This is a genomic window from Mycoplana ramosa (genome assembly GCF_041930185.1).
GTDB lineage: Bacteria > Pseudomonadota > Alphaproteobacteria > Rhizobiales > Rhizobiaceae > Mycoplana > Mycoplana ramosa.
On the sequence record NZ_JBHEEW010000007.1, the window covers coordinates 51,978 to 107,739 of the forward strand.

At 64.5% G+C, this 55,762-nt stretch carries 52 protein-coding genes (2 of these 52 only partly in view); 27 read left to right on the forward strand and 25 right to left on the reverse strand.

All coding sequences use genetic code 11. The features are described from left to right. Positions 1-709 carry the 3' portion of a DMT family transporter gene (locus JNC62_RS10600; protein WP_374838532.1) on the forward strand. It extends 176 nt beyond the left edge of the window, so only the last 709 of its 885 coding nucleotides appear in the window; the start codon falls outside the window, past its left edge; it ends in the stop codon at positions 707-709. A 69-nt stretch (positions 710-778) separates the two neighbouring features. Here JNC62_RS10600 and JNC62_RS10605 read toward each other — a convergent pair whose 3' ends face one another. The 3 genes from JNC62_RS10605 to JNC62_RS10615 all read right to left on the reverse strand — a co-directional run bounded on the left by JNC62_RS10605 (position 779) and on the right by JNC62_RS10615 (position 2,950). After that, the gene (locus tag JNC62_RS10605; protein ID WP_374838534.1) at positions 779-1,132 is read right to left on the reverse strand and encodes an EF-hand domain-containing protein; all 354 of its coding nucleotides are present in this window, start codon (positions 1,130-1,132) and stop codon (positions 779-781) included. Between the two features lie 7 nt (positions 1,133-1,139). Further along, positions 1,140-1,394, reverse strand: coding sequence for a hypothetical protein (locus tag JNC62_RS10610; protein ID WP_374838536.1), 255 nt, complete (start codon positions 1,392-1,394; stop codon positions 1,140-1,142). Between the two features lie 392 nt (positions 1,395-1,786). Then, entirely contained in the window at positions 1,787-2,950 is a 1,164-nt protein-coding gene (locus JNC62_RS10615) for an acyl-CoA dehydrogenase family protein (protein WP_374838923.1), read from the reverse strand. Between the two features lie 144 nt (positions 2,951-3,094). Here JNC62_RS10615 and JNC62_RS10620 point away from each other — a divergent pair, with 144 nt between their 5' ends. The 5 genes from JNC62_RS10620 to JNC62_RS10640 all read left to right on the forward strand — a co-directional run bounded on the left by JNC62_RS10620 (position 3,095) and on the right by JNC62_RS10640 (position 6,672). Further along, positions 3,095-3,787: a winged helix-turn-helix transcriptional regulator gene (locus JNC62_RS10620; protein WP_374838538.1), complete on the forward strand. Its 693-nt coding sequence runs from the start codon at positions 3,095-3,097 to the stop codon at positions 3,785-3,787. A 122-nt stretch (positions 3,788-3,909) separates the two neighbouring features. Continuing rightward, positions 3,910-4,959, forward strand: coding sequence for a Tim44 domain-containing protein (locus JNC62_RS10625; protein ID WP_374838540.1), 1,050 nt, complete (start codon positions 3,910-3,912; stop codon positions 4,957-4,959). A 99-nt stretch (positions 4,960-5,058) separates the two neighbouring features. Further along, on the forward strand, positions 5,059-5,517 hold the full coding sequence (locus JNC62_RS10630) for a GNAT family N-acetyltransferase (protein ID WP_374838542.1): 459 nt from the start codon (positions 5,059-5,061) through the stop codon (positions 5,515-5,517). A gap of 158 nt (positions 5,518-5,675) precedes the next feature. Next, positions 5,676-5,810 carry a hypothetical protein gene (locus tag JNC62_RS10635; protein WP_374838544.1) on the forward strand — a complete coding sequence of 45 codons (135 nt, stop codon included), beginning with the start codon at positions 5,676-5,678 and terminating at the stop codon, positions 5,808-5,810. 208 nt (positions 5,811-6,018) lie between these two features. Further along, positions 6,019-6,672 (forward strand): hypothetical protein, encoded by a 654-nt coding sequence (locus JNC62_RS10640; RefSeq protein ID WP_374838545.1) that lies wholly within the window; start codon positions 6,019-6,021, stop codon positions 6,670-6,672. 110 nt (positions 6,673-6,782) lie between these two features. On the opposite strand, the gene JNC62_RS10645 is transcribed toward JNC62_RS10640, so the two are convergent. The 3 genes from JNC62_RS10645 to JNC62_RS10655 form a co-directional block, all read right to left on the reverse strand. Then, on the reverse strand, positions 6,783-8,990 hold the full coding sequence (locus JNC62_RS10645) for a 3-hydroxyacyl-CoA dehydrogenase NAD-binding domain-containing protein (protein WP_374838547.1): 2,208 nt from the start codon (positions 8,988-8,990) through the stop codon (positions 6,783-6,785). 19 nt (positions 8,991-9,009) lie between these two features. Continuing rightward, positions 9,010-10,218 carry an acetyl-CoA C-acetyltransferase gene (locus JNC62_RS10650; RefSeq protein ID WP_374838549.1) on the reverse strand — a complete coding sequence of 403 codons (1,209 nt, stop codon included), beginning with the start codon at positions 10,216-10,218 and terminating at the stop codon, positions 9,010-9,012. A 176-nt stretch (positions 10,219-10,394) separates the two neighbouring features. Then, positions 10,395-12,191: an acyl-CoA dehydrogenase C-terminal domain-containing protein gene (locus JNC62_RS10655; RefSeq protein ID WP_374838551.1), complete on the reverse strand. Its 1,797-nt coding sequence runs from the start codon at positions 12,189-12,191 to the stop codon at positions 10,395-10,397. A 495-nt stretch (positions 12,192-12,686) separates the two neighbouring features. Here JNC62_RS10655 and JNC62_RS10660 point away from each other — a divergent pair, with 495 nt between their 5' ends. From JNC62_RS10660 to JNC62_RS10670, 3 genes are all read left to right on the forward strand, one after another. Further along, on the forward strand, positions 12,687-16,490 hold the full coding sequence (locus tag JNC62_RS10660; protein ID WP_374838553.1) for a peptidoglycan-binding protein: 3,804 nt from the start codon (positions 12,687-12,689) through the stop codon (positions 16,488-16,490). A gap of 328 nt (positions 16,491-16,818) precedes the next feature. Beyond that, on the forward strand, positions 16,819-17,745 hold the full coding sequence (locus JNC62_RS10665) for a sulfite exporter TauE/SafE family protein (protein WP_374838555.1): 927 nt from the start codon (positions 16,819-16,821) through the stop codon (positions 17,743-17,745). Next, positions 17,742-18,530, forward strand: a complete 789-nt coding sequence (locus JNC62_RS10670; RefSeq protein WP_374838556.1) for a TIGR02186 family protein — start codon at positions 17,742-17,744, stop codon at positions 18,528-18,530. Before JNC62_RS10665 ends, JNC62_RS10670 begins: the two co-directional genes overlap by 4 nt. Positions 18,531-18,533: 3 nt before the next feature. On the opposite strand, the gene JNC62_RS10675 is transcribed toward JNC62_RS10670, so the two are convergent. After that, complete coding sequence (locus tag JNC62_RS10675; RefSeq protein WP_374838558.1) at positions 18,534-19,040, reverse strand: winged helix-turn-helix transcriptional regulator; 507 nt, start codon at positions 19,038-19,040, stop codon at positions 18,534-18,536. Positions 19,041-19,135: 95 nt separating this feature from the next. Here JNC62_RS10675 and JNC62_RS10680 point away from each other — a divergent pair, with 95 nt between their 5' ends. After that, positions 19,136-19,693 carry a dihydrofolate reductase family protein gene (locus JNC62_RS10680; protein WP_374838560.1) on the forward strand — a complete coding sequence of 186 codons (558 nt, stop codon included), beginning with the start codon at positions 19,136-19,138 and terminating at the stop codon, positions 19,691-19,693. A 9-nt stretch (positions 19,694-19,702) separates the two neighbouring features. On the opposite strand, the gene pdeM is transcribed toward JNC62_RS10680, so the two are convergent. Together pdeM and JNC62_RS10690 are read right to left on the reverse strand one after the other, a co-directional pair. Beyond that, positions 19,703-20,428 (reverse strand): ligase-associated DNA damage response endonuclease PdeM, encoded by a 726-nt coding sequence (gene pdeM / locus JNC62_RS10685; RefSeq protein WP_374838562.1) that lies wholly within the window; start codon positions 20,426-20,428, stop codon positions 19,703-19,705. Between the two features lie 13 nt (positions 20,429-20,441). Further along, positions 20,442-23,021: a ligase-associated DNA damage response DEXH box helicase gene (locus tag JNC62_RS10690; protein WP_374838564.1), complete on the reverse strand. Its 2,580-nt coding sequence runs from the start codon at positions 23,019-23,021 to the stop codon at positions 20,442-20,444. 134 nt (positions 23,022-23,155) lie between these two features. Here JNC62_RS10690 and JNC62_RS10695 point away from each other — a divergent pair, with 134 nt between their 5' ends. Both JNC62_RS10695 and JNC62_RS10700 read left to right on the forward strand, forming a co-directional pair. Beyond that, positions 23,156-23,656, forward strand: a complete 501-nt coding sequence (locus tag JNC62_RS10695) for an RrF2 family transcriptional regulator (RefSeq protein ID WP_374838566.1) — start codon at positions 23,156-23,158, stop codon at positions 23,654-23,656. Between the two features lie 47 nt (positions 23,657-23,703). After that, a complete protein-coding gene (locus JNC62_RS10700) occupies positions 23,704-24,165 on the forward strand; it encodes a carboxymuconolactone decarboxylase family protein (protein ID WP_374838568.1) in 462 nt (153 codons plus the stop codon). A 67-nt stretch (positions 24,166-24,232) separates the two neighbouring features. Here JNC62_RS10700 and JNC62_RS10705 read toward each other — a convergent pair whose 3' ends face one another. Both JNC62_RS10705 and JNC62_RS10710 read right to left on the reverse strand, forming a co-directional pair. Further along, entirely contained in the window at positions 24,233-24,868 is a 636-nt protein-coding gene (locus tag JNC62_RS10705; RefSeq protein WP_374838570.1) for a DUF6198 family protein, read from the reverse strand. Positions 24,869-24,936: 68 nt separating this feature from the next. Next, a complete protein-coding gene (locus JNC62_RS10710) occupies positions 24,937-25,881 on the reverse strand; it encodes a class I SAM-dependent methyltransferase (RefSeq protein ID WP_374838572.1) in 945 nt (314 codons plus the stop codon). 162 nt (positions 25,882-26,043) lie between these two features. On the opposite strand from JNC62_RS10710, the gene JNC62_RS10715 reads away from it, so the two are divergent. Genes JNC62_RS10715 through JNC62_RS10725 form a run of 3 tightly spaced genes read left to right on the forward strand, consistent with a single transcriptional unit; the run spans position 26,044 to position 28,218 of the window. Continuing rightward, a complete protein-coding gene (locus tag JNC62_RS10715) occupies positions 26,044-26,310 on the forward strand; it encodes a DUF6460 domain-containing protein (protein WP_374838574.1) in 267 nt (88 codons plus the stop codon). Between the two features lies 1 nt (position 26,311). Beyond that, positions 26,312-26,818: a CAP domain-containing protein gene (locus JNC62_RS10720; RefSeq protein WP_374838576.1), complete on the forward strand. Its 507-nt coding sequence runs from the start codon at positions 26,312-26,314 to the stop codon at positions 26,816-26,818. Between the two features lie 47 nt (positions 26,819-26,865). Next, entirely contained in the window at positions 26,866-28,218 is a 1,353-nt protein-coding gene (locus JNC62_RS10725; RefSeq protein WP_374838578.1) for an MATE family efflux transporter, read from the forward strand. Here the strand turns inward: JNC62_RS10725 and JNC62_RS10730 are convergent. Both JNC62_RS10730 and JNC62_RS10735 read right to left on the reverse strand, forming a co-directional pair. Beyond that, positions 28,194-29,276: a quinone-dependent dihydroorotate dehydrogenase gene (locus JNC62_RS10730; protein WP_374838580.1), complete on the reverse strand. Its 1,083-nt coding sequence runs from the start codon at positions 29,274-29,276 to the stop codon at positions 28,194-28,196. The two genes, JNC62_RS10725 and JNC62_RS10730, sit on opposite strands and share 25 nt — an antisense overlap. Before the next feature lies 1 nt (position 29,277). After that, the gene (locus JNC62_RS10735) at positions 29,278-29,622 is read right to left on the reverse strand and encodes a DUF952 domain-containing protein (protein WP_374838582.1); all 345 of its coding nucleotides are present in this window, start codon (positions 29,620-29,622) and stop codon (positions 29,278-29,280) included. 172 nt (positions 29,623-29,794) lie between these two features. On the opposite strand from JNC62_RS10735, the gene JNC62_RS10740 reads away from it, so the two are divergent. Both JNC62_RS10740 and JNC62_RS10745 read left to right on the forward strand, forming a co-directional pair. Then, a complete protein-coding gene (locus JNC62_RS10740; RefSeq protein ID WP_374838584.1) occupies positions 29,795-30,226 on the forward strand; it encodes a hypothetical protein in 432 nt (143 codons plus the stop codon). A gap of 66 nt (positions 30,227-30,292) precedes the next feature. Next, positions 30,293-30,946 carry a response regulator gene (locus tag JNC62_RS10745; protein ID WP_374838585.1) on the forward strand — a complete coding sequence of 218 codons (654 nt, stop codon included), beginning with the start codon at positions 30,293-30,295 and terminating at the stop codon, positions 30,944-30,946. Between the two features lie 64 nt (positions 30,947-31,010). Here JNC62_RS10745 and JNC62_RS10750 read toward each other — a convergent pair whose 3' ends face one another. Continuing rightward, the gene (locus JNC62_RS10750; RefSeq protein WP_374838586.1) at positions 31,011-34,511 is read right to left on the reverse strand and encodes a NahK/ErcS family hybrid sensor histidine kinase/response regulator; all 3,501 of its coding nucleotides are present in this window, start codon (positions 34,509-34,511) and stop codon (positions 31,011-31,013) included. 201 nt (positions 34,512-34,712) lie between these two features. Here JNC62_RS10750 and mscL point away from each other — a divergent pair, with 201 nt between their 5' ends. From mscL to galE, 3 genes are all read left to right on the forward strand, one after another. Beyond that, positions 34,713-35,144, forward strand: a complete 432-nt coding sequence (gene mscL / locus JNC62_RS10755; protein ID WP_374838588.1) for a large conductance mechanosensitive channel protein MscL — start codon at positions 34,713-34,715, stop codon at positions 35,142-35,144. Between the two features lie 164 nt (positions 35,145-35,308). Beyond that, positions 35,309-36,475, forward strand: coding sequence for a pyridoxal phosphate-dependent aminotransferase (locus JNC62_RS10760; RefSeq protein WP_374838590.1), 1,167 nt, complete (start codon positions 35,309-35,311; stop codon positions 36,473-36,475). 76 nt (positions 36,476-36,551) lie between these two features. Continuing rightward, positions 36,552-37,544, forward strand: a complete 993-nt coding sequence (gene galE, locus JNC62_RS10765; RefSeq protein ID WP_374838592.1) for a UDP-glucose 4-epimerase GalE — start codon at positions 36,552-36,554, stop codon at positions 37,542-37,544. A 28-nt stretch (positions 37,545-37,572) separates the two neighbouring features. Here galE and JNC62_RS10770 read toward each other — a convergent pair whose 3' ends face one another. The 10 genes from JNC62_RS10770 to JNC62_RS10815 form a co-directional block, all read right to left on the reverse strand. Beyond that, positions 37,573-37,869: a chorismate mutase family protein gene (locus JNC62_RS10770; protein WP_374838594.1), complete on the reverse strand. Its 297-nt coding sequence runs from the start codon at positions 37,867-37,869 to the stop codon at positions 37,573-37,575. Between the two features lie 446 nt (positions 37,870-38,315). Further along, a complete protein-coding gene (gene cydB / locus JNC62_RS10775; protein WP_374838596.1) occupies positions 38,316-39,320 on the reverse strand; it encodes a cytochrome d ubiquinol oxidase subunit II in 1,005 nt (334 codons plus the stop codon). Then, positions 39,317-40,711, reverse strand: coding sequence for a cytochrome ubiquinol oxidase subunit I (locus tag JNC62_RS10780; RefSeq protein ID WP_374838598.1), 1,395 nt, complete (start codon positions 40,709-40,711; stop codon positions 39,317-39,319). Before JNC62_RS10780 ends, cydB begins: the two co-directional genes overlap by 4 nt. A gap of 716 nt (positions 40,712-41,427) precedes the next feature. Continuing rightward, complete coding sequence (locus JNC62_RS10785; protein WP_374838600.1) at positions 41,428-41,670, reverse strand: hypothetical protein; 243 nt, start codon at positions 41,668-41,670, stop codon at positions 41,428-41,430. 305 nt (positions 41,671-41,975) lie between these two features. Beyond that, positions 41,976-43,145 carry a M20 aminoacylase family protein gene (locus JNC62_RS10790; protein ID WP_374838602.1) on the reverse strand — a complete coding sequence of 390 codons (1,170 nt, stop codon included), beginning with the start codon at positions 43,143-43,145 and terminating at the stop codon, positions 41,976-41,978. A gap of 1 nt (position 43,146) precedes the next feature. Continuing rightward, complete coding sequence (locus JNC62_RS10795) at positions 43,147-43,968, reverse strand: ABC transporter permease (RefSeq protein WP_374838604.1); 822 nt, start codon at positions 43,966-43,968, stop codon at positions 43,147-43,149. Then, positions 43,968-44,699, reverse strand: a complete 732-nt coding sequence (locus JNC62_RS10800) for an ABC transporter permease (RefSeq protein ID WP_374838606.1) — start codon at positions 44,697-44,699, stop codon at positions 43,968-43,970. Before JNC62_RS10800 ends, JNC62_RS10795 begins: the two co-directional genes overlap by 1 nt. A 101-nt stretch (positions 44,700-44,800) precedes the next feature. Next, positions 44,801-45,583 (reverse strand): transporter substrate-binding domain-containing protein, encoded by a 783-nt coding sequence (locus JNC62_RS10805; RefSeq protein WP_374838608.1) that lies wholly within the window; start codon positions 45,581-45,583, stop codon positions 44,801-44,803. Positions 45,584-45,661: 78 nt separating this feature from the next. Beyond that, positions 45,662-46,441 (reverse strand): transporter substrate-binding domain-containing protein, encoded by a 780-nt coding sequence (locus JNC62_RS10810; RefSeq protein ID WP_374838610.1) that lies wholly within the window; start codon positions 46,439-46,441, stop codon positions 45,662-45,664. 31 nt (positions 46,442-46,472) lie between these two features. Beyond that, a complete protein-coding gene (locus JNC62_RS10815) occupies positions 46,473-47,246 on the reverse strand; it encodes an ABC transporter ATP-binding protein (RefSeq protein ID WP_374838612.1) in 774 nt (257 codons plus the stop codon). Between the two features lie 244 nt (positions 47,247-47,490). On the opposite strand from JNC62_RS10815, the gene JNC62_RS10820 reads away from it, so the two are divergent. The 4 genes from JNC62_RS10820 to JNC62_RS10835 are packed head-to-tail and all read left to right on the forward strand — an operon-like array spanning position 47,491 to position 51,804. Then, positions 47,491-48,369 carry a dimethylarginine dimethylaminohydrolase family protein gene (locus JNC62_RS10820; protein ID WP_374838614.1) on the forward strand — a complete coding sequence of 293 codons (879 nt, stop codon included), beginning with the start codon at positions 47,491-47,493 and terminating at the stop codon, positions 48,367-48,369. Next, positions 48,366-48,995: a TetR family transcriptional regulator C-terminal domain-containing protein gene (locus tag JNC62_RS10825; RefSeq protein WP_374838616.1), complete on the forward strand. Its 630-nt coding sequence runs from the start codon at positions 48,366-48,368 to the stop codon at positions 48,993-48,995. The genes JNC62_RS10820 and JNC62_RS10825 overlap by 4 nt, the downstream gene beginning before the upstream one ends. Before the next feature lie 17 nt (positions 48,996-49,012). After that, positions 49,013-50,203, forward strand: coding sequence for a pyridoxal phosphate-dependent aminotransferase (locus tag JNC62_RS10830; RefSeq protein WP_374838618.1), 1,191 nt, complete (start codon positions 49,013-49,015; stop codon positions 50,201-50,203). Next, complete coding sequence (locus JNC62_RS10835; RefSeq protein ID WP_374838620.1) at positions 50,200-51,804, forward strand: 5-guanidino-2-oxopentanoate decarboxylase; 1,605 nt, start codon at positions 50,200-50,202, stop codon at positions 51,802-51,804. Before JNC62_RS10830 ends, JNC62_RS10835 begins: the two co-directional genes overlap by 4 nt. Positions 51,805-51,869: 65 nt before the next feature. Here JNC62_RS10835 and JNC62_RS10840 read toward each other — a convergent pair whose 3' ends face one another. Beyond that, positions 51,870-52,766, reverse strand: coding sequence for a LysR family transcriptional regulator (locus tag JNC62_RS10840; RefSeq protein ID WP_374838622.1), 897 nt, complete (start codon positions 52,764-52,766; stop codon positions 51,870-51,872). 170 nt (positions 52,767-52,936) lie between these two features. Between JNC62_RS10840 and JNC62_RS10845 the strand changes: the two genes are divergently transcribed. The 3 genes in view from JNC62_RS10845 to JNC62_RS10855 are tightly spaced (at most 42 nt apart) and all read left to right on the forward strand, a layout consistent with a single transcriptional unit that may run on beyond the window. Further along, entirely contained in the window at positions 52,937-53,800 is an 864-nt protein-coding gene (locus JNC62_RS10845; RefSeq protein ID WP_374838624.1) for a D-amino-acid transaminase, read from the forward strand. A 42-nt stretch (positions 53,801-53,842) separates the two neighbouring features. After that, the gene (locus JNC62_RS10850) at positions 53,843-54,703 is read left to right on the forward strand and encodes an ABC transporter substrate-binding protein (RefSeq protein WP_374838626.1); all 861 of its coding nucleotides are present in this window, start codon (positions 53,843-53,845) and stop codon (positions 54,701-54,703) included. A 20-nt stretch (positions 54,704-54,723) separates the two neighbouring features. Beyond that, positions 54,724-55,762: the 5' portion of an amino acid ABC transporter permease gene (locus tag JNC62_RS10855; protein ID WP_374838628.1), read on the forward strand. Its footprint extends 71 nt past the window's final position; 1,039 of the gene's 1,110 nt are visible here — the first part of the coding sequence; its start codon is at positions 54,724-54,726; its stop codon lies off the right edge, out of view.

Genomic DNA, 55,762 nt, shown 5'->3' on the forward strand with positions numbered 1-55,762 from the left:
GCGTCGCGCGTCGGTGTCGCCGATCCTGAAGCCGATGTTGGTGCGCAACCTGCTGCTGCTCGCCGCCTGGCTCTCCTACTACACGGCCGCGCGCGATCTCGGTCTGGCGGAACTGACGACGCTCTACTATGCCTCTCCGATCATCGTGACCGTGCTGGCTATACCTATCCTGGGCGAGGCTGTGCCGCTGAACCGCTGGGTGGCCGTGCTGACCGGGTTCCTCGGCGTGCTGATCGCCTGCGACGTGTTCGGCAAGGGGATGACCATCTCGCTTCCGGTTTATCTCGCTCTGCAGGCGGCGGTCTTCTGGGGGATCGGCACCATCCTGCTGCGCAAGACCGCGCTTCAGGAAACCACGCTGGTGCAGATGACGATCTCCAGCGGCTTCCTGATCCTGTTCACCGGACTGGTCGCCCCTTTCGTCTGGCTGCCGTTCAGCCTCTGGGACTTCGCATTGATGGCCGGTACCGGCATTCTCGCCGGCGTCGCCCAATATGCCTTGTTCGAGGGGATGCGGCGGGCGGAGGTGTCGCTGCTGGCGCCTTTCGAGTATTCCTCGCTGGTGTGGGGCTTCATCCTCGGCTTCCTGATCTGGAACGAGGTTCCGGCCCGCAATGTCTTCATCGGCGCGGTGCTGATCTTTTCCGCCGGCATGATCATCATCGCCGCGGAGCGCTTTTCACGCCAGCCAACCGAAACGCGGACGTAGCGTTGTCCGACGGCCCGATGCCGGCTGGCGGCCGAACGGCGTCGGCGAACCAGCCGGCGTCGGAGCCGGTCATTGCAGCTTGCCGTCGCCGCTCCTGTCTGCCGCGGCGAAGTCGGCCATCACCCGGTTCATGAACTCGGTCTGAGTGATGCCGCCATTGGAATTGGCGTCAGTGGCGGCGAACTGGTCGGCGGTCAGGACACCCGTGACCTCCGAAATCACCAGCACCCCGTCCTTGTTCTTGTCCAGGTTGGCGAAGGCCGATTTCATGAAGACCTGATATTCCGAGCGCTGCACCACTCCATCCCTGTTGGTGTCGAGCTGGTCCTTCTGACCCTGGTGGATTTGCGCCGTTTGCGCCTGGGCAACGGCGAACACACCCTGGCACGCCACGAGGGCGACTGCGAAAACCGCGAGCCTCATGCGCGCCTCACCTGTATCTGCAGGTCAGGAGATTGCCGAGCACTCCGCCAACGCCGATACCGCCACCGATGGCGGCAATCTGCCCGGTTCCGGCGCCGATGGTCGCGCCGGCAAGGCCGCCGACGATCGCTCCGCCAACGGTTCCGGCGACGCAGGCAAACTCGGTATTGCGATCGATGACGCTCTGCGAAACCGGCTGCGATTGGCAAGCCGACAGAGCGAATGCGGCAACGACGAGAATGGTAGCCGTACGTTTCTTCATCATACCCTCCAAGTCCTTCTCTTCGCTTTTCACGGAATCGCCAGTCGGGCCGAAATGGAATAACGAGATTGTCGCAGCTTGGATGACCCTTGGCGGCTGATCGTCGATTGCATGCATCCAGCCGAAGGTGGCCGTCAGCACAATGCAATTCATGAGCGCGGGCCAAGCGGCATCCGCAACTCGGGGGTTCGATCCACGCCGTCGGTGTGGACGTCAGCATCCTACAATCGACGCGAAGTGATGGCAACTCGACTGCGATCAGGATCTATTACAGGCGTTCACACCGCCGGCCTCCGTCGCCTCTTCGCGCTGCGGACCGGCCTGTCCCGAGGCAAGCCGCGCCTGCCGCGGGACACTCCCCTCGCCAGGGCCTGCCTGGAGAGGGGTGCCGATCAGAAGATGTTCGCAACCGAATGGCCAAGCGCCATGGCGCCGGCATACTGGGCCTGCGCACCCGGCTGCAGCGGGTGGTAACGGGCGCCCTGGATATCGCGGAACCGGCGTTCAAGCCCGAGCGACCGGTAGAACGCGCTGCCCCCGGCCAGTTCCATCGCCAGTTCTACGGCAGCGATCGCGTGTTTCGCCACAAGCGAGCGGCCGATCATGATCTCGTTGACGCTTTCCGGAGACGGCGTGTTGCGCTCGACGGTCTCGACCATCCAGCGATGGGCCATCTGCGCTGCCCGGAGCGAAGTCTCCATCCGCCCGGCAAGATCGAGCACGGTGGCACTGGGGTGCCGCTTGCGTGCCGTCTCCAGCGCAATGTCGCGCGCGCTCTCGGCAACGCCGAGATAGACCGCATAGATCAGCGGAAAGGCCGTGGTGGCGATAATCTGGAACAGCGGATGCCACTCGCCGGCGCGTCGCGTCAACGATATCCCCGCATCGGGAACGAAGAGGTTGTCGATGACGACGTCGTTCGAGCCGGTTCCGCGCATTCCAAGCGCGCGCCAGGTCTCGACGACGCTGACCTCCGGTGCCGTCATGGGTGCCGCGAAATGGACGACGGCGTCCGGTCCCTCTGCCGTTTCGACGACCGCGCCGGTCATCAGCAGATCGCCGGCAGCGGCGCCGGAGGTAAAGACCTTGCGCGCCGTGATCCGGTATCCGCCCTCGACCTTGGTCGCCTTGCCCGAGCCGCCGATCCAGTCGGAGCCGCCGCTGGAAAGCAGGATCAGCTTCTCGCCGGCGACCCGCCGCAGCAGCGGCTCGACGGCCGCAACCTGCTGGTATCTCCAGCGCCAGGCCGGGATCGCCACCTGGTGGGTGTGCATCGAAAAGGCCAGCGCCGTCGAAGAGCAGGCATGAGCCATCACCCGCAGCATCTCGGCCAGTTGGCGGACCTCGGCGCCGCCGCCGCCCAATTCGCGCGGCACGCCGGCTTCGACGAGGCCGGACCGCTTCAGCAGGTCATAGTTTTCCGCGACGAACAGGTCGCCTTCGTCGGACCGGGCCGCACGCTCGGCCAGGACCGGCGCCAGCGCCATCGCAATTTCGACCGGATCCACGGCCGTTTCCAGTCGCTTGTCCGTGTCTTTCGGGGGTGTGTTTGCCATTGTATTCATGGGATCCTCCTTCGGGACCATGGCAGGCTCCTCCCATCCAAGGTTTTCGTCCAGTTCACGAACTGTACCAACCGTTGGCCGCGGGCGGCATTTTGCACTATGATCTCGGCGGAACTCTGCCGCCCGGTGATGAACATGCAAGAACATGGAAGCTACGGCCAGTTCTGCCCCGTATCGATGGCCGCCGAGATACTCTGCACCCGCTGGACCGTGCTGATCCTGCGCGAGTTCCTCTGCGGCACGACGCGCTTCAACGACCTGCGCCGCGGCGTGCCGCGCATGTCGCCAGCGCTCCTTTCCAAGCGGCTGAAGGAGTTGGAACGCGCCGGCGTGATCGTCACGACGGCGGGCGAGAAGGGCGTGACCGAGTACCGCCTCTCGCCGTCCGGCCAAGACCTGCAGCCGATCATCATGGGCATGGGGCAGTGGGGGCAGCGGTGGGTGGATTCGCAGCTTTCGCTGAAGAATCTCGATCCGTCGCTGCTGATGTGGGACATGCGCCGCAATCTGAACCCGCAACCGCTGCCGAAACGCCGCTGCACGATACAGTTTCTGTATCCCGAACTGCCGCTGGCCCGGCAGAACTGGTGGCTTGTGGTGGACGAAGGGGCCGTCGACCTGTGCGGCTTCGATCCCGGCTTCGAGATCGACCTTCTGGTGACCAGTTCGTTGCGCAGCATGACGGCCATCTGGATGGGTCTTTCCGTCGTTCGCCGCGAGGTCGAGGCAGGCAACCTCGAGTTCGACGGCGACCCCGACATAGCCAGTGCCATGCAGCAATGGCTCGGGCTCAGCAAGTTTGCCCCGGAGCCGCGCCGGGTTTCCTGACATTTATGTGATCGCGGGGCGCGCGAAAAAGTCGCCCGCCACCTTAAACTCGGAAAAGCCAGACCTTATATCGCGCCGAGAGGCGCCTAGATGCGCGCGAACAAACAATGGGAAGGCTTGGCATGCAGCGTTTTGGACGAATTTTCGCGATGATCGGCGTCGCCATCATGGTGATGGTCACGGCGGTCGACGTGGCGGAGGCGCGCCGCGCGGGCGGAGGCGGTTTCGGCAGCCGCGGCACCCGCACGTTCTCCCCGCCGCCCGCGACGCGCACGGCACCGACGCAGACGGCCCCCATCGACCGGACCATGACGCAGAAGCCGGCGGGCCAGCAGACTCCCGGCGCCACCCAGCAGGCGACGGGCGCCAACCGGCCCGCGGCCCAGCGGCCGGGCATGTTCGGCGGTCTCGCCGGCGGATTGCTCGGCGGCCTGATGCTGGGCGGCCTGATCGGCATGCTGATGGGCAACGGCCTTGGCGGCGCCGCCGGCTTCCTCGGCCTGCTGCTGCAGGCGGGCCTGATCATCGGCGCGATCATGCTGGCCATGCGCTTCTTCGGCCGCGGCAGCCAGCCCGCCCTCGGTGGGGCAGGGGCCCCGGCGCCGCGGGCATCGGAAACCGGATCGACCGGCTCCGGCATGCCGTCCTTCTCGATTCCTCGCATCGGCAGTGGACTGGGCGCCGGTCTGGGTGCCGGTCTGGGCGGTGGTCTGGGCGGTTCGGGCGGTCGGCCGGCCGCTTCGCAACAGGCAGACGAGATCGGCGTGCGCCAGGAAGACCTGGAGCAGTTCGAGAGGATGCTGAAGGATGTCCAGGCTGCCTATGGCGCGGAGGACTATGCGACGCTGCGCAAGCTGACGACGCCTGAGGCCATGTCCTGGCTCGCCGAGGAGCTGAGCGACAACGCCACCAGCGGCGTGAAGAACGAGGTGCGCGACGTCCACCTCGTTCAGGGTGACGTGGCGGAATCCTGGCGCGAGGACGACGGCACGGAGTATGCCACCGTCGCGATGCGCTACGAAAGCATCGACGTCATGCGCGATCGCGCCACCGGCAAGCTCGTCAGCGGCGATCCGGACAACCTGACGGAGTCCGTCGAGGTCTGGACGTTCCAGCGCAAGCCGCGCGGCGACTGGCAGGTCTCGGCCATCCAGGGCACCGAGGCGGCGTAGAACAACGCACGGATATTTTAGCGAATGTGAAGGGGCGCAGCGGTGTTGCGCTCCTTTTCGTTGTTGCGGGGGTGCCACGAGCGGGATAGGCATGCCGTCATGATGAACATCCATTTCCGCAGGGCGGTATCGCAGGATCTTGCCGCCATCGTTGCGCTTCTTGCCGACGATCCGTTGGGCGCGCAACGCGAGATGTCCGGCGAGACGGCGAGCCCCGTCTATGAGGTGGCCCTCGCCGCGATAAACGCAGACCCGAACCAGTTCCTCGCCGTCGCCGTCGATGGCGAGGACGTTGTCGGCACCCTGCAACTCACCTTCATACCCGGCCTGTCGCGCGGCGGTGCCTGGCGCGGGCAGATCGAGGCGGTGCGCGTCGCAAGCGGCCGGCGCGGGGAGGGGCTGGGTCACCGCATGTTCGAATGGGCGATTGCGCAATGTCGCGCCCGCGGCTGCCGGCTGGTGCAACTGACGACGGACAAGAGCCGTCCCGACGCGCATCGCTTCTACGAAGACCTCGGTTTCGTCGCCAGCCATGTCGGCTACAAGCTTACGCTGTGAACGTTGCAGGGGAAGGCCGTCCATAAGCAGGGGACAGAACGTCGTCACGCATCTGCGCGCTTGCCCTGACGTCGTTTCTGCCTTCAAAGGAACGACAGACGTGCGGCTGATTTGTTGTCGGTGCGCCTTCGGTTTGCAAACAGGACCCGGAGTATCCAATGTCGTTCAAGACCTTCGTCGCAGCCGCGCTTCTGCTGTTGACCGTTTCCGGATGCGCCACCAGCGCTGCCAACAACACGGACTACGCCCGCCCGCCGGAATCCGGCGGCGGCATTCGCATCCCCATCAACTGAGTTGGCTATCCTCGGCATTGGAGATCGTCTCGATCCGGCGAAAGCGGATCCTTGCGGGCCGCCGTTGGTTGCCGTAGATTGACCCTTGCCCCGCACGGCTTTGTCAGGTTTGCGGCGCGTGAGTTGATCGCGCGCCGAGAAGCAGGCGTTCGGGGATTTTACTCCCCTGCAATGGATTGATCGAAGCACACTTCCTTGGGAGGGGTCGATGGTTCGCGCCACGCAGATGCTGACTGTTCTCATGCTCACCCTCGTTCCGGCGTCGGCGCTCGGCCAGAGCGCACAGCCGGCGCCGCCACATGTGCCCTTGCAGAAAACGATCGGCCAGGCGAAGCCCGATATCGTGCCGTCGCTGATCGTGCTGAATTCGGACGGCGCCAGCCTTTCGGGTGACACGCTCACGCTGACCGGCATTTCGACGAACGCCATCATATTCGCCGACCGTCCGGTGCGCTCAGCCGGCCACGCTCTGACGGAGCACCTTCTCGAGGAATGGGCGCAAGGCAGCGACAGTTTCGCCAAGGATCCGCCGAATGCGACGGTTTCGGCCTTCAGCAAGGACGGCAAAACGATCCGGGATGCCGTCGTCGTGCTCAAGTCGCCCAAGCGCGAGGGCGACCGGCTGGACTTCGCCGTGGAGGTCCTCGAAGGGAGCCTCGACGGTGCCGACGGTCCGGCATCGGTCTTCATCGACATCATCGGGCTGCCGAGAACGCCGGCGTCGTTTGCCGGCGTCGCGCGTCGGACCGCCTATCGCGGTGCCTGGTACGCAGGGGCAGCGGAGGCCGGGGCTTACGCGGCCGCCCCGTATCGCCCCTACGCACCGCCCTGCGGCTACTACCCCTATCCGCCCTGCTATTAAGCTGGAGATCCGTGGGCAGCTGCGCTGTGATCCGGAAACGAAACAAGGTCGGGTGCCGGGCGTCCCGTCCTTGTGCGCGTAATTGGATAGCGGGCAGCGACGACGTTCGCCTATGCCGCCGCGTTCTTTCCATAGGGATCGAAGCGGCCGTAGAATGTCTCGCCCTTGGCGGCCATGTCGAGCAGCAGCGGTGTCGGCTTGAAGTGATCGCCATATCTGGCGGCGAGCTGCTCGCATAGCGCGACGAAGGTCTTGACGCCCATTCCGTCGATGTAGGATAGCGTCCCGCCGGTGTAGGGAGCGAAGCCGAAGCCGAGGATCGAGCCGACATCGGCCTCGCGCGGGTCGGTGACGATGCCCTCCTCGATGGTACGGGCGGCCTCCAGCGCGATCGTCACGAGCAGCCGCTGCTTCAGCACCTTGACGTCGACGTCTTCCGGCTTCTGCTGCGGATAAAGATCCTTCAGCCCGGCCCACAGACGCTTCTTTGCCGGTTTCGGCGGGTAGTCGTAAAAGCCCTTGGCGCTCTTGCGCCCCAGGCGGCCGTCCTCGACAAGCCTGGTGACCAGTTCCATGTGGCGCGGGTCGACCGACTGCGGACCGAGATCGGCGATCGCCGCCTTGAAGATCTTGTAGGAAAGGTCGACGGCAACCTCGTCATTGAGCGACAGCGGTCCGACCGGCATGCCGGCCATCTTCGCGGCGTTCTCGATCATCGCCGCCGGCACACCCTCGATCAGCATGTCGTAGGCCTCACCGATATAGCGGAAGACGCAGCGGTTGACGTAGAAGCCGCGCGTGTCGTTGACGACGATCGGCGTCTTCTTGATCGCGGCCACGTAGTCGAGAGCGACGGCCAGCGCCCTGTCGCCCGTCTCCTTGCCGAGGATCACCTCGGTCAGCATCATTTTTTCGACCGGTGAGAAGAAGTGGATGCCGATGACCTGGTCCGGGCGCCTGGAGTTCTTCGCAAGCCCGGTGATCGGCAGGGTCGAGGTGTTGGAGGCGTAGATCGAGCCTTCGGGCAGCACCGCCTCGACCCTCTCGGTGACCGCCTTCTTCACCTCGCGGTCCTCGAACACCGCCTCGATCACGAGGTCGGCATCGGAAAGCGTGGCATAGTCCGGTGTCGGCGTGATCAGGGCGAGCAGTTTCTCGCCGTCCTCCTTGCTGATCCGGCCCTTGGCAACGCTGCCGGACACGAGACCTTCGCAGACCGACTTGCCCTTGTCGGCCGCTTCCTGGTCGCGGTCGATCAGCACGACCGGGATGCCGGCGGCGGCGGTGACGTAGCCGATCGAGGCGCCCATGAAGCCGGCGCCGACGATGCCGACCTTCCTGAACTCGGTCTTCGGCACGCCGGCCGGCCGGCGTGCGCCCTTGCCCAACTCCTGCATGGAGATGAACAGCGAGCGGATCATCGAGAAGGCCTCGGTGGTCTGCAGGATATGGGTGAAGTAGCGCTGCTCGACCTTCAGCGCCGTGTCGAACGGCAACTGCAGGCCCTCGTAGACGCATTTGAGGATCGCGAGCGCGGCCGGGTAGTTGCCGGCGCTCTCCCGCCGCAGGATGGCGGGCGCGGCCGGCCACAACTGGGCGGAGGCCGGCGTCCAGATGCCGCCGCCCGGCACCTTGAATCCCTTCTCGTCCCATGGGGCCAAGGGCTTGAGCCCGTCGAGGATCATCTTCCTGGCGGCCGGGATCAGGTCTTGGGGCGGAACCACCTGATGGACGAGGTTCATTGCCTTGGCGCGGGCGGCCGTCAGCGACGCGCCGGTGGTCATCATCTGCAGCGCGTCCTGGGTATTGGCGAGGCGCGGCACGCGCTGGGTGCCGCCGGCGCCCGGGAAGATGCCGACCTTGACCTCGGGCAGCGCGATCTTGACCGACTTCGCGTTCGAGGCGACGCGGCCGTGGCAGGCCAGAGACAATTCAAATGCGCCGCCCATGCAGGTGCCGTTGATCGCGGAGACCCAGGGCTTGCCGCAGGTCTCGAGCTTGCGGAAGAGCCCGCTCATGCGGCCGGTCAGCGCGAACAGTTTTTCGACCGCGTGGGTCGGATCCTTCGCCTTCTCCTCCTGCTGCAGCGTGAACAGCGCCTTGATCATCGAAAGATCGGCGCCGCCGGAGAACGAGGACTTGCCGGAGGTGATGACAACGCCCTTGACGGTGTCGTCTGCGGCCGTGCGGTCTATGATCGCGTCGAGTTCGTCCATCACCTCGACCGTGATGACGTTCATCGACTTGCCCGGCATGTCCCAGGTGACGAGCGCGATCCCATCGGCGTCGGTTTCGATCTTGAAGTTCTTGTAGGTCATTTCTCTCTCCCGAAACCTGTCAGACGCGCTCGATCACCGTCGCCGTGCCCATGCCGGCGCCGATGCAGAGCGTCACCAGCGCGGTGTTGAGGTCGCGCCGCTCCAGCTCGTCCAGCACCGTGCCGAGGATCATCGCGCCGGTGGCGCCGAGCGGATGGCCCATGGCGATCGCCCCGCCGTTGACGTTGATCCTGTCGTGCGGGATCTCGAAGGCCTGGCAGTAGCGCAGCACGACGGCGGCGAACGCCTCGTTCAGCTCGAACAGGTCGATGTCGGAAAGCTGCATGCCGGCGCGCTGCAAGAGCTTCTCGGTGACGTCGACGGGGCCGGTGAGCATCAGGGCCGGATCGGAGCCGATATTGGCGAAGGCCTTGATGCGGGCGCGCGGCTTCCTGCCGAGGATCGCGCCGCCTGCCTTCGAACCGATGAGCACGGCAGCGGAGCCGTCGACGATGCCCGACGAATTGCCGGCGTGGTGGACGTAGTTGATCGCCTCGATCTCCGGGTGGGCCTGGATGGCGACGGCCTCGAAGCCGCCCATCTCGCCCGGCATCTGGAAGGAGGGATGGAGCTGCGCCAGGGCCTGCATGTCGGTGTCCGGGCGCATGTGCTCGTCGCGGTCGAGGATCGTCAGCCCGTTGATGTCCGTCACCGGGATGACCGAATTTTTGAAATAGCCCTTCTCCCAGGCGTTCGCGGCGCGCTTCTGGCTCTCGACCGCATAGGCGTCGACGTCGTCGCGGGAGAAGCCGTATTTGGTGGCGATCAGGTCGGCCGAGACGCCCTGCGGCATGAAATAGGCGGGAAAGTTGACGGACGGGTCCATGTACCAGGCGCCGCCGGACATGCCCATGCCAACGCGCGACATGCTTTCCACGCCGCCGGCGATGACGATGTCGTCGGCGCCCTGGGCGATCTTGCCGGCGCCGAAGTTGACGGCGTCGAGACCGGAGGCACAGAAGCGGGAGATCTGCATGCCCGGCGCCCTGGAGGAATAGCCGGCCTCGAAGGCGGCCGCCTTCGGAATGACAGCGCCGGCGTCCATCACCGGGTCGACGCAGCCCATGATGATGTCGTCGACCGTCGACGTGTCGAGCCCGTTGCGGTCGCGGATAGCCTCGAGCACCTTCGCCGCGAGGCGGACGGAGGGCACCTCGTGCAAGGCTCCGTCCTTCTTGCCGCGGCCGCGCGGGGTGCGCACGTGGTCGTAGATGAAGACGTCAGTCATGGATTTCTTCTCCCTAGCGGCGCGGCTGCGCCGTCAATCTCTCTCTCTCTTCGTCAGCCGGCCCCTCAACCGCCTGCCGGCGCCTTCTCCCGCAAGCGGGGCGAAGGGCGATGCCGCGGCGACTGTACTCCCTCTCCCTGCTTGCGGGGAGAGGGGTCGGGGTGAGGGGCAAACTGTTAGAATGCTTCAGCCGCCAGCGCCATCATCGTCTCGGCGCCGCTTTCGATCCGGGCCTTGCGCAGCGCCGTCTCCGGTATCATGCGCTCCATGAAGAAGCGGGCGGTGATCAGCTTGTTGCGCAGGAACGCCTCGCGCTCGCCGGCACCGGCCGCCAGTCCTGCCTGCGCGGCCCTTGCCATCTTCGCCCACATGTAGCCGACGACGACGAGGCCGAAGAGGTGCATGTAGTCGGTGGAGCCGGCAGCGGCATTGTCGGGCTTGGCCATGGCGTGCTGCATGAACCACATGGTCGACGCCTGCAGGTCGTTCAGGCCCTTCTTCAGGTGCTTGGTGAAGAAGGAGAGGCTTTCGTCGGCGCGGTTCGCCTCGCAGAACTCGCCAATCTCCTTGAACAGCGCCATGACCGCGCGCCCGCCATTCATACCGAGCTTGCGGCCGACGAGGTCGAGCGCCTGGATGCCGTTGGCGCCCTCGTAGATCATGGCGATGCGCGCGTCGCGCACGTACTGGCTCATGCCGTGCTCTTCGATATAGCCGTGGCCGCCAAAGACCTGCTGCGCCATCACCGCATGATCGAAGCCCCGGTCGGTGAGCACGCCCTTCAGGATCGGCGTCATCAGCCCTAGGAGATCGTCGGCGGCCTGCCGCTCGATCTCGTCGGCTGAGCGGTGGGCGATGTCGGACTGCAGCGCGGTCCAGAGCAGGAAGGCGCGCCCGCCCTCGTTCCAGGCCTTGATCGTCAGCAGCGCGCGGCGGATGTCGGGGTGCACGATGATCGGGTCGGCGCGCTTGTCGGGCGCCTTCGGGCCGGAGAGCGATCGGCCCTGAACGCGTTCGCGCGCATAGTTGGCGGCGTTCTGGTAGGCGGCCTCGGCGACAGCGAGTCCCTGCAGGCCGACGCCGAGGCGCGCCTCGTTCATCATCACGAACATGGCGTTGAGGCCCTTGTTCTCTGCCCCGATCAGATAGCCGGTCGCCCCGTCATAGTTCATCACGCAGGTGGCATTGGCGTGAATGCCCATCTTGTGCTCGAGCGCGCCGCAGGAAACGCCGTTGCGGCGGCCGGGCTCGCCGTTTTCATCGAGCAGGAACTTCGGCACGATGAACAGCGAGATGCCCTTCGTGCCGTCCGGTGCGCCCTCGATGCGGGCCAGCACCAGATGGACGATGTTTTCCGCCATGTCGTGCTCGCCGGCCGAGATGAAGATCTTCTGGCCGGAGATTTTGTAGGAGCCGTCGGGGTTCGAAACAGCTTTGGTGCGCAGCATGCCGAGATCGGTGCCGCAGTGCGGTTCGGTGAGGTTCATCGTCCCGGACCAGGTGCCGGCGACCATTTTCGGCAGATAGGCCTGCTTCTGCTCTTTCGAGCCGTGCACGAGGATCGCCGCGATGGCCCCCTGGGTGAGGCCCGGATACATCATCAGCGACATGTTGGCCGACGACATGTACTCTGCGACGGCGGTGTGTAGGACATAGGGGAGCCCCTGGCCGCCGAATTCCTCCGGGACCGCCAGCCCCAGCCAGCCGCCTTCGCGGTAGAGGCCGAATGCTTCCTTGAAACCCTTCGGCACGCGGACCGAGCCGTCGTCGCTGCGCTTGCAGCCCTCCTGGTCACCCGAAAGGTTGATCGGGAACAGAACCTCCTCGGAAAGCTTTGCCGCTTCGCCGGCAATCGCCTCGATCATGTCCGGCGAGGCATCGGCAAAGCCCGGAAGATTGTTGAAGCGCTCGATGCCAAGCACGTCGTTGAGGACGAACATGGTTTCGTTCACGGGGGCTTTGTAGATGGGCATTGTCTTCCGTCCTCACCTCTTCGACGGACATTTGTCCGATCACTGACAGGGATACTAGGAAAGTTTGACGTTTGCGTAAACGTCAAACTGATCGCGCGCGAAATCTTCGAGCGAGCGATGGCGCATCGGCGCCGAGCACGCTCCCGCAACGGTTGCGGCGTCCCGGTCCGGTGCGTTCGGCCTTTTCTATGAGCAAATCGTTAAAAAAGTTCGACCCCGTTAACGGCTTATTTACCATGTTCCGTGAATTGTGGCGCTTGAGGGCAGCTCACGAAATAGTTTTATCGTTCCAGATTTCGCCTGCCGATCGGAGCGTCAGGTCCGGGAAAGATGCGCCTTTTAGGCTGCGTCCCCTGCCTGTGCATGAGAATGGAAAATGCCGGCAGCAGATTCTCGCCGGCCCAAGGAAGCAGCAAGGCGGCGCGCCACCATGGACGGTGCGTGCGACGCGGGTTCTCCCGGCGAGCCGATGGGCTCCCAAGCGAGGCGAAAAACATGAACGGATCGCGAGCAAATCCTCCCCGCTACGGCGACAGGTCTTCATTCGACGCGCTGAACCGGACCATAGAAGGTCTGGAGGCGCGGATCGAAGGATTGATGGGCGGACGCGAACGCGGGCGCGAGACCGGCTATGGGCGAAGCGAGCCGCTGCGGCAGGAGAACGCGCGGGCAAACCCGCTTCGGGACGATCCTGTCGGCGAAATCATGCAGCGCCAGCGCGCGCTTGACGCGGGCCGCGAACGGCAGGCCGTCCGGCCCGACCCGCGTCCGAACGCGTATCCATCCCCGCAACAGGCAGCGGCGCAAACCGTACAGCAAGGCGCTCCGGACCTCGCCATGACGGAGATCGCCCGCGCCCTTGTCGGATTGCGGCAGGACTTGAAGCGAGACATTTCCGACGGCCTCGGCCGCGAGATGGATACGCTACGCGCGGAGATGCGCGCCATTCGCCAGGCCGCCGAGGCGCGCGACCATGGCGATGACGTGCGCGAGGATTTGCAGCGGCTCGCCCAGGGTATCAGCCAGCTCGGTCGGCAGTCCGGCGGCTCCGAAGCCGACAGCCTTCGCGTCGAATTTGACGAGCTTCGTTCGGTTCTCGACGGGCTGGCCCGCGAGGATTCCGTCCGCCGCATGGAGGGACGCTGGAGCGAGGTGGAACAGAGGCTGACGGCCTCCGACCAAAGCCGCGACGACGAACTGGTGGCGCTCGCCTATCGGCTGGATGAGCTCAAGGCGCAGATCCAGACGGTCAGCGCGACGCCGGCCCTGCGTGATCTGGAGCGCCAGTTGCATGCGATGGCTCAGGCGGTCGAGGCCCTTGGCCGCAGCGTCCAGCAGGACGACCGGCGCTTTTCCCCGCAATTCGAAGGGTTGGATCTAAGGCTCGACGAGATCAGCAGGGCGATCGCCGCGAGCGGTCGCGCCCAGAATTCCGCCGCCGATGCGGCAGTGTTCCAGCGCATCGAAGGCCGCATCGGCGACCTCGCCGACCAACTGGACGCGATGGCCCGCCGCCCGGCGGCCGAGCAGGGCCTTGGCCAGCGGCTGGAGACGCTCGCCTACCGGATCGAGGAACTGACGCATGAGAGGGCGGCCATCCGCCTCGAAGAGCGTCTGGACCAGCTGTCGGCGATGATCGAGCAGGGCCAGCGCGCGCCGGCAGTGGGCGCCGACCTGACGCACCATCTCACCGATATTTCCCGCAAGATCGACGCGCTCGACCAGGGCGCGGTCACCGATGTGCTGGCGGAACGGCTCGATTATCTGGCCCGCCGCATCGATGAACTGGACGCGCCGGCGGAATCGCCGTTCGCCAGTGACCGCTTCTCCACGATCGAAAACCGCCTGCAGGCGATCGCCGAGCGGCTCGACCGCACCGGCGCGGCGCCGGCGGACGATGGCGGCGCATTGCGCAGCCTGGAAGCCCAGATCGCCCATCTGTCGACCCTGATCAGCGCGCCGCAGTCGGCGCCTGCGGGAGCGCTGCCGTCCGACTTCGACAGCCGCATGGCGACGATCGAGGACTATATGGCGACGAATGACGAGTACATCATCGAGGCTGCCCGCCAGGCCGCCGAGACGGTGATGCAGGCGTACCAACGCCATGGTGACGCCGGTGCCGCTCCCTCCGACATGGCGGCGATCTCGGCGCTGGCCGAAGACCTGCGCACGCTCGAAGACATGATGCGCTCCAGTGAGGATCGAACCGCCCGAACCTTCGAGGCGCTGCATGACACGCTGGTCCAGATTGCCGGGCGGCTCGAGCAACTGGATGCGCCGGTCGATCGTTATGAAGCGCCGCGCGAACGCTATCCCGAGGACGAGCGGCAGGCCGCGCCGGCAATGCCGTCCGCTTCGGCGCCGATGCTGATGCAAGACGAATATCCGTTCGTCGACGACGGCTACGATACCGTGACCGCTGAGCCTGGCAACGATCAGGCGACGGATGAGGCAAGTGAAGCCGGCCGGGAGGTCGAAATGGCCGTTGGCGCTGCCGGTTCCGCGCTGGTCGATGGCGCCGCAAGTGCTCTCGCAAAGCCCGCCGCCGAGACGGCCGGCAGGACCAGCCTGATCGCCGGTCTCGCACGTCGCTTCGCCCCGGCAAGGAAGGAAGCGCCGCCTGTGGCGGAGCGACAGCAGATCGATCCCGCCCCGTCGATCGATCCGGGCGACGAGATCGCTCCCGAAGTGGCAAACCAATTGCTGGAGCCCGGTTCGGGCGCGCCGGACGTGCGCAAGATCCTCGAGCGTGTTCGCGCAAACCAGGCCGCGGAAGGCCAGGTTGCATCGACCGATGCCGGCAAGGCGGATTTCATCGCGGCGGCCCGGCGTGCGGCCCGCATGGCGGCAGAGGAAACCGACCCCCTTGCCCGCGTCGCCCCGGAACAGAAGGGGACCGGCTCCGGCGCGGCCGCGGCGGCCTTCGGCCGCCATCGTCGGCCGATCCTGATGGCCGTCGGCGCGATCCTGCTTGCGATCATGTCCTATCCGCTGGTCAACACGCTGGTGCGTGGCGACGAGGCGCCCAAGGCTGCAGCGGTCGCGCAGGCCGACGTCGCAGTTCCCGAAACGGTCGATGCCGAGACCGCTGCGAGCGAAGGTGCGGAGCCCCAGGACGTCGCAGCCGCAGTCCCCGCCGACAAGGCAACCGTCGAGATCCCCGAGGACGATGCGCCGGCACCGGGGATCGCCGCCGCTTCGAGCGAGGAGATCGCCAAGCCGATGATGGAAAACACCGGTATGGAGACCGCCTCGCCGGCCCTGGTGGCGACCGGGGCGGAGCAGATGACGCAGCCGGTCGACGATTCGGTTGCCGTCCAGACCGGCGGTTTCGAGCCGATTGCGGCGGATCCGCGCGAGGACGTCAATGACGTTCCGGCCGGATCCGAGATGGCGGCAAGCGTCGGTACCCCGTCCGGAACTATCGTCGACGCCATCACAGTGCCGCCCTCCGTCGAGCCGGCATCGCTCGCCAAATCGGCGGGTGAGGGCGACAGCCTGGCCTTGTTCGAGATCGGCGCACGCTACACCGACGGTCGCGGGGTCTCGATCGACATGACGGAGGCTGCGAAATGGTACCGGCTGTCGGCGGAGCGTGGCTTTGCTCCGGCCCAGTATCGCCTCGGCAGCCTTTATGAGAAGGGCCAGGGCGTCGAGCGCGATCTCGACAAGGCGCGCAGTCTCTACGAGCAGGCGGCAAGGCAAGGCAACGCCAGCGCGATGCACAACCTCGCGGTCCTGCTGGCGACCGGCGGCGGCAAGGCGCCGGATTTCACGGCCGCTGCCGAATGGTTCAAGAAGGCGGCGGACCTCGGCGTTCGCGACAGCCAGTTCAACCTGGCGATCCTCTACGCGCGCGGCAACGGCGTGCCGGTAGACCTCGAAGAGTCCTACAAGTGGTTTGCGATCGCCGCCCGCGACGGAGACCGGGATGCCGCCGAAAAGCGCGACGAGGTCGCCAACGCGATGAAGCCCGAGCAGCTTTCGAGCGCCAAGGCCAAGCTGGAGCTTTGGAAGGAACAGCCGCTCGACGACAAGGCAAACTCGGTGGACCTGCCGGACGAGTGGGTCGGCAAGGGCACCAAAACCGCGTCCGTCGATATGAAGAAAGCGGTCCGCAACATCCAGGCGATCCTCAACAACAATGGCTTCGACGCCGGAACGCCGGATGGCACCTTGGGCCCGAAGACCGTGCAGGCGATCAAGGCCTTCCAGAAGAGCGTCGGTCAGCCGGAGACGGGCAAGATCGACGACAAGCTCGTCAATGAGTTGCTGAAGCGCAACAAGCCGCAGGGTTGACTGTCCGCCATTGCGCCGCGGCGCATAAAGCCTGTCCGTCGGCCGTTGAGCAGTTGACGGGCCGTGCGTGCACGGGCATGACGGATCATGAAAAAACCACAAGCCGCTTCAGAATGATACCGGAGCGGCTACCATCTGCGTGCGGGGGCGTGGCGCTACCGTGAGCGTATGGAATGGCGAACGGGCAGGCATCATGCGCGCCCGAAGAAAACCTGCATGCTGGGCGTGGTCTTTGACCCAGATCACGTGGCGGCCGGTCCAGACTTGGTGAGGGGCGGCGTCAGGGGGCGCCGAAAGTTCCGGGCCGTCGGCCCATCGGGGTAATGCTGTGACAGTCTATCTGCCCATCGCCGAGCTCTCGGTGAATATCTTCATCATCCTCGGCATGGGCGCAGCGGTTGGCTTTCTTTCCGGCATGTTCGGCGTCGGCGGCGGTTTTCTGATCACGCCTTTGCTGATCTTCTACAACATACCTCCGGTCGTGGCCGTCGCGACGGGCGCCAACCAGGTCGTCGCCTCGTCGGTTTCCGGCGCCATCACCCATTTCCGCCGCGGCACCCTCGACATGAAGCTCGGTACCGTGCTGTTGCTCGGCGGCCTGTGCGGCGCGACCGCGGGCGTATGGCTGTTCGCCCTGCTGCGGCGCCTCGGTCAGCTCGACCTCGTCATTTCGCTGCTCTATGTGGCGCTGCTCGGCACCGTCGGCATCCTGATGCTGTTTGAGAGCATCAGGGCGTTGCGCCGTGCCGCCAAGAACCAGCCGGTGACGCTGCGAAAGCCGGGCCATCACAATTGGGTCCACGGCTTGCCGCTGAAGATGCGGTTCAAAAAGTCGAAGATCTACCTGAGCGTCATTCCCCTCGTCGTGCTCGGCTTTTCGATCGGCGTGCTGACCTCCATCATGGGTGTCGGCGGCGGCTTCATCATGGTGCCGGCGATGATCTATCTTCTGCGCATCCCGACCAGCGTGGTCGTCGGAACGTCGCTGTTCCAGATCATCTTCGTGACGGCCTTCACCACGATCATGCAGGCGACCGCGAACAACTCGGTCGACATCGTGCTCGCCTTCATCCTGATGGTGGCAGGTGTCGTCGGTGCGCAGTACGGCGTTCGCGTCGGCCAGCGTTTGCGTGGCGAGCAACTGCGAGCCCTGCTTGCGCTGCTCGTGCTCGCGGTCGGCATGCGCCTTGCCGTCGACCTCGTGCTGGCGCCCGAAAACATCTACTCCGTCGTCAGCGAAGGGGGGCGCCGATGAGAAACCTGGCGTGCGCCCTTCTTGCCGCAGCCGTCCTGGCATTTTCCGGTCCGGTTGGCGCGGAGGAGAAGCAAAACACCGAGCAGTTGGAGATCGGCATCTCCACCGACGAGATCGCCATCTCCTCTGATTTTCGTGGCGCGGACCTCACCATCTTCGGCGCCATCGGCGGCTATGATCCGAACCTTTTGGCCCAGAGCAAATACGACATCGTCGTGGCACTGGAAGGGCCCAAGGACAACGTGACGGTCCGCCGCAAGGAACGCGTGCTCGGCGTCTGGGTCAACCGCCATTCGATGACCTTTGAGCTCGCGCCGGAATCCTACTCCCTGTCGAGCACCCGCGATGTCGACCAGATCGCATCCGACCAGGTGCTCAACAGCATCGGCGTGGGCCTGCAGCATATCCGGCTGGACCCGATCGGCTTTATCGGTGACGGCAGCAGCGTCGCCGCGTTCCGTGAGGCCTTCCTGCACCTGAAGGAAACCGGCGGCTATTTCCAGCGCGATCCGGGCGGGGTGCAGTTCATCAGCGCCAGCCTGTTCAAGGCGACCGTGAAGCTGCCCGCCAATGTGCCGAACGGCACCCATGTCGTACGCGCCCAGCTTTTCCGTGACGGCGCCTTCATCAGCGAGAAGGCGCTGCCGCTACGGGTCGTCAAGACCGGCCTGGAGCAGATGATCTCGAATGCCGCCTACAACAACCCGGTCTCCTATGGCGTCCTCGCCGTCGTGCTTGCCCTGTTGACCGGCTGGATCGCAAGCGTGGTCTTCCGCAAGGACTGACCGTCAAGCCGGGTGCATGTTGGCCTTCGCGGCGAGAACGGCCTCATAGGCGCTTTGCAACTCCGCAAGGACGGAACGCTTCGGAGGCGCCGCGCCAAGGTGGACGGCGCGCAGCTCGTCCATGAACGCGGTCCACATTGCCGGCCCGCCGTTTTCCAGAAGCTCGGCGCGGATGCTCAGCTCTTCGCTTACCGGCAGATGCCGGCGGCCCCATGCGCCCATGTGGGCGAAGAGCGGCACGAGGTCGATCGCCATCTCGGTCAGGCTGTAGAGCGCCTTCTGCTTGTGGCTGGGATCGTCGGCCTTCGTGATCAGCCCCTTCTTGGACAGCCGCTTCAGCCTGTCGGCGAGGATGTTGGAGGCGATGCCTTCCTCGGATCGGGTCAGCAACTCGCGGAAGTGGCGGCGGTTGCCGAACATCAAGTCGCGGATCACGATCAGGCTCCAGCGGTCGCCGAGAATCTCGAGCGTCAGATTGATCGGGCAGCCCGACCGATGTTCGTCCGTCATTGCAGTCTCCGCGATTCTGGTTGCATTTTGCCACTGGTATGCCTAGCCTTCAACTGCTTGCATATTAAAAGCGGATTCGATCGGAGGAGGAAGAGATGAGCAAGCTCATTGTCTGGAACTTGGTGACGCTCGACGGCTTTTTCGAGGGTGAGGAAAAGTGGGACCTGGCCTTCCACGGCCACGCCTGGGGCGATGAGCTTGCGGCCATGAGCGCCGAGTTCGGCGAGCGGGCCCGGCTTCTGGTCTTCGGTCGCGTGACGTACGAGGGCATGAAGTCGTTCTGGACGACAACGGAGGAAGAGCCAGAGACGAAGGCCTACATGAATGCGCTGCCGAAGCTCGTCGCCTCGCGCACGCTCAGGAACTCCGACTGGAACAACACCCGCATGACCGACGACATCGTCGGCGAACTCTCCCGGCTGAAGGCGGAGCCCGGAAAGGACATCTTCGTTTTCGGCAGCGCCGACCTGACGGACACGCTGTTGCAGGCCGACCTCGTCGACGAACTGGCCATAGGTCTCGTGCCGACACTGCTCGGCAAGGGCAATCGCTTCTTCAAGGACAGCGACACGCCGCGGCGGTTCAACCTGGTCGAAGCGCGGCCGCTGAAGACGGGGACGGTGATCCTGCGCTACGCGCCGATGGCGCCCTAGCGCGGGCGATCAAGCCAGCAGATTGGCGAAGCGTACGGAATAGACGCGATCACGTCCAAGCAGATGCGCGACGAGGGTCTCGCGTTCGAACAGCCCGGCCATGGCCCGGTGGCGCAGGTCGAGCCCGCCGGTGGTGACGCCGAAGGCGGGCATCAGCAGGCGCCGGCCGTCCGTGGCGAAGCACGGCCGGCGTACCGATTTGTCGCGGCGGCGCACGGTGGCGGACGGATGCAGGTGGCCGGCGATCTCGGCGGTGCCGTCGGCAAGCGACGGCTCGTGCCGAAAGACGAGGCCGGCATAGTGCAATTCGTCGGCCGATTGGCCTGGCAGGCCGGTTGTCCCGTCCGGGTCGTGATTGCCGTTGATCCAGATCCAGTCGCGCCCGCGCGCCATCGCCTCGATCTTCTGGCGGAACATTTCCGGCAGGTGGGCGGAGCCGACCCGGTCGTGGAAATTGTCGCCCAGACTGACGACGATCGCCGGATTGTGCCGGGTAACGACGGCTTCCAGGATCCTGAGCGTCGCCAGCGTGTCGTAGGGCGGCAGCAGCATGCCACGGCGCGCAAATGCGGCCCCCTTTTCCAGATGCAGGTCGGAAATGACGAGCAGCCGTGTCGCCGGCAGGTAGAGCGCGCCGAAGGGATCGCAGACCGCCTCGACGCCCGCCACGACGGTACGCGCCGTAAGAGCGCCGAAGTCCTGCACGTCGGCGGCAGCGAGGGCCAGTCTGTTCATTGACGCATTCCGTTCATTCGGTTCTGCCGCCGCCTCCTTCCGGCCGTTGACGTTCTGTCGTTTCCGCTTTCGACGGTTCGCCCATGGCTTCCGCAATCAGGTCTTCCGCGGCCTCGGCCAGGACGGCATCGTGCGCCTCGCCCGATACCGGCTCCTTGCCGATTTCCAGCATGACCGGGATCGCCAGCGGTGAGATCCGGTCGAGCGCGCGGTGGGTGATGTGGCCCTTGATTCGCGCAAGCATAGACCCCAGACGATCGATGTCCAAAAGTCCCGTCGCGGCATCGTGCCGTGTCGCTTCGAGCAGGATATGGTCCGGTTCGTGTGAGCGCAGCACGTCGTAGATGAGATCAGCCGACACCGCCACCTGCCGCCCGGTCTTTACCTTGCCCGGATGGCGCTGGTCGATAAGACCGGCAATCACGGCACAATTGCGGAAGGTCCGCTTCAGCATCCAGCTTTCATCGAGCCATGCCTCGAGGTCGTCGCCGAGCATGTCCTCATCGAAAAGATCGGTAAGCGATGGGCGGCGGGCTCGGAACGCTGCACCAAGGTCGTCCAGCGCCCAGACGGCGAGCGAATAGTCGGTGGCGACGAAGCCGAGCGGCTTCAGCCCGGCGCGCTCGAGGCGGCGCGTCAAAAGCATGCCGAGCGTCTGGTGGGCGAGCCGGCCCTCGAAGGCATAGGCGACCATGTAGTGTCGGCTGCCGCGAGGAAACGTCTCGATCAGAAGCTCGTCGCGCTTCGGCACCGTCGAGACGTCGCGCTGGATCGACAGCCAGTCGCGCACCTGGCCCGGCAGCGCGCGCCAGTGCTCCGGGTCGGCCAGCATGATGCGCACCTGCTCGGCGAGATAGGTGGAGAGCGGGAACTTGCCGCCGGCATAGACCGGCACCTTCGGGTCCTGCGAGAAGACCTGGCTGACGAGGCATTCGTTTTCGCGGATGCCCTCGAAGCGCAGAACCTTGCCGGCGAAGAGGAACGTATCCCCCGGCGCCATGGTTTCGAGGAAATACTCCTCCACCTTGCCGAGGGCTGCGCCGCCGCGGCCGAGCGAGCCGCGCGCATTGCGCTTGACCAGCCTGAGGTTCAGCATCGGCATCTCGACGATGGTGCCGAGGTTCAGGCGGTACTGCTGGGCGACCTGCAGGTTGGAGACCCGCCAGAGCCCCGCTTTCGTCTTGCGGATCTTGGCGTAGCGCTCGTAGGTCTTCAGGGCGTAGCCGCCGGTGGCGACGAACTGCACCACGCGCGAGAATGTCTCGCGCGGCAGCGCGGCATAGGGGGCGGCCGAGGTGATCTCGGCGAACAATTCATCCTCGTCGAAGGCGGCAGCGCAAGCCATGCCGAGCACGTGCTGGGCCAGCACGTCGAGCGCGCCGGCGGTCATGGGTGGGGTGTCCTGCGCGCCGATGTAGTTGGCGTCGAGCGCGGCCTGGCATTCCATCACCTCGAAGCGGTTGGCCGGCACCAGGATCGCCCGGCTCGGCTCGTCCATGCGGTGGTTGGCGCGGCCGATGCGCTGGGCAAGGCGCGAGGCGCCCTTCGGTGCGCCGACATGGATTACGAGATCGACGTCGCCCCAGTCGATGCCGAGGTCGAGCGTCGAGGTGGCGACGACGGCACGCAGGCGGTTTTCTGCCATGGCGTTTTCGACCTTGCGGCGCTGGGCCACGTCGAGCGAGCCATGATGCAATGCGATCGGCAGCGTCTCCTCGTTGATGCGCCAGAGTTCCTGGAACAGCATCTCCGCCTGGCTGCGCGTGTTGACGAAGAGAAGCGCGGTGCGGTGGTCGCGGATCGCCTGGTAGACTTCGGGCATGGCATAGCGGGCCGAATGGCCGGACCAGGGGATATGTTGCTCGCTCTTCAGGATGGTGATGATCGGTTTCGCGCCGGAAGGGCCCATCACCAACCCCGCATGGTGATCCTTGCCCGGCACCTGTCCAACGAGCCAGCGGCGCAGGTCCATGGGGTCTGCGACGGTGGCGGAAAGACCGATGGTCCGCAGCCCAGGCGCCAGTTTGCGCAGCCGCGCCAACGCCAGCGCCAGCAGATGGCCGCGCTTGGAGGTGACGAGCGAATGGAGCTCGTCGAAGACGACGAACTTCAGGTCCTTGAAGAAGCGCGCCGCCTCGCCGTTGGCGATCAGCAGCGCCAGCTGCTCCGGTGTAGTCAGGAGAATGTCGGGCGGGTTCAGGCGCTGGCGCTGGCGTTTGGATTGCGGCGTGTCGCCGGTGCGCGTCTCGATCGTCACCGGCAGGCCCATCTCCTCGACCGGTTTTGCCAGGTTGCGCTCGATATCCACGGCAAGCGCCTTCAGCGGCGAGATGTAGAGCGTGTGGATGCCGGTGAAGGCCGAACCTGGCGGAATGCGGCCGCGCGCGACGAGGTCGGTCAGGGACGGCAGAAAGCCGGCCAGCGTCTTGCCGGCGCCGGTGGGGGCGATCAGCAGCAGGCTTTCGCCGCTGCGTGCGCGCTCCAGCAGTTCCAACTGGTGCGCGCGTGGCGCCCAGCCCCTGGCTGCAAACCAGTCGGTGAAGGGCCTCGGCAGCGGGCCGGGCCGGGCGGTGGCGGAATCGGTTGCGTTCACGCGGTGAAGGTAGCCGAACGGACGGGAAAGGAAAGGTCCGCCCAGTCAACAAAGCATGGCGGCACGAAGTGGCATTAAGCCAATTGACAAAGCAAATAATCACGGATAAAAAATATCCACGATAGGAGGCGCTGATGAAACTCAGCGAAGGCGTCGAGCAGGCAATCCACAGCGTGGCGATGCTGGCGAATCTGTCGCCGGAGGGCGTGTTGTCGGCGGCTGCGTTGGCGGAATATCACGGCGTCTCCAGCAGTTATCTTTTGAAGCACCTGCAGGCGCTTTCAGGGGCCGGCATCCTGCAGACGATACCCGGTCCGCGCGGCGGATACCGCCTGGCGCGCGCGCCGGCGGAGATATCGTTGCTGGACATCATTCTGGCGGTGGAAGGGCCGGAGCCGGCCTTTCGCTGTCAGGAAATCCGCCAGCGTGGCCCAAGTCCGCTTCCGGCCCGATACATGACGCGTCCGTGCGAAATCAATGCCGCGATGTTGAAGGCGGAGAAGGCCTATCGGGCGGAACTGAAAAAAGTGTCGATCGCCGATGTCGGGGCCAAAGTGGCCGCCAGGGATGACGGCGCGATCGCGGCCCGAAGCTGTGCCTTTCTTGAGCTGCACGAGCGCAGGCAGCGCCCCTGACGACGGCTCCAAGTCTTTACCCAAGTCCCCAATCTAGGAGAAGGCAGATGCAAGCTCGTTTCAATATCGTCAAAGCCGCCCCGGAAGCCTACAAGGCGGTGGTCGCCCTCGAGGAATTCGTCCAGAACTCGGGTCTGGAGCGCCGCTTCATTCACCTGATCAAGCTGAGGGCATCGATCATCAATGGATGCGCCTACTGCGTCGACATGCACGTCAAGGAATCCCGGCATGACGGGTTGTCCGAACAATGGATCAACATGATGTCGGTGTGGAAGGAGTCGCCGGTCTATGACGCTCGCGAACGCGCGCTGCTGGGTTGGGTGGATGCCGTCACCAACATCGCCCAGACCGGGGCTCCGGATGATGCCTATGAAGCGCTGAAGGCGCATTTCTCCGAAGAGGAAATGACCAAGATCACCGTTGCGATCGGCACGATCAACGTCTGGAACCGGCTCGCGGTCGGCTTCCGCTCGCAGCATCCGCTCGACAAGCCGGCCAAGGCTGCCTGACGCGGTTGTACCCAACTGGCAAGGCTCGCCTGAGCCTTGCCGCCGTCTCAAGGCGTTCTTCGCGCCTTCACATGGCGATGTATCGGTCCGAACGGTGGTTGATCGTCAGGAACAGGTTCAGCGTCACGGCGCCGATCACCGAACAGAGGACGATGAAGGGGGCGGATACAGCAAAGGCCGCCGCCAGCACCACGAGGTCGAAGGCGAGTTGCACCAGCCCGGCCCGCCAGCCGAAGCGATCCTGCAGATAGACGGCGAGGACGCCGATGCCGCCGAGGCTTGCGCGGTGGCGGTAGAGGGCGAGCAGGCCATAGCCGAGCAGCAGTCCGGCCAGCAACGCGGCCCAGAGCGGTTCCAGCGTTTCGATCTTCAGGTAGCGCGGCTGGATTTCGGTGATCAGCGAGGTCAGGCCGACTGCGAGGAAGGACTTGATCGTGAACGCCCTGCCGAGGCGGCTCAGCGAAAGCGCGTAGAATGGCATGTTCAGCGCGGAGTAGTAGAGGCCAAAGCTGTAACCGGTGAGATAATGCAGGATGAAGGCAACACCGGCGATGCCGCCCGCGACTAGGCCGGCGCTGCCGATCAGGGTGAGCCCGAGAGCCGCGATCATGCTGCCCGTGAATATGCCTTGCGCATCTTCTAGCGGCGAGTGACGCGCGGGGGCAGGATTCCAGAAACCGAAGCGCCGCTTGTCGCCGCTCATTGGCATTTCCCTTTGATTTTGGATCGTTTCGTGTTTTGGGGACGGGTCGCCAGCGCCCGCGAACGCGGTCAGGCCCGCCGGCTGGCCAGGAACAGCCGGCCATGCACCGGTTCGCCGGCATCTTTGCGGATGACGGTCGCCTGGCTGACAAGAACGTCGAAGCCTGCTGCTGCAGCGCGCTCGCGCACATAGGCCTCGCCATGGGCGTAGCGCAGCGACGTGCGCAGAACATAGCCCTGGTCGGCGCCCGCGTCCTCCACCGAGAAGGCGAAGTGGCCGCCGGGGGCGATCAGGTTGGCGGTGTTGGCAAAGAGGGGGGTGAGTTCGCCGAGATACATCAGCACGTCGGCGGCACTGACAAGATCGGCCCGTCCGAATGGCAGGTCGGGGTCGAAGATGCCGCTCTCGAAGGGCGAGAGCGATAGATCGGCCTGGGCAAGCCGATCGTAAACCTGTTTCTCCCGCGCCTTGGCGAGCATGTTGGCGGAGAGATCAAAGCCCTCAAGGAAGGCAGCCCGCTCGCGGATCCGGATGCCGAAGAGGCCGGTGCCGCAACCGAGGTCGGCAACGCTTGAGAAGCGCGCCGACCGAATGTGCTCGAAGATGAGCGTGGCCAGTTTCTCGGGAACGCTGTAGTCGAGGCGTTCGACGAGGGCGGTCTCGAACCGCTCCGCGTAGTCGTCGAAGAGTTGTTCGACATAACGGCTCGGCGGTGCGCTCGGAACGACGCCTGCCCCCAGCACCGCAATTTTCAGCCCCGCACCGAACGGATCGGCCGGGGCCAGATCCAGCACTTTGGCAAGTCCAGCCGCAGCCGCCTCCTTCAGACCGGATTTCTCGGCATACTCCGCAAGACGGAACCAGCCCGCCGCCCAACGCGGGGCGAGTTCCAGCGCCTGTTCCATCAGTTCCCTTGCGCTCGCAAAATCGCCACTGCCCGCGAGTAAGCGGGCATAGTCGGCGCGGCGGTCGGCGAGCATATCGCCGGAGGAATGCTGCGTGGCGGCTGTCATGATGACGCGATTGGACTAGAGGTGGCATCGCTAATCTTCCAACAAGCGGCAAAACGCAAGCGGAATCGTCACGATTTTCGGCTGCCGGCCCTAAAAAAGCTTACCTTGCGGTTCTTGCAGCGTCGGCTTATGAGGCACGATGAAGCAACAGGAGCGAGCAGCATGTCGGATGGCGTGAACAGATTCCTCGGCGACACACCGCTGCGGGTGGCCGTAAAACTCTTGATCCTGTCCGTTGCACTCGGGTTCCTGATGTCGGTGTTCGGCCTCTATCCCGATGACATCCTGCGTGCCGTACGCGATTTCATCATCAATCTTTGGGAAAAGGGTTTCGCCGCTCTTGGCCAGGTTGGTGACTACCTCGTGCTCGGTGCGGTGATCGTCGTGCCGGTGTTCCTCCTTATCCGTATCCTGAGCTATAGACGCTGACATGACATTGAAGACGACGAATTCGCTCGGCCGCAGGGCCGTTCTCGGCGCCACGCTCGGCGCCTTCGCCGCCACCGTGGCCGGCTGTACGACCACGGACAAGATCGACGCCGGCGCGAATGCCAGCGACCAGACCGATGCGACGCTGGCGATGATCAACAAGCTGCGCCGCGATCGCGGGCTGGAGCCGCTGTCGCGCCATCCCGCCGCTGCAACGGCCGCCGTCGACCAGGCACGGCGCATGGCGTCGGCCGGCAAGATGGAGCACAACATCGGTCTCGGCGCCAATTTTGCCAAGCGGATGAAGGGCCACGCGGTGCCGTTGCCGGCGGCGGAAAACATCGCCGTGGGGCAGGCCGATGCGGCGCGCGCGTTCCAGGCCTGGGTGGATTCGCCCAAGCATCTCGCCAACATGCTGGGCCCGGGCTATCGCGGCCTGGGCGTGGCGGAGGCGCGAAATACCTCTTCAGGCAACCGGCCCTACTGGGCGATGGTGCTGTCGAGTTGAACTGGTCCGGCAGGTTCGCCGGCAATGCGCCAGAGGGCGGGTTGGACATGGACGCATCGCTCAGGGCAAGCGAAGGGGCAGGACCCTTTGACGTGACGCACCGCCTGGTGTTGTCGATCGCCATTCCGATGACGCTCGGCTTTCTCACCACGCCGCTGCTCGGCCTGACCAACACCGCGGTCGCCGGCCGTCTCGGCTCGGCAGAAGCGCTGGCGGGTCTGGCGGTCGGCGCGGTCCTCTTCGACCTGATACTGGGCAGCTTCAACTTCCTGCGGGCCTCGACCACGGGACTGGTCGCACAGGCTTTCGGTCGCGGTGACCGGAGCGAGGAGCAGGCCATCTTCTGGCGCGCATTGCTGATCGCGATCTGTTGCGGCTTGCTGATCGCGCTCGCCTCGCCCTTGCTGCTGAAGGCAGGTCTGGCGCTGATGGCGCCGCCGCCGGGCGTTGCGGCAGCAACGATCACCTACTTCTCGATCCGCATCCTGGCCGGGCCGATGGCGCTCGCCAACTACGCCCTGCTGGGCTTCGTTCTCGGGCGAGGGCAGGGGACGACCAGCCTGCTGCTGCAGGCGATCATCAACGGCATGAACATCACGCTCGCGATCGTGCTTGGTCTTGGCTATGGCTGGGGCGTGGCCGGCATCGCCATCGGCGCGCTGATCGGCGAGACCACCGGCATGCTGGTCGGCCTCGGTCTCGTTCTGCACCGCTTTCGGCGCGAGCACCGCCCGCCGAAGGGATCGATCTTCGCTGCCGCGCCAATGAAGGCGCTGTTTGCGCTCAATCGGGACATCATGATCCGGACCTTCGTGTTGCTGGCCGCCTTCACGCTGATGACGCGCATCGGTTCGTCGTTCGGCCCGCTGTCGCTGGCCGCCAACGCGGTGCTGATGAACATCTTCCTGGTCGCCGGCTACTATCTCGACGGCCTTGCCAACGCGGCCGAACAGATCGTCGGGCGGGCGATCGGTGCGGACCATCGGCCCGCCTTCGACCGGGCGGTCAGGCTGACGATGCTCTGGTCGTTCGGGCTGGGTGGCGCAACGGCGCTGCTCTTCCTCGTCTTCGGCACCGATGTCATCGCGCTCTTGACGACCACAGAGAGCGTCCGCGCGGAGGCTGCGTCCTACCTTCCCTGGGCGGCCTTGACCGCCGTCACCGGCGCTCTCGCCTTCCAGATGGACGGCGTTTACATCGGTGCGACCTGGTCGCGCACCATGCGCAATATGATGCTGGCGGCCTTTGTCGGCTATCTCGCAGCCCTTGCCGTGCTCGTGCCGCTCTTCGGCAATCACGGGCTCTGGCTGTCGCTGAACCTGTTTTTGGCCTTCCGCGGGATATTTCTGGCGGCACGTGTGCCGAAGCTTGCCGCTCAGATCTTTCGGTCGGCCCAATAGCCGTTGCGGCTGCCGCGGATGTCGCGGATCGAGGCAAGGCGTTCGCGGTCGCAAAGTTCCGACAGGCCCCGGACGATGGAGGCCGGCAAGCCCGGCCCGGCATAGACCATGCACGAATAAAGCTGGACGAGGTCGGCGCCGGCGCGGATCTTCTCCGCGGCCGTCTCCGCCGAGCTGACGCCGCCGACGCCAATGATCGGCAGCGCTTCGCCGACGCGCCTGCGCATCTTTGCAAGCACGATCGTGGATTTCTCGAACAGCGGCTTGCCAGACAGCCCTCCGGCCTCGGCGGCATGGGTCCGGTCGGTCAGCCCGTCGCGGGACAGCGTCGTGTTGGACACGATGAGGCCGTCGAGATCATGGGCGAGCGCAACATCGGCGATGTCGTCCAGCCCCTCTTCGGTCAGGTCCGGCGCGATCTTGAGAAAGACGGGGACATGGCGCCCGGTCCGTGCCGCCTGCTCGGAGCGTGCCGAAAGCACGGCAGACAAGAGCGCGGCGAGGCTTTCGCGCGCCTGCAGGTCGCGCAACCCCGGCGTATTCGGGGATGAGATGTTGGCGGTGAAGTAGTGCGCCACATCGTAGAAGGCGCGGATGCCGGCGACGTAATCGGCGATCCGGTCTTCGCTGTCCTTGTTGGCGCCGATGTTCACCCCGATCAAAGACTGCCGCGAGCAGTTTCTCAGCCGCTGGAGCGCGGCGGCATGGCCCTCGTTGTTGAACCCGAGCCGGTTGATGACCGCTTCGTCCGCCGTGAGCCGGAAGATGCGCGGCTTCGGGTTGCCGGACTGCGGCTTCGGCGTGACCGTGCCGATTTCGGCAAAACCGAATCCGAGCCGGATCAGGGCTTCTGGCACCTCTGCGTTCTTGTCGTAGCCGGCGGCCATTCCGAGCGGATTGGCAAAGCTGAGCCCGGCGATCGTCTGGTGCAGCCGGGGGTCAGGGCGAAGGCTGCAGGAGCGGACCAGGCCACTTTTCAGCGCGGCGATCGACAGGCCGTGTGCGGCTTCGGGATCGAACAGAAACAGCCCCTTGCGGGCGAGATCGGCCAGCGTCATGTCAGTCCATCTCCGGAAACACGTGCCGTCCATCGGCGCCGAGCGGCAGGGCCTTCTCCCAAAGCACCGCATCCAGAGGAAGCGCGCCGTAGAGATGGGGGAAGAGCTGGCCGCCGCGCGAGGGCTCGTAGACGAGCGCCTTGCCGAGCGCCGCGCCGTCGATTGCGACCAGCAGCAGGTCCGCCTGGCCGGCGAAGTGCTTCGCCGCCGTCTCAGGCGCCTGGGCTGCGGTAGAGAAATGGATGAAGCCATCGGCCAGGTCGACCGGCGCCCCCTCGAACACGCCCTTGGCGCGGGCCGCCTGCCACAGACCCGCCGGAACAATCTTGTATATCGTGTCGGACATGGCGCGCTTCTCTGCTTGTTGGAGTGGGCGTATTGTTCGGCCAGCGCATGCCGTTCGGATCGGACCCGGTCTGAAAGGAATACGTGGATGGCGCAGTAGCGCTTGCAGCATCGCCGCGGGAATGTCCACGGACAATTTCGTCGGGCGGAGCCGTTTTTAAGGAGGAAATCGGATGCGGACTTGGATTGCCGGCCTTGCGTTCATCCTGCCGCTCGTGATCGCAGGGGCATCGAACGCCGAAGGCGAGGGGCGCTACCAGATGGAGCGCAATGCCGATGGCTTCGTTCGACTTGATACCGTCACCGGCGAGATGTCGGTCTGCACGGAGGCCTCCGGTCAATTGACCTGTCGCATGGCTGCGGATGAGCGCGCCGCCTTCGAGCAGGAACTCGATCGGCTGACGAAGCGCGTGGAAGCGCTTGAGGAGGCACAACGATCCGGAGGGCTCGCAGACAAACCGCGCCTGCCGACCGACGAGGAGATTGACCGGACCATGGGCGTCATGGAAAGAATGATGCGACGCTTCATGGATATCGTGAAGACACTGGAGGGTGAGGAGGAAAAGACCAGCCCGCAGACGGACCAGATGCCAGACAAGACCTGAGCGCGACTGCATTGCAATGTCGCGTGCCGGGGCTGATCATGACTGTGCTCTTGGGAGGGGGCCCGCATGACGACAGGATTGACCATCATCATTGCCGATGACCATCCGCTCTTCCGGGGGGCGCTGAAGCAGGCCCTGCAGGGAATGGCGGACGAGCCGGAAGTCGTGGAAGCCGGCGATTTCGAGTCGGCGCGCGCGACGGCCGAACGGCATCCGAACGCTGATCTGATGCTTCTCGATCTGGCGATGCCCGGCGTAAGCGGGCTTTCCGGGTTGGTGATTCTGCGGTCGGAAATGCCGAGCCTGCCGGTCGTGATCGTCTCGGCCAGCGACGATGCGGCGACGATCCGGCGCGCGCTCGATCTTGGCGCTTCCGGGTTTATCTCGAAGTCCGCCTCGATCGATGAAATCCGCCAAGGGATTGCGACCGTCCTCGAAGGCAACATCTATACGCCCGACGGCTATGAGCGCGGCATCGAGCAGGACGCCGAGATCGGCGATCTGATCAACCGACTGCGTACACTGACGCCGCAACAATCGCGGGTCCTGTCGATGCTTGCGGAGGGGTTGCTCAACAAGCAGATCGCCTATGAGCTCGGCGTTTCCGAGGCGACGATCAAGGCGCATGTCTCAGCGATCCTCTTGAAACTGAACGTCGACAGCCGTACCCAGGCGGTCATCCAGTTCGGCAAGATCGGGGCCACGGTCGCCGTCGCCTGACGGGCGCGACACTGCACACGCTGCAGAGCGGGACCGCCGGGCCGACGCTGCTTTCGGGCCGGCGCTACTCGGCCGCGACCTTCAAATTCGCCAGCCGCGTCAGCCAGGCGCGCATCGAAGCCGGACGGACCGGCTTGTTCTGCAGGGTGATGTCGTTGCTTTCGGCCAGCGCTCGCACCTCGGCGGAACGATCGGCGGTGACGAGCAGGCCGGGAATATCGGAGCCGTGCGCTTCGCGCACGCGCGCTATCGCCGCGATCCCGGTGCCGTCACCCAGATGATAGTCGGCGATAATCGCACTTGGCGGCGCGCTGTGACCAGCTAGGAGCGCATCGATTGCGTCAAGCGAATCGGCCGTCACGACGTCGCAGCCCCAGCCGCTCAAGAGCAGTTGCATGCCGTCGAGGATCTTCGGTTCGTTGTCGATGCACAGCACCCGCAGTCCACGCAACTGCTCGCCGGCCGGGGGGCTTTCCTTGGTTGCCGGCGCCTTGCGACCGGTGGCGATGGTATCGATCGGCACGCGGACCCTGAAGCTTGTTCCCTTTCCCGGCGTCGACTGCAGGTCCACGGGATGACCGAGCACGCGGGAAATCCGGTCGACGATCGAAAGGCCGAGGCCGAGCCCGGGTGCGGTGCGGGCCCCTTCGTCAAGCCGGATGAACTCCTTGAAGACGGTGCGGAATTTCGATGAAGGAATGCCGATGCCGGAATCGAACACCTGGATGCTCGCGTGTCCGCGCCGCCGCCGCACGCCGACCAGCACCTTGCCGGAATTGGTGTACTTGATCGCGTTGGAGACGAGGTTCTGCACGAGGCGCCGCAACAGGTTCGGATCGCTCCGTACCGCAAGGGAGCTTGCCACGACCTTCAGCGTCAGGTTCTTCGCCCGCGCCATCGGCGCGAAGTCGGTCTCGATCCGCTTCAGCAAGTCGTCGAGGCGCACGGTTTCCAGGCGCGGCTTCATGGCCCCGGTGTCGAGGCGCGAAATGTCCAGCACCGCGCCAAGAATGGCTTCGACCGATTCTAGCGAGGAATCGATGTTCTGGATCAACTGCCGGTTCTCGGAGTCGCCAAGCCGCTCCACCAGCGACGTGGAATAGAGCCGGGCGGCATTGAGCGGCTGCAGAATGTCGTGTCCGGCGGCGGCGAAGAACCGTGTCTTGCCGAGATTGGCCTCCTCGGCGGCGGCACGTGCCTCGGCAAGCTCGGTGTTGACGCGCGTGAGTTCGGCCGTGCGTTCATCGACGCGAAGTTCCAGCGTCTCGTTTGCGAGCTTCAGCGCCCGGTCGGCTTCGACACGTTCGGTAATGTCGGTGAAGGTTGCGACGAACCCCTTGTCCGGGATGGCATTGGAGACGACTTCGACGATGCGGCGACCGCCCGACAGAACGAGTTGAAGCGGCTGGTCGAATTTCATGATGTCATCGAGGATCGCCCGCCGGTCGGCCGCGGCGACATGACCCTCCGTGACGAGGATGTCGACCACATCGGCGAGGGCGAAACCAACCTGGCCGACCTGTTCGGGCAGGTCGAGCAGCTCGCGGAACCGGCGATTCCACACCGTCAGATTGTTTGAGCTGTCGAAAACGGCGATGCCCTGGTTCATCTGGCCGAGGGCGGTCTGGAGTATGCCCTGATTGTACTGCAGCGCCTCGCTGGCCTGGTCAAGCAGCCAGCTGGTGTCGGCGGTGGTCTCATCGATCCGCTGCAGCGTAAGCGACAGGACAAGCCGCGCCGAGGACGAGCCGATCGCACTCCCGAGCACCTGTTCGGAGAAGTGGACGAGCGCGATGTCGGCGGGCTTATTGTCTTCGAGCCATCGGCCGGCTTGACGCTCATAGGTGTGGAACGAGCGTTCGGTCCGCTCCTCGCCAAGATAGGTGGCGACGGTGTTTTTCAGATCGCGGACAGTTACCTTCGTCTTGTTGCCGCGGAAGGCACGCTCAAGCTGGGGGCGCGAGTGGACGAAAATGTTTGCCTGCAGGCGCTCGATGTTCGTTGGATTGCGCGAAAGAGAGCCGATGATGAAAGCGCCGGTATTGACGAGCAGCGACAACACCGAGGCGGCGACCAGCGGATCGGCCCTTTCTCCGGAAAATACGCCCACGCCCGGTAGCAGAAATCCGAGGATCGACGTCGCCAGGCCGGTATTTTCGGTCAGGCCGAGGCTCGGCAGGAAGAGCAGGTAGGCCCAGACCAGCAGGCCGGAAATCATGCCGGCAATCGCGCCCCGGGCGTTGGCCTGGCGCCAGACGAGGCCGCCGAGCAGGGCCGGCGCCACCTGGGCGATTGCGGCAAAGGCCAGCAGACCGATCGAGGCCAGGCCGGCGCTCGAGGTGGAAAACCGGTAGTAGGCATAGCCGAGCAGCAGAACGAAGAAGATCGCAAGCCTTCGAACGCGCAACAGCGTCCGTGTCAGGTCTTCTTGCGGCTCGGCCTTGCCGATCAGGTTGCGCCGAAGGACGACGGGGATGACGATGTCGTTGGAGATCATGATCGACAGCGCCACGCATTCGACGATCACCATTGCCGTCGCCGCCGAAAACCCGCCGATGAAGGAGACGAGCGTCAGAACCGGATGCCCCTGCGCCAGCGGCAGCGCCAGCACGTAGAGATCGGCGTCGCCGAGCCCCTGGAAGGTGAGCACGCCGCCGATCGCCACCGGCAGCACGAAAAGGTTGATCGCCAGAAGATAGAGCGGAAACAGGAAGCGAGCGGTGCGCAGTTCCCCGGCCGTCCGGTTTTCCACCACGGTCACGTGGAACTGCCGCGGCAGCATGATGATGGCGAAGGCCGACAGCACGATCAGGAGCAGCCATCGCGCCACCGGCGTCTCGTACGTCAATGCCGCCATGACGCGCTGGCTCTCGGCGGCACGCAACCAGAGATCGCCCAGCCCGTCGAACATGAAGTAAACGACGTAGATGCCGACCGTTGCGAAGGCGACAAGCTTGACGACCGATTCCATCGAGATCGCCAGGATCAGGCCGTCCTGATGTTCGGTGGCGTCCGTGTGCCGGGTGCCGAAGATCACGGCGAAACAGGCGAGGAACAAGGAGACGATCAGCGGCAGGTCGATGATGGAACGGCTTTCGGCGAAGCCGTAGTCGTAGAAATCGACCACGACCTTGACCGAACTGGACACCGCCTTCAGTTGGAGGGCGATGTAGGGAATGGCCCCGATGAGCGCGATGAGCGCGACGATGGCTGCCACGCCCGAGCTCTTTCCGTAGCGTGCGCCGACGAAATCGGCCACCGAGGTCAGGCGCTCGGACTTTGCCAGTCCGACGATCCGGCGGATCAGCGGCAGCCCCAACGTGAACATCAGGATCGGGCCGATGTAGATCCCGAGGAATTCCGGCCCCTGGACGCTGGCAAGGCCGACGCCGCCGAAATAGGTCCAGGAGGTGCAATAGATGGCCAGGCTGAGCGCGTAGACCAGCGGCCGGCCGCGGGTGGCCGCGTCCGATTGGCGCGTCTTCCTGTCGCCGTAGGTGGCCACCGCGAAGAGCAGCAGCAGATAGGCGAAGGCCGCGGCGAAGATGGTCCAGCCGGGCAGCATGCATCCTCCCAGATCAACGGGACCTCTGCCCGCCACCCGGCACCATAGGCCATTCAAACGACAATGAAAATCGGACGCGGCTTAGCCTAAGGTCCCATAGAAGCCGGAATGGTTGCAGGATCGGCCGCAGCGCGCAAAGGGTGTTCCATGCGATGGAAAACTGCACTAGGTTGGAAATGCACGCAGCAACAGGAGAGGCACATGCTTAACGAATTCAAGGCGTTTATCGCCCGCGGCAATGTGATGGATCTCGCCGTCGGCGTGATCATCGGTGCGGCCTTCAGCAAGATCGTCGATTCAGTCGTCAACGACCTGGTCATGCCGATCGTCGGCGCTCTGACGGGCGGCGGCTTCGACTTCTCCAACTATTTCCTGCCGCTGTCCTCGACAGTCACCGCGAGCACGCTCGCCGCTGCGCGCGAGCAGGGCGCGGTGTTCGCCTACGGCAGTTTCATCACCGCCCTGATCAACTTCCTGATCCTCGCGTGGATCATCTTCCTGATGATCAAGGGCGTGAACCGTTTGCGCGCCAGTGTTGAGCGTCAGAAGGCGGCAGAAGCGGCGCCGCCGCCGGAAGATGTCCAGTTGCTGACGGAAATCCGCGACCTCCTGAAGGCGCGACCGTCGGTGTGAACCCGCGCAAGGCCTTGGCAGGACCGGGGCGGCGCCCCGCCTTCATCACCGAAATCGATCGGAGCGTCAGATAAACTGGCGTGTTCGCGCACGGAAATTCCGCTACAGATCGACCGGAGACGGTCGGCCGGCACCGAACGCGAGCCGCCCGCAGCGGAGAAGTGATGAACATTGTCAACAGCCTGAGCCCGCGGGCGCTGCAAGCGCCGGAAAGCGGCATCGTCGAACTTGTGAACTATGCGCGCGGTCGTGAGGGGCTCATCCCGCTCTGGGTCGGCGAAGGCGACCTGCCCACGCCTTCCTTCATCTCCGACGCGGCGATAGAGGCCTTGAGAGGCGGCGAAACCTTTTACACCTGGCAGCGCGGGATACCGGAGTTGCGCCAGGCGCTCTCGCGCTACTACGAGCGCCAGTTCGGCCGCGTGTTATCGCCCGAACACTTCTACGTGGTCGGCTCCGGCATGCAGGCGATCCAACTGGCGCTGCAGGCGCTGGCGTCCGCCGGCGACGAGATGGTCTATCTGAGCCCGGCCTGGCCGAATTTCGCCGCAGCGGCTGAGATTGCCGGGATCCGGCCGCTGGCCGTCCCGCTGGCGTTCACCGGCGGGCGCTGGCAACTGGATCTGGCGCGACTGGAGGCGGCGATAACGCCCAGGACGAAGGCGCTCTTCATCAATACGCCCTCAAACCCGACCGGCTGGACCGCGACGCGCGACGACCTCGAGGCCATTCTCGAAATCGCGCGCCGCCGCGACCTGTGGATCATGGCCGACGAGATCTACTCGCTCTACTTCTATGCCGGCGGCAGGGCGCCGTCCTTCCTCGATGTGATGGAGGAAGGCGACCGCATCGTCTTCGTCAACTCGTTCTCGAAGAACTGGTCGATGACCGGCTGGCGCGTCGGCTGGATCGTTGCGCCGCCCGAGATGGGACAGGTCATCGAGAACCTCGTCCAGTACTCGACCTCCGGCGTGGCGCAATTCATGCAGAAGGGCGCGATCGCCGCCCTCGACCTAGGCGACGAATTCGTCCGGTCCAACATCGAGAAAGCGACCCGCTCGCGCGATCTTCTGTGCGATGCATTGATCGCCACGAACCGCGTCGAGACATTGAAGCCCGATGGGGCGATCTACGCCTTCCTGAAGATCGACGGCGTCGATGACGTGCGCAAGACGGCCCTCGACATCGTCGACAAGACCGGCGTGGGGCTCGCGCCGGGCACGGCTTTCGGCGAGGGTGGTTCGCTCTTCATGCGTGCCTGTTTCCTGCGCGATCCCGCTCAGGTCGCCGAAGCCGCCGATCGGCTGTCGCGCTACATCGCGTCGCTCTAAAAACCGCCGCATTGCTATTTCAACGCCATCCCGCTTTTATGCGCGGAATTTGCATGAGATTCGGAAGGGGACCCCCATGGCGGTACTGGTAACTGGAGGCGCAGGCTATATCGGCTCGCACATGGTCTGGGCGCTGTGTGATGCCGGCGAAGAGGTCGTCGTTATCGACCGTCTCTCCACTGGCTTCCGCTGGGCGGTGGCCCCCGAGGCCCGCTTCTACGAAGGCGACATCGCCGACCGCGAATTGCTGCAGCGGATTTTCGCGGAGAACCGCATCGATGCCATCATCCACTTCGCCGGTTCGATCATCGTGCCTGAATCGGTCGCCGATCCGCTCAGCTACTATGAAAACAACACCGCCAAGTCGCGCGCCCTGATCGCCGCGGCCGTGGAGGCGAAGGTGCCCCACTTCGTCTTTTCATCCACCGCTGCGGTTTACGGCACGCCGGACACGGCCGATCCGGTCGAGGAGACGGCGCCGCTGCGACCGGAATCCCCCTACGGCGCTTCGAAGCTGATGACGGAGATCATGTTGCGCGATACCGCGCTCGCCCATGATTTCACCTACACGGCACTGCGCTACTTCAATGTCGCTGGCGCCGATCCGCGCGGCCGCACGGGCCAGTCGACGAAAGGGGCGACCCATCTGATCAAGGTCGCCGCGGAGGCCGTGCTCGGAAAGCGGCAGGGCATGGATGTCTTCGGTACGGATTACCCCACGCCGGACGGAACCTGCATTCGCGACTACATCCACGTCAGCGACCTGGCGAACGCTCATCTGAAGGCACTTGAACGCATGCGCGCCGGCGGCGGCTCGATCGTCGCCAACTGCGGCTATGGTCGCGGTTTCTCGGTGCTGGAGGTACTGAACCGGGTCAAGGAGGTTGCGGGGGTGGACTTTCCTGTGCGGATCTCCGGCCGGCGCCCGGGCGATGCCGTCTCGATCGTCGCCAACCCCGCGGTGGCGATGCAGGAGTTGAACTGGCAGCCGAAACACGACGATCTTGCCTTCATCGTCCGCACCGCGCTTGACTGGGAAGATCACCTCGCGCGCCGCAACCAGATCTGACGCGCGCGGCGCCGCCAGGCGCGGCGTCTTACTCGCCGAGACGCTCCGCCTCATAGGCGATCGAATGCTGGATCAGCCTGTTCCACAGATCGTCGTAGAACATTTCGTCGAGGCCCAAGCGGCGCGCGTTTTCACGCGCATTGGCGCGGACCTCCTCGACGCGGGCCGGAATGTCGGCCTTCAGGCCAAGGACAGCCTTGATCTCCGCAGCGCGGCCAATAAAGGTCCAGCGCTCGGCGAACAACTGCATCAGGGCGCAGTCGATGCGGTCGATGTTTTCGCGGATTTCCGCCATGGTCCGGCAGTCGGCTGCTGTCTCTGGCATTTCCTGTCTCCACTCTTGTTTGCGTGCGCGCGCCTCGCGGTCGTCGCGGTTGGCTGTAACAAAGCGGGAGGAGAGAGGAAAGATGAAAGCGCCTGCGGGCGGCGGCGGCGTGCCACATAGGGACCGCGCGAAAGACAGGGAGGGTGCGGTCCTGTTCCTGTTTTCCGGCGGTCCCGTATGCTGGCCAAGGACAACCTAGAATACGAAGCTTGAGCGAGCCTTAAATTAACAGGCACTAAAGGGTTGCATTTGGAGTGGCGGGCTTACCTTAGGTGAGGCGAGTGGGCCGCTTGCAGGGGTGCAGCGACGGAACGGCAGCAGGACACCGCCGCCTCAAGCGCCCAGCGCGACTTTGATGACAAGGCCGACAAGGGCGACGGCTGCGACGCCGGCGATCCAAAGGCCTGCAAACCACATAAGCTTTCGACCGGCTCCGCCCGCCGCCATCAGTGATATCCTTCTTCCGGATCCATCTTGCCGCGAAAGACCCAGTAGGCATAGGCCGTATAGGTCAGGATGATTGGCACCAGCACGATGGTGCCGACGAGCAGAAAGACCAGGCTCTCCTCCGGTGCCGCGGCTTCCCAGATCGTCAGCGAGGTGGGGACGATGTAGGGGTAGAAACTGATCCCGATGCCGGCAAAGCCGAGTATGAACAGGCCGAGCGCCGCGAGGAAGGGCTGGCTGTCGTGTTCGCTGCGCAAGCCGCGAAGCAGAAGGAGAAAACACCCCAGCACGAGCAGGGGAACGATCACGCTGAAGATGGCGGTCGGCCAGCCGAACCAGCGATTGAGGTAGGCGGGCTCGAGGAAGGGTGTCCAAAGGCTGAAGACACCCATCGCGACAAGCGTTCCGATTGCAGCGCGAAGCGCATGAACGCGGGCGCGCGCAGCAAGGTCGCCGGTTGTCTTCATCACCAGCCAGGTGGAGCCGAGCAGCGCGTAACCGACCAGTAGCGCCACGCCGGTGGCGATCGAGAACGGTGTCAGCCAGTCCCACCAGCCGCCGGCATAGGTCCGGTTTTCAACCGGGATGCCCTGGACCAGAGCGCCGAGCGCGATCCCCTGGGCAAAGGTGGCGACCATGGAGCCGCCGGCGAAGGCGCCGTCCCAGAGGAACTCGGCGCGCCGGGTCCGCCACCGGTACTCGAACGCGACACCTCGAAAGATCAGCCCGAGCAGCATCGCGATGAGCGGCATGTAGAGGGCCGGCAGGATCGTTGCATAGGCGAGCGGAAAGACGGCCATCAGCCCGCCGCCGCCCAGCACCAGCCAGGTTTCGTTGCCGTCCCAGACGGGTGAGACCGAGTTCATCATCACGTCGCGGTCGTGCTTTTCTGGAAAGAAGGGGAAGAGGATGCCGACACCGAGATCGAACCCGTCGAGAACGACATAGGCCAAGACCGCAAAGGCGATGATCGCGGCCCAGATGAAGGGAAGGTCGATCGTCATGGCGCGCTCCCCTTGTGGCTTTGCGCCGGCGTGATGCCGGCCGAGCGAATCGGACCCTCCTCCAGCTCCGGCATCGGGTCTCGCGGCAGGCGCGCCATCAGGCGCAGGATGTAGAAGGTGCCGGCGCCGAAAACGAGGAAGTAGACGATGACGAAGGCCGTCAGCGAGGTTGCCACCGCGGGGGCATCGACCGGCGAGTGCGATTGCGCCGTCAACAACTGCCCGTACACGGTATAGGGTTGCCGGCCGACCTCGGTCGTCACCCAGCCGCAAAGGACGGCCACGAACCCCGCCGGCCCCATCAGGACCGCGGCGCGATGCAGCCAGCGGTTCGAGGCGAGAGTTCCACGCCAGCGGCACCACAGCGACCATCCCCCGATGCCGAGCAACGCAAAGCCGATTGCGACCATGACGCGGAAGGACCAGAAGATGACCGCGACCGGCGGTTCCAGTTCGTCGGGCACGGTGTCTAGCCCGTCGAGTGGCGCATCGAGACTGTGCTTGAGGATGAGGCTGGAGAGTTTCGGGATTTCGATCGCGTAGTCCACCCGCTTTTCCGCCTCGTTGGGAATGCCGACGAGGATGAGCGGCGCGCCGTTCGGATGGCTCTGGAAGTGGCCCTCCATGGCCATGATTTTCGTCGGCTGGTGTTCGAGCGTGTTGAGGCCGTGCAGGTCGCCGGCAAAGATCTGGATCGGCGCGACGATCGCCGCCATCCACATGGCCATCGAGAACATGGTGTACGAGCGACGGTAGGCCGTGTTCTCCAGCAGGTGCCACGCGCCGACACCGCCGACCACGAAGGCGGTGGTCAGGTAGGCGGCGAGCACCATGTGCACGAGCCGGTAGGGGAAGGACGGACTGAAAATGATCGTCCACCAGTCCGTTGGAACGAACTGTCCGGCGCCATTCATGGCGAACCCGACGGGGGTTTGCATCCAGGAGTTCGCCGCGAGGATCCAGGTGGCCGAGATCAGCGTGCCGAGCGCCACCATGCAGGTGGCCAGGAAGTGCAACCCGGGACCGACCCGATTCAGTCCGAACAGCATGATGCCGAGGAAGCCGGCTTCGAGGAAGAAGGCCGTCAACACCTCGTAGCCCATCAACGGCCCGATGATCGGACCGGTCTTGTCCGAGAACACGGCCCAGTTCGTGCCAAACTGGTAGGTCATGACGATGCCCGACACCACGCCCATGCCGAAGGCGAGCGCGAAGATCGTCTTCCAGAAGTTGAACAGCTCCAGATAGACCTCGTCCTTCTTCCAGAGCCAAAGGCCGTTGAGTACCGCCAGGTAGCTGGCCAGGCCGATCGAGAAGGCCGGAAAGATGATATGGAACGACACCGTGAAGGCGAATTGGAGGCGGGCCAGCAGAGCGGTGTCGAACATCATGCATCCTTCCTCGGCCAGTCGGGGCGGGCGAAAGCAAGCCGCGGGTCGGTGCGGACATACAATGAATGTGGCGCGGAGCGGGGAAACGTCAATTCCGAGGGGAACGACAGGTTGTCGCACGTTATCGCGTGAAGGAACGTCGGCGGGGCGCGTGCGACGCTCTGCGCCAGCATTCGCAAGGATGCTCGGCGCAAGCGCTCACTTCAGGGGCATTTGCCGCCCGCGCTCCTGCCCTCCTTGGCGCTCGACGCAGCGCCCATCGGTCACAGCGCACGGTCTTTTCCCGATCGATCCGGACTTCATCCGGGCGTAACCACCATTGTCCGGCCATTCGTCGACCTGGACGAAATGGGGTAAGCCGAAGCTTTGCGGAAAGGCGGAGGCAGCGATTGCGGACACCGCCAGAACCGCAGCGGCAACGACAAGGCGTTTCATATCGAGGTCCTCGGCGCAAAGGCCCCGTGCCGCGTGTGGGGCAGTTCACTGTATTTTAATAAAGCCTGATATAAAAGGATCATTGACCTAAGCGCGATCCGTCCAAGGCAGTGCAGCGAAGCGCCGGTCAGAGGTCGTCGAAGGATGCCCCGCCCGACGGAGCGGGTGAGAAAACGTCTGATCTGATTGCGGGACCAACGTTCTCTCGTCGGTACGAAGGGGCCCCGATCAACCGCCAGCCGCAGGCGGTCATTCGGGGACCGATGTCAGCGCGTGCGGGATCAGTTCTTCTGCGATCCCGCTTGAACCGGTTTGGCGGAAGGGTCGGCGCAGCGCCGCACCGTCTTGACGCCGAACTTGCAAGTCTGCAATTCGACCGAGCCGGTCATGGTATTGTCTATCATGCTTTCATTGGACGCGATGATCGGATCTCCGAACCTTGCGCGATCAAAATCTGCGGTCACTGCAAATGCACCAGTGGCCGAAACGGCCACGACAGCAATCGATACAACGAATGTCTTCATGGTGAGGTCCTTTGATTGCGGGGAACATCGGACATCCTCGTGCAGCAAACGAATCATATGCGCCAAAGGCGGGTTGTGTTAAGTGGGGTGTCAAACGAAGAATCGTCACGTTTTAGTGATCGCTGAAAAATGGCGAGCCGATCTGGTCCCTCCAAGCCGCAAAGACCGCCGTGCGCCTACGTCGAACGGATGGGCGTGCCCCAGGCGGGCCGTGAAAATGGAGCCGCTTCCGGTTTCGCCTACCTCAAAAGAAAAGCGGCGCATTCTTTAGCGCCGCTGTTACAAAGGATAGCCCTTACCCGGTCTCAGGCCGGCCTGAGATAGCTCTCGGCGAGCTCCGTCCAGAAGGCGGCGCCGATTGGCAATAGGTCGTCGTTGAAGTTGAAGCCGGGATGATGCAGCGGCTTTTCCTGGTCCGACACCTTGGCGCCGAGGAAGAAGTAGCTGCCGGGGCGCTCCTTCAGCATGTAGGCGAAGTCTTCGCTGCCCATGAACGGTCGCGGCAGATCGACCACCTGGTCGGCGCCGGCGAAGCGGATGGCGAGATCGCGCAGCAGGTCGGTTTCGGCCTTGTGGTTGACGGTGGCGTCATAGCTGCGCCGGTAGTCGACCGTCGCCGTCATCGCGTAGCTTTCGGCCTGACGCTCGGCGATCAGGCGGATTCGACGTTCCAGCTCGTCGCGGACGCCGGGATCGAAGGACCGGATGCCGACGACGATTTCGGCCCGCTCCGGGATGATGTTGCTGGCCGAACCGCTGTGAAAAGAGCCCACGGTGACGACAGTCGGGTCGAGCGGATGGATGTTGCGCGATACGATCGACTGCAGCGCCATGATGATCGAGGCGCCGGCGACGATCGGATCGGCCGTGTCCTGCGGCTCGGCCCCATGGCCACCGCGACCGTTGACCGTGATGCGCGCCTCGTCGACGGCGGCCATGATCGGCCCGTCTCGCAAGGCGAACTGGCCGAAGGGCAGGCCCGGCTCGTTGTGAAGCGCAAAGACGGCATCGCACGGGAAGCGGTCGAACAGGCCTTCCTCCACCATGATCTTCGCGCCGCCGAAATTCTCTTCCGCCGGCTGGAAGATCAGGTGGACCGTGCCGTCGAAGTTCTTCCGCTCCGCAATCGCCCGTGCCGCACCGAGCAACATGGCCGTGTGGCCGTCGTGGCCGCAGGCGTGCATCAGGCCGGGCGTCTTGCTCGCGTAGGGCAGGCCGGTCTCCTCGTGGATCGGCAGGGCGTCGATGTCGGCACGAATGCCGATCGATTTGCGGCTGCTGCCGTTCGACAGCGTTGCCACCAGGCCGGTCTTCGCCAGTCCGCGCGTCACCTTGTAGCCATAGCTTTCCAGATGCCGTGCGATCACGTCCGAGGTGCGCACTTCCTCCAGCCCGAGTTCCGGATGGGCATGCAGGTCATGGCGGATGGCGACCAGTTCCGGGATGGCATTGGTGAGGGAAGCGCGAATGTTCATGTCAGGCACCACGAGTTGGGATCTTGTTTTCGAGATAGCGGAACCCGACAACGAGGATCGCTGTCAAGCAAAGATAGATCAGCGCCAGCAGGAGCAGGGGCTCGTAGGTCAGGTAGGTCATCTGCCGGACCTTGGAAATCACGGCATAGACGTCGATGACGGTGATGGTGGCGACCAGCGGGGTCGATTTCAGCTGCAGCACCGTCTCGCCGTTCAGCGTCGGCAGCGCCCGATGGATTGCGCGCGGCAGCCAGATGCGGCGGAAGACCTTCCAGCGGCTCATGCCATAGGCACGGGCGGCCTCCAGCTCGCCTGCGGGCACGCCGGCGAAGGCGCCGCGCATCACCTCGCCCTCATAGGCGGCGAACGAGATCGTCAGGGCCGCGACGCCATAGGGCCAGGCCTCGCGCAGATAGGGCCAGAGAAAGGACTCCCGGATCGCCGGGAACTGCGGAAACAACGACCCCAGGCCGTAGTAGAGCAGCCATAGCTGAAGCAAGAGCGGCGTGCCGCGGATGACCGTGCAGAAGCCTCTGGCGAGCATCTTCAGCGGCCAGGGACCGGTGACCTGCACGAGGCCGATTGGCAGGGCGAAGAGAAAGCCGAGAATGCAGGTGCTGAAAAGCATCAGCAGCGTGACGCCGACGCCGGCCAGCAGCCGGCCACCATACTCCGGCACCCAGTCCCAGCGCATGAACCAGACGACGCAGAAAACCATGATTGCCGCGACGGCCATCAGCGCGATCCGGTGCGGCTTGAAAAAGCTCTGCCGGTTCGGCAGCTCGGTGAGCGCCATGGCGTCGATCGTGTTGCCCTCGCTCATCATGCCGCCGCCACCATGCCGCGGCGTGCGCGGGCTTCAATCATGCGGATGAGCACGTTCGAGACGAGCGTGAGGGCTAGATAGAGGGCACCGGCGGCGCAGAAGAACAGCAGATATGCCTTGGTGCTGCCGGCCGCCTGGCGCGTCACCAGCGTCAACTCGCTGAAGCCGACGACGGCGAGCAGCGCGGTGTCCTTTGTAGCGATCAGCCAGAGATTGGAGAGGCCGGGGATGGCATGCGGCAGCATGGCGGGCAGCGTCACGCGCCGCATGATCTGGCCGGGCGACATGCCGAAGGCGCGGGCAGCCTCGATCTGCCCGGCCGGCACGGCCTTGATCGCCCCGCGCAGCACCTCGGTCGAATAGGCGCCCTGCACGACGCCGATGACAAAGATGCCGGCCGCAAGCCCGCTGATGTCGACGGGGCCGGAGCCGATCGCCGACATCAGTTGGTTCAGCAGATCCGTGCCCGCATAGTACAGGAGCAGGATCAGCACGAGTTCCGGAATGGCCCGCACGAGGGTCGTGTAGACCTCGAGCAGATCCTTCAGCACGGGTCCGCCATAGAGCTTGCCGAAGGCGCCGCCGGTTCCGAGCGCGAGCCCGAGTGCATAGCCGCCGACCGCGATCTTGATCGAATTGAGAAGCCCCCCGAGAAGCACGCCGCCCCAGCCGGGCGGGTCGAGCGCCAGGAGGCTCCAATTGATCAAACTACCGGGATCGGTCGCCATGAACCTTGTATCCGTATCAATCCGGCCGGTCGCCCGGCGGAAGCATCGTTGACAGTATCAGAAAGCCGCGCCGCGCTTCTTGCGGCGCGGGTCGTGACAGATCATTCGCCGTAGATGTCGAAGCTGAAGTACTTCTTCGAGAACTCGGCGTAGGTGCCGTTATCGCGGATCGCCTTGATAGCAGCGTTGAGCTTGGCCTTCAGGTCATCCTCGCCCTTGCGCAGCCCGATGCCGGTGCCGACGCCCAGGATCGCCGGATCGTCCTTCACAACGCCCTTCATCTCGCAGCACGCCTTGCCTTCCTCCGTCTTGAGGAAGTCTTCGAGCGGAATCAGATCGGCCTGGATCGCGTCGATGCGCCCGGCGACCAGATCCTGGTTCGCCTCGTCCTGTGTCTGGTAGATCTTCACGGTCGAGCCATTGCCGCTGAAATACGTGTTTGCGTAGACTTCCTGCGTGGTCGAGACCTGAACGCCGATCGTCTTTCCGGCGAGGCCTTCCGGCGTGGGTTCGAACGAAACCCCCTTCGTGCCGATGACGCCGCTCGGGGTCTTGTAGTACCGATCGGTGAAATCGATGGTTTTCATCCGTTCTTCGGTGATCGTCATCGAGCCGATGATGACGTCGATCTTCTTCGACGTCAGCGCCGGAATGATGCCGTCCCACGCGACCGGGGTCAGGACGCAGTCGAGCTTGGCTTCGGCGCACAGCGCCTTTTGAAAGTCGATCTCCCAACCTTGCCAGTTGCCCGTTGAATCCGGCGAGGTGAACGGCGGATAAGGTTCGGCCGCCAGGCCGACCTTGATCGTTTCCGCGGCTGCGGCGCCTGCGGCACCGATTCCAAGCGCGGCTGCCATCGCCAGGATTTTCGCAGTCTTTTTCATGCTGTTCCCTTGTTTTGAGCAGTTCAAAGGTCGCGGGGCTGGCGCGCATCCCTCCCGACGCGCGCCAGCCGACAGGGATCAGCCGCCGTAGACGTCGAAGTCGAAGTACTTCTTGGTGATGGCATCATAGGTGCCGTTTTCACGGACCGCCTTGATCGCGGCGTTGAGCTTGGCTTTCAGTTCATCTTCGCCCTTGCGCAGACCGACGCCGACACCGGCACCGAGGATGGCCGGATCATCCTTGACGAGCCCCTTGAGCTCGCAGCAGTCCTTGCCCTGTTCGGTCTTCAGGAAGTCGCTGAGCGCGATGGAGTCGGCCTGGACGGCGTCGAGGCGGCCGGCGGCCAAGTCATTGTTGGCTTCGTCCTGGGTCTGGTATTCCTTCAGCGTCGACGTCGCGCCGAAATAATGGTTGGCGTAGGCTTGGTGAATGGTCGCAACCTGCACGCCGATCGTCTTTCCGGCCAGGCTCTCCGGAGTTGCGTCGAATGCTACCCCCTTGGGACCGATGATGCCGGTGGGCGTGTTGTAGTACTTGTCGGAGAAGTCGATCGTCTTCTGGCGTTCGGCCGTGATCGACATCGAGCTCATGATCATGTCGATCTTGCCGGAGGTGAGCGCCGGGATGATGCCGTCCCAGGCCACCGGGGTCAGCACGCATTCAAGCTTGGCCTCGGCGCAGACCGCGTTCATGAAGTCCACTTCCCAGCCTTCCCACTTGCCGGCGGCATCGGGTGCGGTGAACGGCGGATAGGGCTCGGCGGCAACACCGACCTTCAGCTCCGCGGCGGCGGCGCCGGTGATACCCGCCAGGCCGAGGACGGCGGCCAGTGCGATTGTTTTCAAGGCAGTCTTCATGCTTTTTCCCCTCTGTTGGTTATTTATACTTTCAGTGGATGGAGCTGATAAACTTCTTCAATCGTTCCGATTTCGGTGCGCCGAAGATCTCTTCGGGCGGGCCCTGCTCCTCGATCACGCCATTGGCAAGAAAGACGATGTGGTTGGCCACGTTGCGGGCAAACTTCATCTCGTGCGTCACGAGGATCATCGTGCGCTTTTCCTTCGCCAGGTCGCCGATGACGGTCAGCACCTCTCCCACCAGTTCCGGATCGAGCGCCGAGGTCGGCTCGTCGAAGAGCATCACGTGCGGCTGGACGGCGAGCGCCCGGGCGATTGCCGCGCGCTGCTGCTGGCCGCCGGACAGGAAGGCGGGGTAGGCGTCGCGTTTCTCGAACAGGCCGACGCGGCGAAGGATCGCCTCGGCGCGCTCGATCGCCTGGGCCTTCTGCTCGCCCAATACATGCACGGGCGCCTCGATGACGTTTTCGAGGATCGTCATGTGCTGCCAGAGATTGAAGCTTTGGAACACCATTCCGAGCCGCGAGCGGATGCGCTGCACCTGCTTCCGGTCGGCCGGAATGAGGCCGCCATGGCCGTCCTTCTTCATCGCGATCGTTTCGCCGTGGATCGTCACGGAGCCGGCGCTCGGAAGCTCCAGCATGTTGATGCAGCGAAGGAATGTGGACTTGCCGGAACCGGATCCACCGATGATGGCGATGACGTCGCCTTCGCGTGCCGTGAGGGAAACCCCTTTTAGGACCTCGAGCGGTCCGAAGCGCTTGTGCAGGTTTTCGACTGCGATTGCCTCGGCGCGATCCGTCATCGGACAGATTTCTCCGCACGGCAGAACACGGCATGACTCATGCGCATTTCTTCCCCTGTTTTTCTTCGCACACCGTGCCATTGCAGCCGGCTGCGCTTCTTCGTGCGGGCATCTTCGGCTCGTCACGTCCTTCCATTGACACCATCGTTACACTTGTGGCGTAATTGTTCAAGCGTATAATAACCGTCGTTGCCGACTTTTTGTCTGGTACCGCCAAAACACCTTTCCGACCAAAGGAGTAGCAATGTCTGCGTTCGGTTCCCAGGAAATGTCGGCCCCGCTCCAACGTGTGCTGATGCGCCGTCCCGGCCCGAGTCTGGTCGCCGCAGATCCGTTGAAATGGCACTACGGACCGACATTCGACGGGCAGAAGGCGCTGCGCCAATATGCGGAATTCACCCGACTTGTGGAAAAGTCGGGGACGGAGATCATCTGGCTGGAAGATGCCGGCGACGGGCTCGCCGATGCCATGTTCACGCACGACCCGTCGCTTATGTCCGACCACGGCGCCATCATCCTGCGCATGGGCAAGCCGCTTCGGGCGAACGAGACCGAACTGCACGAGAAGGCCTATGCCGAGCGGCAGATCCCAATCCTGGGCCGGATCGAGGCGCCGGGCACGGTCGAGGGCGGCGACTGCATCTGGCTCGATGCGAAGACGCTCGTCGTCGGCCGCGGCGTGCGCACCAATCAGGAGGGGATCGATCAGTTGACCGGCCTGCTCGCCCCGCATGGCATCTCGGTTCTGGCCTATGACCTGCCGCTCTGGCAGGGCGAGGAGGCGTGCCTGCACCTGATGAGCGTGATGAGCCCGTTGGCCGGCGACCTCGCACTCGTCTTCGCGCCGCTGCTGCCGGCGGCCTTCTATCAGCTTCTCAAGAGGCGCGGCATCCGCCTGATCGAGGCGCCGGCCGACGAGTTCCATGCCAGCAACGGCCTGAGCCTCAACGTTCTTCCGACCCGGCCGAACGAGGTTATCATGGTTGCCGGCTTCCCCAAGACGAAGGCGGCGATGGAGGCTGCCGGCTGCACCGTCGAAACCTTCGAGGCCGACGCGCTCTGCATCGCCTGCGAGGGCGGGCCGACCTGCCTCACCCGGCCGGTCCTCAGGCGGGCGGCATGACGAGACGTCCCTTCCATCGCGCGCCCGAGAGCGAACGCCGACACGATCTGATCGAGGCGACGCTGGACTGCATCGCCGAATCCGGCTTGCAGGGCGCGACGGTGCGCCAGATCGCCATCAAGGCCGGAGTGACGGCCGGGCTGATCCGGCACTATTTCTCCTCCAAGGAGCATATTCTCCAGGAGGCCTACCGGGTGGTGATCGCCCGGCTGACGGAAAAGGCCGAGCGCGTGACCGGCGACCCGGAGGAGCGGCTGCGCTCGTTCATCGTCATCAACCTGACGGAACCGGTTGCGAACAGCCGCAGCTTGTCGCTCTGGGCCTCGTTCATCAGCCAGGTCAGCGTCGATCCGATGCTTTCGGCCATCCACCGCGAAGGCTACCTCAGTTTCCGCAATGCGCTGGAGGGGTTGATTGCCGACTTCCTGGCGAGCAAGGGGCAGGATGCAAGCCCGGCGCGCTGTCGGGCGCTAGCCATTGCGATAAACGGGCTGCTCGACGGCCTCTGGCTGGAAGGTTGCCTGGCGGGGGACCTTTTTGAGGAACGCGAACTGGTAAAAATCGCCCTCGATTCCGTCGAGGCGTTGGTGGGTGTGCCGATCGGTTTGCCGAAGGCAATGGAGTAGAAATGGAGAGGACGACGATGCGCTATGCATCCATCACGGATCGGCTGGCGAGCCTGGGCTCGGAGAAGTGGGCGGTACACGCGGAAGCGCGCTGTCGCAAAAGCAAGGGCGAGCCGATCATCGAACTGACGATCGGCGAACCCGATATGCCCCCGCATGAGAGCCTCATTGCCGAAGCAACGCGGGCAATGCATGCCGGTCGCTACCGCTATTCCAACGGCCGCGGCGAGCCGTCCGTGGTTGAAGCGCTGGTTCGCAAGTACAAAAAGCGCCGCGCCGATGTGACCAGCGCCAACGTGCTCTGCTTTCCCGGCACGCAGACGGCCCTCTTCGCCGTCATGCTCGGGCTTGTCGAAAAGGGCAATGCCGTTCTGGTGGGAGACCCGCTTTATGCAACCTACGAAGGCGTCATTCGCGCCACCGGGGCCGATCAGGTGACGGTGCCGCTGCGCCCGGACAAGGGCTTTCACATGCAGGCGGAGGACCTGGAGCGGGCGATCACGCCTGAATGCCGCGTGCTGCTGCTCAACACGCCGCACAATCCGACCGGCGCGGTGCTGACCGCTGCCGAGATCGCGGCGATCGGCGAAGTCTGCCGCAAGCACGATCTCTGGATCGTTTGCGACGAGGTCTATGAGGAACTGGTCTTCTCCGGCAGCTTCGCTTCCCCCTTCGATGATCCCGGCCTGGCCGAACGCACGATCGTCTGCTCGTCGATCTCGAAGTCGCATGCCGCTCCCGGGTTCCGAAGCGGTTGGGCGATCGGACCGGAGGAATTCACGAGCCGGCTGCTCTCGGTTTCCGAGACGATGCTCTTCGGTGCGCAGCCCTTCATTGCCGACATGACGGCCTTTGCACTGGACAATCCTATCGATACCTCGGCCCGGATGCGGACATCCTACGAGAGCCGCGCCGAGCGGATCGTGACGGTTCTGTCCAAGGCGCCGGGGCTGGTCCCGCTGATGCCGGAGGCCGGCATGTTCATCGTTGTCGACGTCTCGGGCACCGGCATGAGCGGAGAGGAGTTCGCATGGGCCCTGCTCGACGAGGAGCAGGTCGCCGTCATGCCCGGAGCCTCTTTCGGAGACAGGGCCGCCGACTTCATCCGCATCAGCCTGACGGTGCCGGAAGACCAGATTGAAGAGGCCAGCCGGCGAATTTCCGCCCTGGCGACGCGTTCGAATTGCAGGAAGGAAAAACGGGCATGACGAGACCAAAAACAGTCGGCGAGGCGATGGTCGATCTCCTCGAGGCGAATGGCGTCGAGGTGGTCTTCGGTATCCCGGGCGTCCACACGGTCGAACTTTACCGGGGGCTTGCCACCTCCAGGATCCGGCATATCACGCCGCGCCATGAGCAGGGCGCAGGCTTCATGGCCGACGGCTACGCCCGCGTAACGGGGAAACCCGGCGTGGCCCTCGTCATCACCGGCCCGGGCCTGACCAACACCATCACGGCCATGGCGCAGGCCCGCCAGGATTCGGTGCCGATGCTGGTGATTTCGGGTGTCAACCGGCGCAACTCGCTCGGCCACGGCCGCGGTCTGCTGCACGAGCTGCCGGACCAGGCAGCAATGATGAAGAGCTTTGCGCTTTATTCGCACACGCTGGTCGATCCCGCCGACCTGCCCTCGGTGATCGCGCAGGCCTTCTCGGTCATGGCCTCCGCGCGACCGGGTCCGGTCCACATCGAGATCCCGACGGATGTCATGCCGCTTCCGGCCGGCGAGTTTGTGGCAAAGGCGACCCGGGCGGCACGCCCCAGCCCGGATTCCACGACGCTGACGGAGCTGGCCGGGCTTTGCAACCAGGCAAAACGCATCGTGCTGATGTGCGGCGGCGGTGCTGCCTCGGCGGACAGGGCGGTGACGGCGCTGGCCGAAAGACTGGACGCTCCGGTGGTGCTGACGACGAATGCCCGCGGCATGCTGTCCGGCCACCCGCTGCGGGTGCCGGCAAGTCCGAGTCTGAAGGGCCCCCGCGCACTGATCGCCGAGGCCGACCTCGTCATTGGCTTCGGCACGGAGATGGGGCAGACGGACTACGATATGTATGCCGACGACGCCTTCCCGGTGCTGAAGAAGTTTGTGCGGGTCGACATCGACGCCCAGCAGCTGGCACGGGAGCCCCGGGCCGACCTGCCGGTGCTGTCGACGGTGCAATCGGCGATTGACGGCATCCTGCCCTTGCTGTCGGCGCATAACGCCGAGGGCGCGCAGCGGGCACGCACAACGCGCGAGGCCGCCTGGGGCGAGCTTTCGCCGAAGATCCAGACGGAGATCGGCGTGATCGGCATGATCTACAAGGCGCTGCCGGATGCGATCGTCGTTGGCGATTCCACCCAGGCCGTTTATGCCGGCAACCTCTATCTTGACGTCTCACGACCAAAGAGCTGGTTCAACGCCGCCACCGGCTACGGCGCGCTCGGCTACGGCGCGCCGGCAGCGGTCGGGGCCGCGATCGGCGCTCCCGACCGTCCGGTCGTTTGCCTCACCGGTGATGGTGGCTTCCAGTTCTCGCTGGCTGAAATCGGCTCGGCGGCGGATGCCGGCGCAAAGGTCATCTTCCTCGTCTGGAACAATGACGGCTACCAGGAAATCGAGAATTACATGGTCGAGAACGGGATCGAGCCGGAAGGCGTGAAGCCCTCGGCGCCCGACTTCCTCGATATCGCGAAGGCCTACGGGGTTCCTGCCGTCCGGCTCTCGGACGTGGCGGAATTCGGTCCTGCCTTGCAGGCGGCGGCCGGGCGAAACGGCCCGAGCCTGATCGAGATCCACCAGACACGAACCAAAGGCGCGACCGCCTGAATTCACGGCGAGACGAGCGGCGGCGCGAGTTGCCGCTCGCCTTCGCCCGCTGGAACTCCCGGCCGCTATCCGGAGCGGATCGCCTGCCAGAAGGCTTCCACGATCGGCCGGCCCGTCGCGGCGTGGCGGTAGATGCGGATCTGCGCTTCCAGGTCCCAGGCGGGATCATCGCTCGCCCGTATCAGGCTTCCTTCCGCCAGTTCCTGGCGGATGAGGCTTTCCGGCAGCCAGGCAAGCCCCCAGCCGGCCAGCGCCATCGTCTTCAGGCCGATCGAGATCGTGTTCTCGTGCACGATCCGTCGCGTGAAGGTCGGCCGTGCCGCAAAATGCTTCGACAATGCGACGCCGAAGAAGGAGAAGTCGCCATAGCTCAGGTAGGGAACGGGTTCTCCGCTTTCGATTGCCGCGTCAAGTGTCTGAACGCCGGCGTCAGCGCGGCAGACTGGAATGACCCGCTCCGTCCCAAGCACGCAGTAGGGGAAAAGCTTTGAGTCCAGCAGAAACGGCACGGCGGGGTGGGCATAGGTCAGGAGGAAATCCGCCTCTCCATCCACCAGCGTGCCGATATTGTCCTCGATCCCGCCCTTGTCGGGGCTGAGGCGGGAGCGAATGCCGCTCAGCCTCTTGGCCACGGAGTTGAGCCACTCCGGGAAGAACGTCACCGTCAGCGTGTGGAGCGCCGAAAAGGTGAGCGTCTGGTCGTTCTTGTGCGGGCGCAGTGCGTCGCGGGTGGCGTAGAAATTCCGGATCGTTTCCTGTGCGACCGGCAGGAACGTCCTTCCTTCGCGGGTCAGCTCGGCAGGAAAGGTCGCGCGGCTGACGAGCGTCACCCCGAGCCAGACCTCAAGCTGTTTTATCCGCCGGCTGAACGCTGACTGCGTGACGTTGCGCTCTTCCGCGGCTCGCGAAAAGCTGAGTGTCTGTGCGAGAGTCGTGAAATCCTCAAGCCATTTCAATTCCATGGGGCGACGTTCTCTCCTTCGTGCGGATGTGTCTTACCTATCAAAGAGCCGGAAGCCATCCTATGCAGAAAATGCATAAATCTTGAAAAACAAAGCATTGGCCAGGCAAAGGCCTTTTCCATAGCGTTCGGTCCGGGAGCTTTTCATCTCAATTTACCGAGGTTTTCGCCTTGACCAGGACCGTTTACGTGAACGGGCAGTACCTGCCCGAACACGCTGCACAGATTTCGATATTCGATCGCGGTTTTCTCTTTGCCGACGGCATTTACGAGGTAAGCGCCGTGATCGACGGCCGGCTCGTCGACAACGACCTGCACCTTGCCCGCCTGGAGCGGTCGCTCGGGGAAATCATGATTCCGATGCCGCTTCCGGTCGCCGAGATCATCAAGGTCCAGGCGGAACTGATCCGCCGCAACGATCTGCGCGAAGGCGTCGTCTATCTGCAGGTGACGCGTGGCGCGGCCGACCGCGACTTTGGCTTCGCCGAGGGCATGCAGCCGACTTTCGTTGCCTTCACCCAGGCGAAGAACCTGCGGGCTGCCGCATCGGTGCAGGATGGCGTTGCAGTGGATCTGATGGAAGATCAGCGCTGGGCACGTCGGGACATCAAGACGGTGATGCTGCTCGCGCAGGTGCTGGCGAAGAAGCGGGCGAAGGGCAGGGGCTTCCACGAGGCCTGGTTGGTGGAGGACGGCTTCGTCACCGAAGGGGCGTCCTCGACGGCTTACATCGTCACCGCAGACGGCAAGATCATCGTCCGCCCGAACTCCCATGCCGTCCTGCCAGGCTGCACGCGGCAGGCCATCATGAAAATTGCGGAAGAGCTGGGCGTTTCGATGGAGGAACGCCGGTTCACGGTCGAGGAGGCCTATCAGGCCAAGGAAGCCTTCCTCACCAGCGCATCCAGCCTTGTGACCCCGGTCATAAGATTAGCGGATCGCACGATCGCGGACGGCAAGCCCGGTCCGATCACGCGCCGCTTGCAGGCCGTCTATCTCGAGCTCGCCCTGAAGAACTCCGAGCCGCTCCTATAGACGCCAATCCTCTCAAGCGAACGACCATAAAGGAAGGGAACCATGACCATCTCCAAGATCACCAAACGCGTCGCGACCGGCGCGCTGCTCGCCGCCTCGCTGGCGCTTTCCGCCGGCACGGCAATGGCTGCGGAGGGCTACGGCGATTGCCCGCTGACCGGCCAGAAGGGCACCGCCTCGATTACCCCGGCGGTTCCGGGCCAGTTCACCGTCATCATCAACCTGCCGGCCGTCGGCCAGTTCAACGGCGACACGCCTGAGACGATCAAGGACGGCTTCGAGTTCTGCATGGCTGTCAACATCGCCCACCGCCTCGGCCTCGACAAGGTCAAGCTGGTCAACGCCTCGTTTGATTCGATCGTTGCCGGCCAGAACAAGGACTTCGACATCGCGCTGGCGCTGATCTCGGTCACCGAGCCACGCAAGAAGGTCGTGGACTTCTCCGTGCCTTACGCAACCTCCGACTACGGAATCGCCGCCAAGGCCGGCTCGACGCTGAACGAGGAAACCATCAAGACCAGCCACATGGGCACCCAGGCCGGCACGACGATGATCCCGTTCCTGCAGGAAACGCTGAAGGTCGAGAAGGTCGACGTGTTCGACGACACCGGCTCGATGTTCACCGCAGCCGCTGCAGGCAAGGTCGACGCGGTCATGACCGACCTCGGCATCGTCCTCGGGCAGGTTGCCAATTCGAACGGCAAGCTCGTCACGCTCGGCAAGTACTCCACCGGCGGCCAGACGGCCGGCATCTACCAGAAGGGCTCGCCCAACAATCCGATCATCGACAAGGTGATGGAAGAGCTGAAGGCCGACGGCACGTTGAAGCAGTTGGAGAAGGCTTACCTGTTGGAATCCTTCGGCGGCGTGTCGCCGGACGATATCCCGGCCTGGAAGCATTGAATCGAAAATAGAGAGACCCCATGACCATATCGGCTGTCGAAGCCGGGGGAGAGCGCGCCAGCAACTGGCGCGCTCGCAACCAGGTGAAAACCCACGGCAGACGCTCCCTCGTGGTGCTGATCTGCTCGATCGTCACGCTTCTGGCCGTCGTCTACACGGTCTATTCGATCCGTGACTACGTCCTGATCCAGGGCTGGACTGCAATGCCAGTCAACCTGGTCTCGATCCTTGCGGTCGTCCTGCCTGTCGTTGTGGCCGGGGTGGCGTTGCGGGCCGTATTCTTGTCGCGGCAGGCTGCCGGCTCCGCCGACATCTATCGCGGCCGCGAACTCGGCGCGAAGGCGTCCGACACCGCGTGGAAGGCGCTCGCCTATTCGGCCGCGCTGTTGATCATCTGCGCGCTCGCCGGGTTTCTCGTCGTCAACGACGCGGCGGTGAGCCGAACCTTCTTCGACGTCGGTCTGATCGCGAAATCCGCTGGCGCCGTGCTGAAGGCCTTCGGCACCAACGTCTTCATCTTCGTGGTTTCCTGCATCCTGATCCTGGTCTGGGCATTGGTCGTGGCGATCGCCCGCACCCTGCCGGGCGAGGCTGGCAAGCCGATCCGCACCATTGCCATCATCTACGGCGACCTGTTCCGTGGCCTGCCGGCGATCATCACCATCTATCTGATCGGTTTCGGCCTGCCGTTGACGGGGCTGCCGATCCTGAAGGACCTCTCGTCGAACGCCTATGCGATCATCGCGCTGACGCTGACCTACGGCGCCTATACGTCCGAGGTCTATCGCGCCGGCATCGAAAGCATCCATCCGAGCCAGATCGCCGCCGCCCGCTCCCTCGGCCTCTCCTATTTCAGGACGATGCGCTATGTCGTCGTTCCGCAGGCAGTGCGCGGCATCGTTCCGCCGCTGATGAACAACTGCATCAGCCTGCAGAAGGACACCGCGCTTGTCGCCATCATCGGCACGATCGATGCCTTCAACCAGTCGAAGATCATCGCCAGCAACTACTTCAACCTCTCCGCCGTCACCACGGTGGCGATCATCTTCATCGTCATCA

What these genes read in the sequence shown, in the direction of transcription:
- JNC62_RS10605 (WP_374838534.1), bottom strand. Translation starts at nt 1,132, where the DNA reads ATGAGGCTCGCGGTTTTCGCAGTCGCCCTCGTGGCGTGCCAGGGTGTG.
- JNC62_RS10610 (WP_374838536.1), bottom strand. Translation starts at nt 1,394, where the DNA reads ATGAAGAAACGTACGGCTACCATTCTCGTCGTTGCCGCATTCGCTCTG.
- JNC62_RS10615 (WP_374838923.1), bottom strand. Translation starts at nt 2,950, where the DNA reads ATGGCAAACACACCCCCGAAAGACACGGACAAGCGACTGGAAACGGCC.
- JNC62_RS10620 (WP_374838538.1), top strand. Translation starts at nt 3,095, where the DNA reads ATGCAAGAACATGGAAGCTACGGCCAGTTCTGCCCCGTATCGATGGCC.
- JNC62_RS10625 (WP_374838540.1), top strand. Translation starts at nt 3,910, where the DNA reads ATGCAGCGTTTTGGACGAATTTTCGCGATGATCGGCGTCGCCATCATG.
- JNC62_RS10630 (WP_374838542.1), top strand. Translation starts at nt 5,059, where the DNA reads ATGATGAACATCCATTTCCGCAGGGCGGTATCGCAGGATCTTGCCGCC.
- JNC62_RS10635 (WP_374838544.1), top strand. Translation starts at nt 5,676, where the DNA reads ATGTCGTTCAAGACCTTCGTCGCAGCCGCGCTTCTGCTGTTGACCGTT.
- JNC62_RS10640 (WP_374838545.1), top strand. Translation starts at nt 6,019, where the DNA reads ATGGTTCGCGCCACGCAGATGCTGACTGTTCTCATGCTCACCCTCGTT.
- JNC62_RS10645 (WP_374838547.1), bottom strand. Translation starts at nt 8,990, where the DNA reads ATGACCTACAAGAACTTCAAGATCGAAACCGACGCCGATGGGATCGCG.
- JNC62_RS10650 (WP_374838549.1), bottom strand. Translation starts at nt 10,218, where the DNA reads ATGACTGACGTCTTCATCTACGACCACGTGCGCACCCCGCGCGGCCGC.
- JNC62_RS10655 (WP_374838551.1), bottom strand. Translation starts at nt 12,191, where the DNA reads ATGCCCATCTACAAAGCCCCCGTGAACGAAACCATGTTCGTCCTCAAC.
- JNC62_RS10660 (WP_374838553.1), top strand. Translation starts at nt 12,687, where the DNA reads ATGAACGGATCGCGAGCAAATCCTCCCCGCTACGGCGACAGGTCTTCA.
- JNC62_RS10670 (WP_374838556.1), top strand. Translation starts at nt 17,742, where the DNA reads ATGAGAAACCTGGCGTGCGCCCTTCTTGCCGCAGCCGTCCTGGCATTT.
- JNC62_RS10675 (WP_374838558.1), bottom strand. Translation starts at nt 19,040, where the DNA reads ATGACGGACGAACATCGGTCGGGCTGCCCGATCAATCTGACGCTCGAG.
- JNC62_RS10680 (WP_374838560.1), top strand. Translation starts at nt 19,136, where the DNA reads ATGAGCAAGCTCATTGTCTGGAACTTGGTGACGCTCGACGGCTTTTTC.
- pdeM (WP_374838562.1), bottom strand. Translation starts at nt 20,428, where the DNA reads ATGAACAGACTGGCCCTCGCTGCCGCCGACGTGCAGGACTTCGGCGCT.
- JNC62_RS10695 (WP_374838566.1), top strand. Translation starts at nt 23,156, where the DNA reads ATGAAACTCAGCGAAGGCGTCGAGCAGGCAATCCACAGCGTGGCGATG.
- JNC62_RS10700 (WP_374838568.1), top strand. Translation starts at nt 23,704, where the DNA reads ATGCAAGCTCGTTTCAATATCGTCAAAGCCGCCCCGGAAGCCTACAAG.
- JNC62_RS10705 (WP_374838570.1), bottom strand. Translation starts at nt 24,868, where the DNA reads ATGAGCGGCGACAAGCGGCGCTTCGGTTTCTGGAATCCTGCCCCCGCG.
- JNC62_RS10710 (WP_374838572.1), bottom strand. Translation starts at nt 25,881, where the DNA reads ATGACAGCCGCCACGCAGCATTCCTCCGGCGATATGCTCGCCGACCGC.
- JNC62_RS10715 (WP_374838574.1), top strand. Translation starts at nt 26,044, where the DNA reads ATGTCGGATGGCGTGAACAGATTCCTCGGCGACACACCGCTGCGGGTG.
- JNC62_RS10720 (WP_374838576.1), top strand. Translation starts at nt 26,312, where the DNA reads ATGACATTGAAGACGACGAATTCGCTCGGCCGCAGGGCCGTTCTCGGC.
- JNC62_RS10725 (WP_374838578.1), top strand. Translation starts at nt 26,866, where the DNA reads ATGGACGCATCGCTCAGGGCAAGCGAAGGGGCAGGACCCTTTGACGTG.
- JNC62_RS10730 (WP_374838580.1), bottom strand. Translation starts at nt 29,276, where the DNA reads ATGACGCTGGCCGATCTCGCCCGCAAGGGGCTGTTTCTGTTCGATCCC.
- JNC62_RS10735 (WP_374838582.1), bottom strand. Translation starts at nt 29,622, where the DNA reads ATGTCCGACACGATATACAAGATTGTTCCGGCGGGTCTGTGGCAGGCG.
- JNC62_RS10740 (WP_374838584.1), top strand. Translation starts at nt 29,795, where the DNA reads ATGCGGACTTGGATTGCCGGCCTTGCGTTCATCCTGCCGCTCGTGATC.
- JNC62_RS10745 (WP_374838585.1), top strand. Translation starts at nt 30,293, where the DNA reads ATGACGACAGGATTGACCATCATCATTGCCGATGACCATCCGCTCTTC.
- JNC62_RS10750 (WP_374838586.1), bottom strand. Translation starts at nt 34,511, where the DNA reads ATGCTGCCCGGCTGGACCATCTTCGCCGCGGCCTTCGCCTATCTGCTG.
- mscL (WP_374838588.1), top strand. Translation starts at nt 34,713, where the DNA reads ATGCTTAACGAATTCAAGGCGTTTATCGCCCGCGGCAATGTGATGGAT.
- JNC62_RS10760 (WP_374838590.1), top strand. Translation starts at nt 35,309, where the DNA reads ATGAACATTGTCAACAGCCTGAGCCCGCGGGCGCTGCAAGCGCCGGAA.
- galE (WP_374838592.1), top strand. Translation starts at nt 36,552, where the DNA reads ATGGCGGTACTGGTAACTGGAGGCGCAGGCTATATCGGCTCGCACATG.
- JNC62_RS10770 (WP_374838594.1), bottom strand. Translation starts at nt 37,869, where the DNA reads ATGCCAGAGACAGCAGCCGACTGCCGGACCATGGCGGAAATCCGCGAA.
- cydB (WP_374838596.1), bottom strand. Translation starts at nt 39,320, where the DNA reads ATGACGATCGACCTTCCCTTCATCTGGGCCGCGATCATCGCCTTTGCG.
- JNC62_RS10780 (WP_374838598.1), bottom strand. Translation starts at nt 40,711, where the DNA reads ATGATGTTCGACACCGCTCTGCTGGCCCGCCTCCAATTCGCCTTCACG.
- JNC62_RS10785 (WP_374838600.1), bottom strand. Translation starts at nt 41,670, where the DNA reads ATGAAGACATTCGTTGTATCGATTGCTGTCGTGGCCGTTTCGGCCACT.
- JNC62_RS10790 (WP_374838602.1), bottom strand. Translation starts at nt 43,145, where the DNA reads ATGAACATTCGCGCTTCCCTCACCAATGCCATCCCGGAACTGGTCGCC.
- JNC62_RS10795 (WP_374838604.1), bottom strand. Translation starts at nt 43,968, where the DNA reads ATGAGCGAGGGCAACACGATCGACGCCATGGCGCTCACCGAGCTGCCG.
- JNC62_RS10800 (WP_374838606.1), bottom strand. Translation starts at nt 44,699, where the DNA reads ATGGCGACCGATCCCGGTAGTTTGATCAATTGGAGCCTCCTGGCGCTC.
- JNC62_RS10805 (WP_374838608.1), bottom strand. Translation starts at nt 45,583, where the DNA reads ATGAAAAAGACTGCGAAAATCCTGGCGATGGCAGCCGCGCTTGGAATC.
- JNC62_RS10810 (WP_374838610.1), bottom strand. Translation starts at nt 46,441, where the DNA reads ATGAAGACTGCCTTGAAAACAATCGCACTGGCCGCCGTCCTCGGCCTG.
- JNC62_RS10815 (WP_374838612.1), bottom strand. Translation starts at nt 47,246, where the DNA reads ATGACGGATCGCGCCGAGGCAATCGCAGTCGAAAACCTGCACAAGCGC.
- JNC62_RS10820 (WP_374838614.1), top strand. Translation starts at nt 47,491, where the DNA reads ATGTCTGCGTTCGGTTCCCAGGAAATGTCGGCCCCGCTCCAACGTGTG.
- JNC62_RS10825 (WP_374838616.1), top strand. Translation starts at nt 48,366, where the DNA reads ATGACGAGACGTCCCTTCCATCGCGCGCCCGAGAGCGAACGCCGACAC.
- JNC62_RS10830 (WP_374838618.1), top strand. Translation starts at nt 49,013, where the DNA reads ATGCGCTATGCATCCATCACGGATCGGCTGGCGAGCCTGGGCTCGGAG.
- JNC62_RS10835 (WP_374838620.1), top strand. Translation starts at nt 50,200, where the DNA reads ATGACGAGACCAAAAACAGTCGGCGAGGCGATGGTCGATCTCCTCGAG.
- JNC62_RS10840 (WP_374838622.1), bottom strand. Translation starts at nt 52,766, where the DNA reads ATGGAATTGAAATGGCTTGAGGATTTCACGACTCTCGCACAGACACTC.
- JNC62_RS10850 (WP_374838626.1), top strand. Translation starts at nt 53,843, where the DNA reads ATGACCATCTCCAAGATCACCAAACGCGTCGCGACCGGCGCGCTGCTC.